Here is a 57,671-nt window from a genome sequence, read left to right on the forward strand (position 1 = left end):
AAAAACTCCCGGGACTGTACACAGACAGTACGTCCAGGGAGTTTTTGGATGGCTGGGGCAAGATTTGCGCCCGGACCGCCCAAATTTAAAGGTTGAGCTCCTTGGCGTGCGCACTCATCCCCTTAATACATGCTTCCATAACTACCGCCATATCGAGTCCCAGGCGTTCAACGCCTTCTTTGATACACTGACGGTCTACACCTTCTGCAAAGGCCTTATCCTTGAATTTCTTTTTCAGCCCTTTCACCTTCATGCCATTCATGCCTTCCGGGCGCATAAGGGCATAAGCCATGATGATGCCGGAGAGGCCGTCCACGGTGATGAGGCTCTTTTCCATATTGGTTTCCGGTTCTCTTTCAATGCCGCAGACTTTGTAGCCGTGAGAGATGATGGCTTCAGAATCTGCATTGTCGATGCCTTCCGGATCCAGAATTTCATGGACATGGTGGCAGTGTTCGTCCGGATACTTTTCATAATCCACATCGTGAAGATAACCGATGGCTGCCCAATGATCGCGGTCTTCATGGAAATAATCGGCCATGGCTTCCATGCAGGCACTTACGGCCTGTGCATGGGTGAATAAATGAGCTTCCGTCGTATAACGGGGAAGGATTTCTTTTGCTTTTTCCAGTGTCAGCTGCATAATCTTCTCTCCTTTGGCCAATGGGCCGGGTAGTGCATCAATATAAAAAAATCTATTTATTCATTATAGTGAGAAGAATGGGGATTGTAAATAGTGTATAATAATACCCGGATTTTCAGGAACACAGAATGGAGGTGATGGCCTGTGGGGCAGCAACTCATAATCCGAGAGGCCGTGGAAGAGGATGAAACCATGATGCGCTGCATCTATAATGCGTGCATGGAAAGGGAACCCTGGGCGTCTGATTACCGGCTGTATACGGAAAAAGCCATGCATTCCTTTTTCGAGGAGAAGAAGGAAAAAGGTTATCCTGTATTGGCAGCCGTTATGGGAGGCCGTCTGGTGGGATTTATTTCAGCAAAGCAATTTACCGAGTGGAAGACGGAGGGGAACGTCTGGGAATATGGCGTTTATGTGGATGGGGCCTGCCGGAGAATGGGTGTAGCTACAGCGCTGCTGGAATCTCTCTGCACCAGGGCCGTGGAGGAGGGCGTGGAATCCCTCATGGCCTGTATTGATGTGAAGAATGTTCCTTCCCTGTGGTTTCATGAAAACCGGGGCTTCATTTCCGTGGGGAGCTTTACCAAATGGAGAAAAGAGGGAGAACCCCGGACAGTGGCCCTTTATGAACTGGAACTGACTTAGACAGAGAAAAAGCGCTTGTTATAGAGTCCGGAAGATGTCTTTTTTACGTATCGTTATAAAATCTTAATATAAATTCATATGCATCCATGCGCAGTGAGTGCTATAATTAATGACATTGATTCTTAATTAGAAATTATTTTTTATAGCATTGTAGCTATCAGGCAGAGGAGATGTTGTTATGAACGCCAAAAACGGGACAATATACATTGTCTTAACGGCATTGGCATTTGGCACGATGGAAATTGCGCTGAAAATAGCTGGTTCATCTTTTACCGCATTTCAGCTCACGTTCCTTCGTTTTTTTATTGGCGGGCTGCTGCTGCTCCCGCTGGCAGTTAAGGATCTGATGCACAGACATGTGCACCTGACAAAATCAGATTGGATTTATGTGGCCATTCTGGGGATAATTAACGTTATGTTCAGCATGGTGCTGTTCCAGATCGGGGTTAACAAATCCAATGCAGGGCTGGCAGCGATTGTCTTCTCCTGTAATCCGGTATTTACCATGATTTTCTCCTACTTTATTACGCATGATGCACTGACAAGGCAGAAGATTATCACCATTATTCTGTCCCTCATCGGCCTCTGTATCGTAGCCGATCCGGTGGCAATTATTGAAAAGGGGAGCGTAGGCCTGCTCATCGTACTGGCAGCGGCCATCAGTTTCTCCCTGTATACCACATTGGGTAAGCTGCGCATTAAGAAGATAGGCGGCAGCGCCATGAACAGTTTCAGCTTCATCATTGGTTCTTTTGGTGTGCTGGCCATTCTATTCTTTACCCATGGCCCGATTCTTTCCGGCATTGATTCCCACTCCATCTGGCCACTGATTTACACCTCTGTGGTGGTAACCGGATTTGGTTATGTATGCTTTATGAAGGCCATCGAACTGTCCGGCCCGGCCAACGCATCCTTTGCTTTCTTCATCAAGCCGGTAGTGGCACTGATTCTGGCGTCCATCGTACTGGGCGAACCGATTACCCTTCGCGCCGTTATCGGACTGGCTCTGATTATTGCCGGCTGCGTTCTGGCTGGTCCGATCGAACGCCTTCTGTTCAAGAAGAAACTGTCCGAATATCCGGTACTGGATACTGAGCCAAAGAAGGCCAGCGAGGTAGCAGGCAACCCACTGGTAGTTACCGTATCCAGAGAATTTGGCAGTGGCGGCCGCGCTATTGGGCGCCGCCTGGCTAAAGAACTGGGCGTACCTTTCTATGATACGGAAATCATGCAGATGGTTGGCGAACGGGAAGGGCTGAGTCTGGAAGAAGTAAAGAAACAGGATCAGTCTATTGAAAACCGTTTTATCTATAATCTGTTTGATAAATACACCCATCTGGCCTCCGGTGCCGTAGCACCTAAGGATGAACTGTTCCTGGCAGAGACCTCGGTCATTAAGGAACTGGCAGAGAAAGGTTCCTGTGTCATCGTAGGACGCCTGGCCAATGTCATTCTCAAGGACAGACCCAATACATTCAACCTGTTCATCGCCTCTGATCCGGAATGGGCAGCCCGCCGTGTCATGCTTCGCGAAAAGGTAGACAAAGCCACGGCACGCCGTATGATTGCCGATGTAAACAAACGCAGAAGCGAACACTGCCGTTACTACACCGGTACATTCTGGGGCTATGCAGCCAACTATGACCTTCTGCTCAAGTCCAGCGAATGGGGCATCCCTGAATGCATCAAACTGATTTTGAGCGCTATTCAGCATCGACTGAGTCTTGAAGTAGCCAAAGACGAAGCCCAGGCATAAGGAAGAGCGATTAGAGGAAACCTTTGCGAGCAGAAGCTCGGATTCTTTCAAACAACGAAAAAGCGGCAGGAATTTTTCCTGTCGCTTTTTGATGCTATCTGGAATGGCAGAGTGCAGTGGAATATTCTCTTGTAAAAAATAAGAATGCTAAAGTTAACACAAGGGAAACTTGCAATACGAAGCTCATTTCTGGAGAGAAAGGGGGCCCATCTGATTTATCAGATGGGGGATAGTTGATTCCTCTATGTGTGAATAAGGGAAAGCACGCTTGTGTGCTCCGTCTGAAGTCTGATCGTCTGCAGACGGCCATAGCAGTCTGCCTCGTGGAAAGTAGAGTCTTGTATGTTGACGCCGAAACCAGGGAAAAAGCACTGTCTCTGGCCAGAGAGAAATACCGTCAGGGGGCTTTTATACTTGAGCCAGGTTATTTGCTGGATGTAAAATTTATCCCTTTAGCAACAGATGAAGAATAGAAGATTACATCGGTGTTGAACCGGTTTGAAAGCTTCCTTTATAATCAGGATAAAGGAGGCCTCTATGAATATCTGTCTTGATATGTCCCTGACATCGAAATATACCAGCCATTCCCAGATGGCGCGGGTGGTGACAGAACAGTGGGTTGAAAAAAATATGTTCTGTCCGCGTTGTGGAGCAGGTCATATTATACATTTAAAAGCTAATCGTCCAGTAGCTGATTTTGCATGTCCACAATGTGGTGCAATTTTTGAATCGAAAGCGAAACGGGGGACTTTAGGAAGCAAAATTACTGACGGAGCCTATGAAACCATGATTCGCAGGATTCATGAAGCGGATAATCCGGATTTCTTTTTTATGTCCTATGATCTGGATAATGCCAGAGTGCGCGATTTCCTGATTATACCAAAGCATTTCTTTGTGGATTCTATTATAGAAAAAAGAAAGCCTCTGGCCGATACGGCGCGAAGGGCTGGATGGGTTGGATGTAATATCTTACTGGAAGAAATTCCATCTTACGGACGTATTTCGCTCATTCAGAATGGCAGGATAGCTGATAAAGAAGATATATGCCGGAAATATCAAAGAACATCTTTTCTGGCAGACATGAACATCCCATCAAGAGGATGGCTCATGGACGTTTTTCGCTGTCTCGAAGACATAAAAACAGAAACATTTACATTGCAGGAAATGTACCAATTCGAAGGCCGCCTGCAGATTCTTCATCCCGAAAATCACAACATCCGAGCCAAAATCCGCCAGCAATTGCAGTACCTGAGAGACAAAGGACTGATTCAGTTCATGGAACGGGGCGTCTACAGGAAGATTCGGTGATGTAGGCAAAATATATCTAAATATATCTGAAAATCAGAAAAAGCTGAAGAAAACCCAAAATCATGTGTTTTTTTCAGCTTTTTGTATGGGTAATTTTAAAATAATCAGAATTCAATAAAAATTATCTGTAGAGGAATAAAGTGAGTATATCCCAGTGTTGGGTACCTGAAAAAGGTATCCTTTTCATTTTTTATTATCCTTGGGTAAAGGGGTGATTTTTACATCCAGTAAATTCCCCGGTGCGAGTATGAACTCACCTTGTCTGTATTTTTCCTGTGCCATGAGGATGGCTTCTTGTTTGTTGTTGGCATTGATGCAAAAGGTATCACTGATGGTTTCTTCGATGAGAATTTCAAATTGCATAAAGGACTCCTTTCAAAAGTGATCAGATCGTATACCGGAATGGATATAAAGTCAATACAGGACAACCCAGTTGACAGGAGGCAACTGAATTGCATGGAATCGATTGTTTGCCCATCGCTCGCAATTTACAATAAAAATAAGGTGAATACCGATGGATACAGGAGAATGACTGTTCATCCCTATGCAGATGTGGCATGGGCTGTATAGGAATCAGGGATAAAAAGATATCCGGTATTCCGTGTATGGAGCCTGGGAATTCATTAATCCGATTAGCTTTATTTCAGTGAGGTGGACTATGATTTTTGATTTCAGCAAAGAAGTAAAGACAGCAACCAGTGAACGAGAACGGAAAGAAGCCATGATTGACCGTATCATTCGGCCTGAAGTTGAGGAAGCTATACGGGAGGCAGGGCTTAATCCGTCATATTTTATGGTGAACAAAGCTTCTGAACAGGAGTTTTTTAAAAAGCCTTTTACCGATACACAGGAAGATGGCTCGTTTGCCAGCCTATATTATGATTGGATTACCCCGGATACGCTGTATCGCTGTGAATGCCGAATCGAATTATCCTGGGATTTTCTGACAGTAAAAAGCGAAACCGATATGTATCGCATGGAGCACTATAGCAAAGGAAAACCGGAATGGCAATATTTTAATGGAGAAGACTGGGAAGAGGGGCCGGAGGAGGATTTCTTCCCGATTACTGACCTTGAACTACGGTGGCTGCAATAAGGGAAAGAAGGATTGATGAGCTAACTCTCCTCTCTTGCTTTTTTTAGCAAAAATAGTATTATTTACATATATGACTAATTCTATATGACGATTTTTACATGACTATTCCCATATGGTGGTTTTAATATGATTGAGTCTATATAACAGGTATGAGAGGTAATTATTATGGCAAATCGGTATCCAAGGTTAGTAATCAATTTGAATCATCTAAGACATAATGCGCATCAGGTGGTAGATACCTGTGCGGCCCGTGGCATCAGTGTGGCTGGGGTTATCAAGGGGGCAGCAGGTATGGTTCCGGTAGCGCAGGCTATGGCGGATGGTGGATGCCAGTTCCTGGCATCTTCCCGTATGGAACAGCTGGCGGGTGTAAAGGCAGCCGGAATTACTACACCGCTCCTTATGCTTCGTGTACCTATGCTCAGTGAAGTAGATGAGCTGGTCCAGGTAGCCGAATATTCTCTGAACAGCGATATTACGGTGCTTCGTGCGCTGAATAAGGCAGCCGGGGAAGCCGGCAAGGTACACCATGTCATCATCATGGCCGACCTGGGGGACTTGAGAGAAGGTTTCTGGGATAAGGATGAAATGGTGGATGTATGTGCGGAAGTGGAAGAACATATGGACAACCTGGATCTGGCCGGCGTTGGTGTGAACGTGGGCTGCTATGGCTCGGTTGTGGCTACACCGGAAAAGCTGCAGGAACTGGTTGACGTTGCCCGTCGCGTAGAAGAACGCATCGGCAGAAAGCTGGACATCGTATCCGGCGGAGCCAGCTCCAGTTACATGCGCGTGCTGGATGGAAATATTCCGGAAGGCATCACCAATCTCCGTATCGGGGAAGAAATCCTTCTTCCACAGGATCTGCTGTACCTGTATGGCTATCCGCTGAACGGTATGTATGATGATGTATTTACCCTGGAATCCCAGGTTATCGAAGTGCGGGATAAGCCATCCTATCCAGTAGGAGAACTTGGCGTAGATGCCTTCGGTCACAAGCCGGTATACATCGACAAGGGCATCCGCCGTAAGGTACTTCTTGCCATGGGCCATTTGGACTATTGTGACTACAAGGACCTTATCCCACAGGACAAGGACGTAGAAATCCTTGGCTGCTCCAGTGACCACACCATTATGGATGTTACCGATGCACCAAGAACCTATCATGTAGGCGATATTGTGAAGTTCAATCTGATTTATGGGACAAACCTGTTCCTCTGCCATTCTCAGAATGTACAGAAGGTCTTCATCGACGAAGAATAAGGATGAACTGAAGTTCATTGAACTTCTTTCAGACAAAATCTAAGGTTATGACGAAACGGCTTCCTGTTGGAAGTCGTTTTGTTATGCTTTTTATAAAAAGACAGGAATGAGCATTGAGATAGATAAGATAAAGCGCAAAGAATGCAAGAAAGGCAGAGGCCCTCTGAAGTCTGACCGTCTGAACTATCTGATAGTCTAAGGCAGGCCTTGGGGCCTTCCCATAGACACAGGACGGGGGTTGCGCTTATACTGAAAGAGAAACTCTATTAACCGAAATAAGGAGAAATATTATGGCAGAAGCAATCAGAAAGAATAATAAAGGACCTCTGTTCCAGCAGTATCTGGAAGAAAAGAATATGGCTCAGGCTTTTGAACGCCAGCAGTCTAACGATTCCACACAGAAGATGATTTTCATGACCGCTATCCCGGTAGGAAACTATCGTCTTCTTGGCACTATCATCACCGACAACACCATGTTTGTCATTACCCGTTTCCATCTGGGATATGTGAACAGAAAAGATGGACACTACGATGCCTTCATGCACTATCTGGCAGAAGTGAATGCACGCCACGCCCTGTTTAAAATGCTCGTTACTGAAGACGGCCGTGTATTCATTGACAGCTGCTGCCCATTCCTGGACGAAAGCTTTGATCCGTTCTCTGTAAATGTAACCTTCAGTCTCGTAGTAGACTTCCTGCAGAATAATTACGAAGAAGTCCTTAAGCATCTGGATAGACCTGGGGATGCGAGGGAGGGGATTTCGTTGAGCGTCAACTAAAATTTCGGCCGGTCCGGGCGCATATCTCGATGGAAGAGGGAAAATCCTTCCCAGGCGTATGTCTGTATACAGCCTGAAAAGTTATTTTCCCTCTTCCATCGACCTCTGCATCCCGGCCTGGCTCGAAATTTTAAAGGGGTGCGGAATTTATAACGTCCGGTCTCCCGTTTTGGGCTGTGTCGCTTAATATGGTTTCAGAACCTCCGCGTACCAAGTACAGCGGAGAACCTGAACCATATTGGCTTCTTGCCAAAACGAAAGCCTGGCGCGAAATTTAGAAAGGTAAGAATTTATAACGGCCGGTCCGGGCGCATATCTCGATGGAAGAGGAAAATCCTTCCCAGGCGTATGTCTGTATACAGCCTGAAAAGTTATTTTTCCTCTTCCATCGACCTCTACATCCCGACCTGGCTCGAAATTTTGAAAGGGTGCGGGATTTATAACGTCCGGTCTTCCGTTTTGGGCTGTGTCGCTCAATATGGTTTCAGAACCTCCGCGTACCAAGTACAGCGGAGAACCTGAACCATATTGGCTTCTTGCCAAAACGAAAGCCTGGCTCGAAATTTTAAAAGGGTGCGGAATGTATAACGGCCGGTTCGGGTTGTTAAGGATTATATCTCATGAGCTCTGCTCATTTTTCTTAAAAGGAGGATTGTCTCGTGTCAAACCATATCCGAGGACTTATCCTCTGTGCAGCAGGTTCTCTCTGCTGGAGTATATCCGGTATTGCCGGCCAGTTTTTACTGGAAGATAAATCGTTTATCCCGTCTCAGCTTACGACGGTGCGCATGATTGGTGCGGGGCTGTTACTGCTCGTCTGGGAGTGGTTTTCTGAAAGAGGTCTCCTGCTGTCGGTTGTGAGAGAGCGGTCCAATCGATGGAAATTGTTCTGGTTTGGTGTTATCGGGCTTATGATTACCCAGTATACGTATTTTGAGTCCATCCATTACAGCAACGCTCCAACCGCTACCATTATTTCCTATCTGCTGCCACTGATTGTGGTGGGCTGGGATTGCCTGACCAGCCGGCGCTGGCCGTATCGGAATGAGGTGTTCTGTACGGTACTGGCGTTTACCGGGACTTTTCTTCTGGTTACAGAAGGGCGCCTGGATCAGCTGGCCGTTTCGCCACTGGCGCTTTTCTGGGGAACAAGTTCGGCGTTTACGGCTGCGTTTTACAATTTGCAGCCCCGGGGGATGATTAAGAAATATACGGCACCGCCTGTGCTTGCCTGGGGGATGCTTATCGGCGGCCTGGTTTCCATGCCGTTTACACAGGTCTGGAATTTTGCCGGGGTGATTGACTGGGGGTCTCTGGCGGGATACCTGGTGGTCACCGTCGTGGGAACGGTGCTGTCTTTTGCTCTTTATCTCAACAGTTCCAAGTATCTGAGTGCCATGGAAATGACGATTATTGCATCCATTGAACCTCTGGCCTCGGTGGTTCTGGAAATGATATGTTTCGGACAGATGTTTAATCTTATTGGCTTGTCCGGATTTCTGTTTATTCTTGTGGCTGTGCTGGCGGTTTCCCGGCATTGACGGGATGCCCGGTATGGCAAAGGAGGATGTATGACATTACATGCCCGCGGATTGATGCTCTGTGCGCTGGGAGCTTCCTTATGGGGGATTTCCGGCATTGCAGGGCAGTACCTGCTTCAGGATAAATCATTTTCTCCCGGGCAGCTCACGGCGATTCGTATGTTTGGTGCCGGAATCCTCCTTATGGTTGCTTTGATAATCCGACGTGACGGGAGGATCCGACTGGTTGCACCGTTGGCAGATAAACATAACTGGCCCGGAATTTTTATCTGGGCAACCCTGGGGCTGGCGGGAACGCAGCTTACCTATTTCAAAACCATCAGCCTCAGTAATGCACCAACGGCCACCATTCTGGAATATCTGCTGCCCATTGTGGTGGTAGGATGGAATTGTATTTCCTGGAAGCGCTGGCCTTATCGCCAGGAAATCCTGTGTACGATGCTGGCTTTTCTGGGAACGGTGCTGCTGGTGACTAAAGGGCAGTGGGGGACGCTGGCCATTTCGCCGGCTGCTTTGTTCTGGGGGATTGTATCGGCCTTTGTCACCGCCTTTTACAATATTCAGCCCAGGCAGCTTATTAAGAAATATACAGCACTTCCTGTGCTGACCTGGAGCATGCTCATGGGTGGTATGGTTCTGGTGCCTCTTACGGAGGTCTGGCATTTTACCGGAGTGATTGACTGGCAGTCTCTGGCCGCTTATCTGGTGGTGGTGATTCTGGGGACGGTTTGCTCTTTTGGGTTATATCTGTCCAGTGCCAGATATTTGAGCGCGGTGGAGATGACGGTGATTGCCGCGGTTGAGCCACTTTCTTCTGTGGTGCTGGCTGCTTTGTTCTTTGGACAGACATTTGGTCTTATGGAACTGGCAGGGATTGCATTGATTATTGGGGCCGTACTGGAAATTTCTATCCGTGGCTGAGGACTGGCTAGGGGAATCCGCTGTTATGGCGGATTTTTGTTTTATTTATAGCGGAGAAGGAGACGGGCAATGAAATCACGAGGAAAAGGACTGCTGTTTGCCGGGCTGGGGGCGTCACTCTGGGGCTCGGCTGGGGTAACCGGGCAGGTGCTTATGGATAATTACCATCTTCCGGCAACGGCACTGTCGGTATGGCGGCTTATCCTTTCCGGACTCCTGCTGCTTGGCTTTGATTATCTGTTGCATCGGGAGAGTCTGCTCCGCCCCTGGAAGGACAGGGCAGATGCGTTGCGGCTGTTTGTATTTGCTGTGTTTGGGATGATGGGGACCCAGTATTTTTATTTTCGGGCTATTCAGTACAGCAATGCACCTACAGGGACCATCCTGCAGTACCTCATGTCCATACTGCTTATTTTTTATACCGCCTTTGAGGAAAGACGGTTGCCCCGGGGAATGGAAATTAGTTGCGCCATCCTGGCCATGGCCGGTACGTTTCTGGTGGTCACCGGCGGGGACTGGCATGCGGTAAAAATTTCTCAGGCGGCCTTGTTCTGGGGGCTTCTGTCGGCGCTGGCTGAGGCGGTGTATGTGGTGGAGCCAATTCCGCTTATGAAACGTTACCGCCCATCTCTTCTGGTCGGCTGGGGGATGCTGGCCGGAGGGGTGGCACTGATTCCTTTTATGGATGCGCCCATAACGGCGGGGGTGGTTTCCTTCTCCTCACTTATGGTATTTCTTCTCTGTGTGTTATTCGGTACGGTAGTTCCCTTTCTGCTGTTTCTCATGAGTGTGGCAGAGATTTCCCCTGGGGAGGCGGGAATTCTGGGGGCTATGGAGCCGCTGTCTTCCCTGGTACTGTCCCTGCTGTTCCTTACGGTGTCCTTTTCCGGGATGCAGATAACCGGTGTGCTGGTCATTGTGGCGGCGGTAGTTCTGGTATCTTCCGGGAAATAACATATCTTTCCTCACAAGGTTCGTGTATACTGTAACAGGAAGTTTTAATTTTCAGGAGGAATAGACAAATGGCAGAAAAGAAAGTATTTGCTGATTTCAAAACCAATCATGGCAGCTTTACCATTGAATTGTTTGCTGATAAGGCACCAATCACTGTGGGAAATTTCAGAAAGCTGGCAGAAAGCGGGTTCTATGATGGAACCATATTCCACCGTGTCATTCGCGGATTTATGATTCAGGGTGGCGATCCGGAAGGTACCGGTTACGGTGGATCCAAGGATGTGATTCCGGATGAATTCGGCGATGGACTGACCTTCGATGAACCAGGGATTCTGGCTATGGCTAATGCAGGCCCGAACACTGGCCGTTCCCAGTTCTTCATCACCGTGGCTCCGACTCCATGGCTGCAGAACCACCATGCAATTTTCGGTAAGGTAACCGAACATTATGATGTGGTACAGACCATCAGCCGCGCTTCCACCGACTGGAGAGACAAGCCGGTAGAAGATGTAGTGGTAGAAAAGATTACCATCCGCGAAGCTGAATAACAGGGACAAGGCAAAAGGCTGCTTCATGGCGCATGTCATGAGGCGGCCTTTTCGCATGCCACAAGCAGGAAGTGGAGCATGGAGTTGATACAGGGAAAGGGGAAGTAGAATGCTGTATGTTTGTATGAAGGAAAATATAAAGATGTTACTTATTGCGTCTTTACAAAACTTTCCTTATTTTCTCAATTCTCAATCCTCTGCTCTGTCTTTTCTGCACCGACCATGAGCCGCAGGTTCGTACATGGTTTGTTTGCCTTTCTTTCCTATGATAAAATAATAGATGTAAGTTTTTGCTATGCTGCCAATGCAGCATGACGATTTGGGGAATTCCTGCCGCCGGCATAATCGTTCATGGAAATATAGATTCTGTGAGCCTGACTGCGCTGTGGTCATCATGGACTGTCTCTGTGGGGATGGAGTACGGTCGTGAGGGGCGGGGATAGAAGAGAGGGGAGAAAACTTATGGAATCATTGTCTTTACAGAGAAGAGCGGGGTTTACGTTCCTTGAAGTGATGATTGTGGTGATGATTATCGGTATTCTGGCGGCGATGGCTGTTCCCGGACTGGCCGGGGCGGCAGATGCGGCTAAGGATGCGAGAATCCGGTCGGATTTGCAGACCATCGGATCGGCAGTGGAGCTTTATCATGTGCAGCATGGGGCTTATCCGGATTCTCTGGATGCACTGGCAGAGTCGGGAAACGGGAAGGACGGGTATCTGAAATCTGTTCCCGAATCGCCGGATGAAAAGACATCCTATACACTGAATACATCCACAGGGGAAGTAACCTGTACTTTTAATAATAAAACTTACTCGTCTTACGGAACCAGTAAGGCATCTTCTGGTGCGTAACGTTTATAGTCTGGCTTTTCAGGAGGCTTTTTATGGCAGATAGACCTGTAAATAATCATAAGGGCATAGCAAAGTTTCTGACTTACGAAGGTCGCATCAGCCGAAAGCAGTTCATGATTTATCACCTGTACGCCTTCGTGGTGTGTATTACTTTGCTGAATCTGTTTCTTCTGGCATTTCCGGCCTGGAAGCTGGAGGCGCTTAAGGGCGCTGTAGGACTGTTCTGCCTGATCAGTCTGTTCTTCTGGGCAAGACGGGCGCACGATCTGGGCTGGGATGCCCGTTTCATCCCCGTGCTGGCCGCAGCCAATCTGGTGGTATATGTATTGGATAGTCAGGGGATTCTGAGCGGTTCCGCTCATGTGGTTATCGGGCAGGGACTGCAGTTCCTTACCGGCGGCCTTTTCATGTATCTGCTCATGCAGCCAGGACATGTGGGGGCTAACGCATTTGGAGAAGATCCGGTAGAAGAGGAGCGGGAAAACCTGAAACGGAAACGGGAAGAATTCCGTGAATTTAAGAAAAAGAGGGAAGCTCTCCGGGAAAAGGTGAGGAGAGAGCAGGAAAAGCGGGAATACTGGAAGGATGCCATCAGCGGTGAGCCGATTGATGTGGAACCGGTGGAGAATAAACCGGTAGATCACCGGGTGGTGGAAGAATATACTGAGGAATTAAGGAAACACCAGGAAGAAACGGGGCACCATATCCACTGATACGGTCTGGGGAGGCCAGGTGGACAGGGCGTAAGGGAAATGACAGGCGCAGTGGGCTTCGGCTCATTGCGCTTTTTTTATGGGGGAAAATACATGGGGAATAACATCAGGGGAATGTTACAATGCCTGGGAAATCCGGTGTACGGGTTTCCCTGCTATATAGCTCTGGCCGCACTGGCGGTATGTGTGAGCAGCTGGCTGGGGTATAAAGGGGCAGCAGGAGGACTGCTGTTTTCTCTGCTGCTGTGTTTTCCTGCATGGGAGGACTGGAATACCCGGCTTATATCCGATGTCTGGAGCCTGGCCCTGCTGGGGCTTGGGCTTATCTGGCAGCCATTTGACGGAAGGAGGCTGCTTTTTTCCTATGCCGTGCTGGCAGCGTTCTGGCTGATTCTTTATGCATGTAAAAGGGGAGGTGCCGGCATGGGGGATGTGGGACTTTCGGCGGCGGTTGCCTGCTGGCTTACGCCGGGAGAGGTTGTGCTGTTTCTCTGGTTTTCATCGGCAGCGGGGGCACTTTGTCTGCTGCCGCTTTATCTGATGAAAAGGCAGCGGGAAATTCCTTTTGCGCCTTTTCTGGCTGCAGGGGGGATTATGGCCTATGTGTGGGGACAACAAATCATATCGTGGTATATTTCGTTTTGCTGAAAGGACGGGGATGCTGCTTCTGGAATGTCTGCTCGCTGCATCGCTTCTGGCACTTATGGTGTCAGCCTGGCCGGCTGCGGTATCGTGGCATGAGGAGTATGTGCTGTATCTGGCAGCAAAAGAACTGCAGATGGCCATTCGGGAGGCACAGGTGCAGGCGAAGAATGATGATGTCCATTACCGTGGAGCCGCCGAAGGGGTGATATTCCGCTGCTTTATGCGGAATGGACGGGTAAGATATGAAACGTATCGCGGTGTAGAGCGGACGCATCCGTCAGGGAATCTGCCCTGCGGGGTGTCTCTTTCCGGTAATGGTACAGCACCGAAGATGGTCTTCTGCCGGGATGGTTTTGCCGGCCGCAGCAGGATTTATTCGTACCGGCTTACTTCCGGCGGCGGGAAGCATGCCCTGGTGGTGGTATGTGCCATGTACACCGGGCGTGTGCAGATCCGACGGGGGTGAATGGATGGGAGGACGGAGAAAAGGCCTGGTCCTGCTCTGGACGCAGTTGTGTATCTTTCTGGTCATGTCCATGGCGCTGGGGGCATTATGCATGCTGCGTACGGCGATTACACGGGAAGAGGCATGTGAACGGGCGGCAGGGAGAATCTATCTTGCACAGGAAGTTATGGAGAAGATAAAATATAAAGAGAAGACGCAGCGGTTCATGGCTGTCCCGGAGGGAGCCGTGGAACGGGGCGGACAGATATTTTACGTAACGGTGCGGGAAAAACCGGAAGAAATCCGGGGGATTCCTCTGCTTTGTGTCCAGGTGTCAGTCAGGGACAGGCAGGGACAGGAAACGCTGTTTATTACCCACAGGAAAAGGAAGGAATAACCAATGGCCAGAAAATCATTTGAAGGAATGAGTGATGTAGAAATCCGCCAGTATATGATTGAACGGGATAAGAGGAACAAGAAGATTATATTTATGATTGTTCTTGCCGTGATCACTATTGCGCCAGCTGTGGCGCGGTACAAGGAAATACTGACGCTGCTCATGGGGAAATAACAGGGGGAATATTTCATGAGGGGAGTTCACAGGGGGGTTATAACACTGGAGCTGGTCATCAGTCTGGGGCTGATGGCCACGCTTTGTGCTGCCATCATGCCGTCAATTACTGCTATGGTGCAGTCGGTACGCATACTGTCCCGGCGTGTGGAGGATAGTTCCACATCCCTTTTCATAGCCGATTTCCTTACGGAAAAGATAAGGAATACGGTGGAAGGGGTAGAAAAGGAGGCACGGCAGGGAAATACCTATGATTATCGGGAAGAAATGCAGGATGGTACATGGCAGACCTATACCCTGCGCCAGCAGGGCAGCCGGCTGGAGATAAGGATTCCCGGCGGATTTTCGCAGCCCATCACCGGAGGGGCCGGTGATGTGGAGACGGTGACGGATGTGGAAGGGAATCCGCTGTTTACCGTATACACAGGAGGGCTGGTGGAAATATCGGCCATTCTGGGGAAGCCGGATGGGAAGGACCGGCAGGTATTGCACACTGCGGTGTATCCTTATGCGGAATATTTTAATAAGGGGGACATATGGGAAGTCGAAGGGGCGCAGTAAACGTACTTCTTCTGTTCCTTATGATGGGTCTTACCGCAGTGGCCGGCGCACTGCTGGCTATAACTGTACGGTCGCTTACGGCGGTCTGCTCTTATGAGAATGGCCTTTGTGCTGTATATGCGGCAGAAAGCGGGGCGCAGTATGGTCTGTCACTTCTGGAACGGGAAGGAGTACCGCAGAACCAGGTGATAGAGTTCTCCGAGGAAGGAAGGACCTGTCATGTGGAATTCAGGGATTGTGATGAAGGGGGAGGCATTCTGATTTCCCGGGGAACGCATGTGGCATCGGGGGCGGAGCGTTTTATCCGTCTGGAGTATGAGCTGAGGCCAGGGGAAACCGGATATGCTGTCATAGTGAATAAGATTGGAGCTTCACCATGGAAAGCCAGATAATGGAGTGGAGTCAGGGAATGGGGAAATGGCTGAAGGAATACTTCCGAAGCCGGGAAAGCCGCCGGCGTATGACCGGAGAATGGGATGCGGCGATTTCTGTCGGAGCTACCCTGTTTATGGTGACGGTAAGGAATGGACGCTTTCTGAAAGAAAAGGAATATATTCTCTCCGGCGAAGGGGAAGCCTCACTTGCTGAGGCTCTTTGTCGTGCTGAAAAAGATGGCTTTCGCCACCGGAAACTACTATGGCTCATGAATGAACCGGATTTGCGGTGTGTATGCCGGAAGTTTCCTAACATGACGGAGCCGGAACTGGAAGAAACCATACAGTGGGAAGAAGACCGGCTGTTTGGCAGTGAGCCAGTGCAGTCGGGGTATCACATCCTGTCCTACACCCCGGAAGGATATGAGGTGCTGGTGTCCGCCATACGGAAGGAAACAGGCGACAGGCTGGCCGCTGCGGCAGAAAAGGCCGGCCGGGTCATCGCCTGGGGGATTTCTCCACCGGACCTGTTTCGGATACGGGCGGGGGACAGGCCATGGATTCTGGTGCTGGGCGGTGCATCCAGGGGACAGGTATTTGCTGTAGGTGCAGAAAATACCTGGCGGTCAAAGCAGCTTCGCCTCCAGGAGGATACGGCACAGGTGCTGGCGGAATTTGCTGCCCGTGTGAAGTTTTCTCAGGAAGAAGGCAGGGTGTTCTTTTTTCCGCTGACGGATGGGGATAAGGCAGGAAAGCTGTGGTGCCAGGCGATGGAGGAGGCAGGGCTTTCTGTGACGGAACCGCTGTCCCTGCCAGGGGAAGCATTATGGAAACCCCAGGTGATGGAAGCGGCTCCTTATATGCCTGCATGCTCTATAAATCTTGCCAGAAGGGAGGACAGAGGTTTTTCCTTCTGGCAGAGTTCTTGCTGTGGAAAGAGCCGGGTACTCCTGTTCTGCCTGGCTTCATTCCTTATGATGGTACTGTCCCTTTCCTGCTGTCTGTATGCGGCGGTATCGCTGTGGAAGGCAGAAAAAGTTATGAGGGATATGGCGCCGGTGGCAGCAGCCCACGCAAAATGGGAGAAAGAAAAAGAATGGGAAAAAGCACTGGCTGAGGATCTGAATGCCTGGGAGAAGGGGAGTGGGCACTGGCAGAAACGGCTGATTTATCTGTCAGAGGCAGCCGGGACAAACGTGGTGCTTTCCTCTCTGGAGGGGCAGAATGGTGAAATACGCATTCAGGGTACCGCTATGAGCGATGAGGAGGCCAGAGCTTTTGCTGATCTCCTGGGGGCGGCCTGGGGAGGCCAGGTGCGGATGGAAAAACTGCGCCGGGAGGAAAACTCACCGCTGCTGTCATTTTCCATGGTGTTCAGGGAAAAGGGGGAACCACAGGATGGAGGCAATCCGTCGGAAGATAAGGAAGAGCCTTTATAAGGCGGGCAGGCGGGGACTGGTGCTCATGGCTCTTCTGTTTTTGTGCATGACTTTCTGTCTTGGGCAGGTGCAGAGCCGCATGGAGGCTGAGACATTACGGTTGACGCAGGAAGCGGAGAATCTCCGGCAATGGAAGGCGGAAAGAAATGGAATTTCCATGGAGGAGCCACCCCAATGGGCAGAATCAGGAGAAGAGGAGGCCATTCATGGGTTTGAGAAGGCCGGTTTGCATATCCTGTCCAGGGAAGAACAGGAGGAAGAAGAAAAAAATACAGGGAAAATAAGAAAAGAACATATTTTGTTGCATGGGACCTACATACAGCTGCTCCAATCTTTTGATATAATAAAGAGCGAATATAGAGGGGCGTCCTTTACGGTGTTCTCCATAACCCGTGATGACACGGGGCTTTCCATCAAAGGAGAACTGAGGACATTCCGCAGCCGAGGTACATATGAAGAAGAGAAATATCGTCCTCATCGGTCCGATGGGGACAGGGAAGAGCAGAGCGGCGCGGATTCTGGCTGATGGCTTAGGCTGGCAGCTGGCCGATACAGACCGCATCATGGAAAAAGAAACAGGCATGAAAATGGCAGAGTACTGGCGGGTGGCAGGTGCGGAAGAATTTCAGAAGAAAGAGCTTGAAATTATTCGACGTGTAAGGTTTTATCACGAGGCTGTCATTGCTGTCGGTGGAAATTATCCTATGACAGAACAGAAATTTAATTTACTGCAGCAGTATGGGCTGGTAGTGCTCATGTATGCCCATTCCTTCCGGCTCGCTGAGCGGGTGAAGAAGAAAATAGGGAAGAGGCCCACCATGGATTACAATGACGTGGAGGGGTTTGTCCGCCGCATGCGCCGAAAATGGATGAAATGGAGCGGCCGGGCGGATCTGGTGATAAACACCACCAGTTGTCATCCGGCGCAGTCCGCACTGACTATAGCCAGATTTATTGACAGACATCATATCAAATTCCTGAAGAGGATGAAGAAAAGAAGAAATGGTCACGGTCATTCCAGTCGATAGGGAAGAACGTACAGTTTCTATCTTGACTCTTCATAAGATAAGGAAAGGAGCGGTTAGTTATGAAGACCATTGGTGTGCTTACCAGCGGAGGGGATTCGCCGGGAATGAATGCAGCCGTGCGGGGTGTCCTCCGTGCAGCGTTCCATCATGGACTTTCCGTATGCGGCATCCGCCAGGGGTATAAGGGACTTCTCCATGAGGATATTGTGCCGATGAAACCGTACATGGCCGGTGGCATAGTTCACCGTGGCGGTACGATTCTCAAAACGGCCAGATGTCTGGAATTTAAAGAAGAAAATATGCAGAAAAAGGCAGCAGATATTCTGAGAAAGCACCACATTGACGGATTGGTAGTCATTGGCGGTGATGGCTCCCTTAAAGGGGCAGAGGCGCTGTATCGTCAGGGGATTTCTGTGGTCACCCTTCCGGGGACCATTGATAATGATATGCCGGGGACGGATGAGACCATTGGGTTCGACAGTGCGGTGAACACGGTGCTTCAGGCCGTGCATAAGATAAGGGACACAGCATCCTCCCATGACCGGGCGGCTGTGGTGGAAGTTATGGGCCGCCATGCCGGGCACATTGCGCTGGCAGCGGGACTTGCCTGTGGGGCAGAATACATTCTGGTGCCGGAAGTACCGTTCAGTCGGGAAAAGCTGGCGGTGAGTCTGGAAGAACAGATGAAGGCCGGACGTACCAACAGCATCGTCATCTGTGCAGAAGGTGCTGATGACGGCCGTGCTCTGGGCATGTGGCTTAAGGAGAGGACAGATATCGATATCTGCATGACCAACCTGGGCTATGTGCAGCGAGGCGGAGAACCCACCGCCAGGGATGCCATTCTGGGCGGAGTGCTGGGAGCGTCTGCCGTAGAGGCACTCACGGTCCATGGATTTACTCATCATGTGGTAGGCGTGGAACGGAGCCGGGTTATCTATACGCCCTATGAACAGGCGGAAGAAAAGAGACGCACGTTCTCCCGCCCACTGTATGATCTGGCTGCCATGCTGGGGGCGGCGCAGGATGAATTTTCTATAGAAGAAAAATTCTGAGGCATGACCATCGGAAGCAATAAAGTTTGAAACAGGGGAAGGGAAAGCGGGAAAACGCATAAATTCCCTTGAAAATAAGGGCTTTTTGTTGACAGTATTAGATTATTTTAATATAATTGGTTCGTTACGGTGTATGAAAAAGCACCACAGCCATGACATAAGCAAGGAGGTGTTAAGCATGGCAAAAGGTAAGATGACTTATCAGCCAAACAACCTTTGGCGTAAACGTACCCACGGTTTCCGCGCTCGTATGAAGACTAAGGCCGGCCGTATCGTGCTCAAGAGAAGAAGAGCTAAGGGTAGAAAAGTATTAAGTGCCTAATGTAGAAGAACGGAAAGAAGACAGGCGGTACACGCTTGATCGCTCTTTCCGTATCCGGCAAAGCAGAGAGTACCGCAGGGTATATGCCCGTGGGAAAAGGTTCACAAACAGAGCAGCGCTTATGTATGTGGCAAAGGCTAAAAACAAACCTGTCCGTATTGGGTTTGTAGCTACCAAACATATTGGCCATGCTTTTGCAAGAAACCGTGCAAAACGCCTGATGAAAGAAGTGTACCGTCTTCATCGGCATGAACTTGCTTCCGGCCATGAAGTTATCATGCTGGCCGGCTCTTTTTTGACCGGCGCTTCTTTTTCAGAAGCGGAAAAGGCCATTCTGGCGTTGTGGCGTAAAGCAGGACTTATGGAGCGTAAGAAATGATGAAAGGCGTATTACTTTCGATGATTCGGTTTTATCGTCTGTTCATTTCGCCCCTCAAGTCTCCCTGCTGCCGGTTCATACCGACATGCAGTGAATACGCGCTGGAAGCAATTCAGAAATATGGAGCAATCAAAGGCAGCTGGCTTGCGGTCAAACGGATTTTAAAATGTCATCCTTTTCATAAGGGTGGCTATGATCCGGTTCCGTAGGCTGCTGCTTTTTTGCTACCGGAAGAATTATCAGTTACAGAGTCTATCGACTCTTCCTCTTCTTTTTGAAATTGAGAAAAGAAGGTATGTTGGGCGGATGAAATTAAGGCCGCACAAGGAGAACATATGAGCCATTTTCAGATTCCGATTTTCAGCACGCTGGTAGGCTGGCTGGCCGATATGATGGCGTGGGCTGTGCAGTTTTTCTATAATCTGACAGCAAGCCTGGGGTTCCCAAGCTACGGTATTGCGATCATTATCCTTACCATCGTCATTAAGGTGCTTCTGCTTCCTTTTGCACTGAAGCAGATTAAATCCATGAAGGGCATGCAGGAAATTCAGCCAAAGGTAGCAGCGCTTCAGAAAAAATATAAGAACGACAGAGCGAAGCTGTCTATTGAAATGCAGAAGCTTTACCGGGAACACAACATTTCCCCGCTGGCAGGATGTCTGCCACTTCTCATTCAGATGCCATTCCTGGTTTCCATTTTCTATGCGCTGCAGGGATTTCAGTATGATTCTGCACATGCCAGCTTCCTCTGGCTGTCCAGCCTGGCATCCAAGGACCCGACCTATGTGCTTCCGATTCTGTCCGCAGTAAGTACATGGGCATTGTCTGCACAGACAGCACCGAAGAATGCAGAAGGGCCTCAGAAGATGATGACCTATTTCATGCCTCTCTTCATTGGTTATATTTCCATCAACTTCCCAAGTGGTCTGGTTATTTACTGGGTAGTCAGCAACCTGTTCCAGCTGGTTCAGCAGACTATTGTGTTCCACAAGGATAAGGGCCTGCGCTCAGTAATCAACAATGATTCCCGTGAAAAGAAGGGCGTATTCACCATTCATGCCGATGGAACCCGGGACAACGCACCAAAGGGCAAACGTCATACACCGAGGGATGCACGCCGGGCTAAGCGGGTTATGCGTAAGGAACTGGAAGAAGCCATTGAAGGTAAGGTAGACCACGACAGTGATTCTAAGGAGTGATACGAATGAAAACGGTAAGGATTACAGCAAAAACTGTAGATGAAGCGGTTGCTGAAGGATTGCGAAAGCTGGGAGCAACCCGCGAAGAGGCCGTTGTCCGTGTCATTGAAGAACCGACAGGCGGTCTGTTCGGATTGCTGCGCAAAAAGCCGGCAGTAGTAGAAATTTCTGTGCCGGACCTGGCAGGATCCACCGATATTGCCGAAGAAGCGGCACGCGTAGTCAGTGAAGCCTTCCATGACGTGGAAGAACCGAAGAAGGACGAGGTTCCTCAGAAAGAAGAGCCGGTACCCATGGCCGAACCAGTACTTCCTGGTGAAAAGATAGGTGGACGTACGGCCGGTGAACCGGGGGCAAAACGGCATATAGGTCTGGTTTCCACTCCGGAAGAACAGGAACCGGAAGCAGAAACAAAACTGGCTCCTCAGGAACCGGTGGAACCCGAAACGGTGAAAGCGGAAAAGGCTCCGGAAACAAAGCCGGAAGCAAAGATCAGCCGCAGGGAAAGAGAAGAATTCACCTTTTCTGAAGAAGAACAGAACGAAACGGCAGAAGCAGCCCGGGAATTCCTGAAAGGGGTATTCCAGGCCATGGATCTTAAGATTACCGTGGAAAAGATGCTGAGCCGTGAACAGATTCTGTTGACCCTGCATGGGGAACGTCTGGGCCTCCTCATCGGAAAGCATGGACAGACCCTGGATGCACTGCAGTATCTTACCAATCTGGCAGCAGGAAAGAAGTATCATCATCATTACTTCATCCTTCTGGATGCGGAAAATTACAGAAGCCGCCGCAAACAGACATTGGAAAATCTGGCAGCCCGCTGTGCAAGTAAGGCTAAACATACCGGTGAGCCGGTTAAGCTGGAACCGATGCCGGCCGGGGAACGCAAGATTATCCACATGGCACTGAAAGATGACCCGCTCATCAGTACGGATAGCGAAGGCGAAGTACCGTATCGCTATGTCGTTGTAAAACTGAAATAAATCCTGACAATCCGACCGGCAGACCATCTACCGGCGGATTGTTTTGATATAAGGAGAATTGCGATGAAAAAATGGATAGTTATGCTGGCGCTGGCTGCAATGAGTTTCACTGGCCACGCCTATGCGGCATTTTATGATAATTCGGCACAGTACATGATAGCCAGTGATACGATGGAAGGAAAATTCTATCTGGACCGTTCCTCTATCCGCCAGGAAGAACCGACGGAAAGCAATCCCTGTGCCATCCGCTTTGCCATCCTGTCCGTTCCCAGAAATGGCGGCATGCTGGAGCGCACATGGTATACCGTGTATTACGATAAGGCCAATGGAATAGCATCCTATCAGGTCATCGGTGCCGATGCTCTGGATGCGGATGGCAATGTATCTGGTATCACTTCAACCCGCGGCGCCGGGGCCATGAAGCGGGCCATTCCTCTCCGGTCCAATATGTACTATCTGGCTGATGCGTGCTATCTTTATTTTAATCACGAACATTTCTACAGCCGTCTGGCGGATACGAAGTAACACCGGAGAATGTTTGCAGTAATTTCGGATATTGCAGGATAAGGTAGGTTTTATGCAGGCAGTCATTATTAATACACTGGCCATTGCCATCGCGTCACTGATTGGGCTCTGCCTCCGGCGAGGTCTGCCAAAACGCATAACCGACGCAGTTATGCAGGCACTGGGATTATGTACCATACTTATTGGTATACAGGGAGCGGCAGGGGAAAAACATATCCTGATCCTTATTGTTTCGGTGGTAATCGGAATCCTTATCGGCGAATGGGGAGACTGGGATGGTCATGTGAATCGATGGGCTGAAAAAGTCACTTCACGCTATACAAAATCGGGAGATGGTGCGGGGATTGCCAACGCGTTTATCACCTCCTGCCTCATTATGAATGTAGGGGCCATGGTTATTGTCGGATCTCTGGCAGCCGGGCTGGCAGAGGACTATACGATGCTTTACACTAAGTCCCTGCTTGATTTTGTGAGTGGTATTATGTTAAGTGCTGCCATGGGGATCGGTGTCATGGGATCGGCAGTCTTTACTCTGGTTTTTCAGGGGGGCATTGTCCTGCTGGCTCAATATGTGGCGCCGTTTTGTTCTCCTCTCCTTATTGAGGAATTGTCCCATACGGGAAGTCTTCTCATACTGGCCATTGGGCTTAATATGATAGGTCTTACCCGGTTCAAGGTACTGAATTATGTGCCGGCTCTGGTGGCCATACCATTCGTGCTATGGATATCTCAGATCATTTCTCAATGGCTGGCGTGAATTAGATAAAGCTGTAAAATGTGGAGTATATTGCGTAAAAGCGATGACTCCGCATTTTTTATTTCGACCTGAAATGTCAATAAAATGTGGACTGATTATACAAAAGGCAGAGATAAATGCAGAAAAGAGACGTTTTTGATATAAAAATGGTCATCTCTTGTTAAATTTGCATGGTAGGAGTTCTTTATGTCGAATTGATATAGAATTGCATTGCGTTTTTCCTGTTTTTAGCATACTCTGACTGTATTTTTATGCTACAATATAAACCATTAAGAAAGTATTTATCCATCATAGTGACGAATGAGTGAACTCATCATGGATAAACGCGAAATTCATGAGTTGTGAAAAGAAAGGTGTGTGTACTAGTGAAAAGAATCGTAACCGCATTACTTTCTGCACTGACCCTGCTTATGGCCGGTGCACCGGCAGTATTTGCCAATGAAGGTGTGCATGAAGTGGTGGGACAGACACTTCCGGTGTGGAGTGTAATCCCTTTTGCAGGTATGCTGCTTTCTATTGCCATTGTTCCGCTGATTAAGCCGGAATGGTGGGCAAAGCACATGCTGGGTGTCGCTATTGCCTGGTCTGTGGTATTCCTGGTGCCTTTTGCGGTAGCCTATGGCATGGGAGAAGCTTTTTTCCGTCTGCTGGAATCCGTGCTTCTTGATTATGTTCCGTTTATTGTATTGCTTCTCGGCCTGTTTGTGGTGGCTGGAGGTATTGCCGTGAGAGGTACTCTGGCAGGCACTTCTAAAATGAACACCCTGCTTCTCTTTATCGGGACCTTCCTGGCAAGCTGGATTGGAACTACCGGAGCGGCCATGATTATGATCCGACCAATTATCCGGGCCAATGAATGGCGTAAGAATAAGGTGCATATCATCGTATTCTTCATCTTCCTGGTAGCCAACATGGGTGGCTGCCTTACTCCACTGGGCGATCCGCCGCTGTTTATGGGATTCCAGCGCGGGGTTCCTTTTGCCTGGACATTCCATATGCTGCCGATTCTTGTACTGAATCTGGTAATTCTCTTCACGGTATTCTACCTTATTGACCATCGCATGTATAAGAAGGAACTGGCTGCCGGCCGTTCTCCGGCCACAGGGGATGTAAAGGAACCTATCCGTATTGAAGGGGCACATAACCTGATTTACATCGGCCTTATCATTCTCGGGGTAGTATCCAACGGTCTGCTTCCGAAGATGTTCCCTGCCTTTGCTGACGGAGCCGGAATTCCGGTATATGATGAAATCGTATTCCCATTTGCCACCTTGGTGGAAATCGTTATCATTCTGGTTGCTGCCTTCCTGTCCATGAAGACAACCAGCCAGGCTATAAGAAAGGTTAATAACTTCTCCTTCGAACCGATTGAAGAAGTAGCCAAGCTGTTTATCGGTATCTTCGTAACCATGATTCCGGCATTGATTCTGCTGAAGGTTCACGGCGCTCAGCTGGGATTGTCCAAGCCATGGGAAATGTTCTGGGCAACGGGTATGCTCTCCTCCTTCCTGGACAATACACCGACCTATCTGGTATTCCTCCAGACAGCTGGTGCACTGGGTGAAGCAGTAGGTATTCATACTACGGTAGGTATTGTTTCCCAGGTTATGCTGGAAGCTATTTCCGCAGGTGCTGTATTTATGGGAGCTAACACCTATATCGGCAATGCACCGAACTTCATGGTTAAGTCCATCGCTGAACAGGATGGAATCAAGATGCCAAGCTTCTTTGGCTACATGGTATGGTCTAATGCCATTCTGATTCCTGTATTCATTATCGATACCCTGGTATTCTTCCTGGGATAAGATATGCTTAAAGAAACTGTGAGAAATGAGAAATCGTTTTTCACAGTTTCTTTTTATTTGTTTGAAAGCAGAAAGACAGGTTACAATGAATCAAAGATTTTCATCCAAAGAAAGGAGAGTCTATGGGAATAGAAATATCTTCTCATTTTTCATACAGGAAGCTGATGCGCTTCGTTTTCCCATCCATTGCCACTATGATATTTCTGTCAACATACAGTATCATTGATGGTTTCTTTGTTTCCAACTATGTAGGCGACAGGGCGTTTGCAGCGATTAATCTCATATTTCCTGCCCTTGGTATTTTTGGTTGTGTGGGGGCGGTCATTGGGGCCGGGGGCAGTGCGCTTATCGGTAAGCGGCTGGGGCAGCAGAGGATAGAGGAGGCTTGTTCCCTGTTTTCCTCGCTTTCTCTGGCTGGACTGGCCATAGGGTTTGTTCTGGCAGCCTGTGCCTGGTGCGTTATGCCCTGGATTGCATCCGGCATGGGAGCTGAGGGGGAATGCTCAGAGAAAGTGTTTTTTACGGGCGAATCCTGCTGATTTCATTTCCTATGCATCTGCTGCAGCGCATTTATCATTCCTTTACGGTGACGGCAGGAAAACCGCCGCTGGCATTCTGGACTAATGTAGCATCCGGTGTGATTAATCTGGCATTTGATTATCTGTTTATCGTATGCTTTGGCTGGGCTGTAGCCGGGGCTGCATGGGCTACTGTGCTTGCGGAATTTACCGGCGGATTGCTTCCGGTTCTTTATTTCATTCTTCACCGGGATGGGGTTCTTCATCTGGGATCTCCCCGGTTAAGACTGGAGGATTTCCTGAAGGTGTGCAGTAATGGGATTTCTCAGTTCCTTACCGGGGTGTCCATGTCTTTTCTGGCTATGGTTTACAACTATCAGCTTCTTCGCTTTGTGGGAGAAAAAGGGGTGGCAGCCTTCGGGGTCATCATGTATATTTCCTTTGTATTTGAATCGGCCTATCTAGGGTATGCCCAGGGGATTGCTCCGGTTATCAGTTATAACTACGGGGCTGACAATCGGAAAGAACTGGGGAATGTTTTCAGAAAGAGCCTTATGTTTTATGCTGTAACCGGTGCACTGGTCACCATAGGATCGCTTGTGTTTGCGTCACCGCTGGCCTGGCTGTTCACGGGATACAGCCAGGAACTCTATGCCCTTACACTACATGGTCTGCGTTTATATGCCCTGTCCTTTACCATCAGTGGTTTTCCCATCTTTGCAGCGTCCTTCTTTACTGCACTTAATAATGGTCCGGTGGCAGCGGAAATTTCCGTATGTCAGTCCATCCTTTTTGAATTGATTGCCGTGGTCATGCTTCCACTGATTCTGGGCGTTGATGGTATCTGGGTTTCCGTGGATGCAGCCAATGTGGCGGCTGTCATTCTCTCCGTATATTTCTGGAAGAGGTATCAGCCAAGATATGGATATTAAAAAAACACAATGTAACAATTGACATTACATGATACATCGAGTATATTAGATGTAACAAAATAAATTACATTATGTTTATATAAAAGGAGACTATTATGAATATCACAGTATTTGGCAAGGGAAACATGGGCAAGGCTATTGGCGCAAATTTTGAAAAGGCTGGTAATCAGGTAACTTATGCAGGCTGCGATTTCAATGATGTCCTGGGAGACATGGTTGTACTGGCTGTTCCTTATGGGGCCGTGGATGCCATCATCAGTGCACATGCAGAGGAATTGAAAGGAAAAATCGTTATTGATATTACCAATCCGGTAAACTTTGATACCTTTGATTCCCTGGTAGTACCGGCTGATTCTTCCGCAGCTCAGGAAATTCAGAAGAAACTTCCGGAAAGCGTTGTAGTCAAGGCATTTAATACTACCTTTGCAGCAACTCTTGCGTCCGGTCAGGTGGGGGGCAAGGAACCGACCGTGGTACTCATTGCTTCCGATGATGCAGAGGCTAAGCAGAAGGTAAAAGATGCTCTGGATGGAAGCCCGCTGTCCGTACTGGATGCCGGCGCACTGAAGAGAGCCAGAGAACTGGAAGCTATGGGATTCCTTCAGATTTCCATGGCTGCCCGTAAACAGTTCGGCTGGACCGGTGGATTTGCGGTAATAAAGTAAAAGCACCTTAGAAAATTGAGGTTAGAGTGGGGCAGATTGGTTCCGCTCATCCGCACAAGGATAAAAAGAAAACGAGACTTTCCGGAAACATGGAAGGTCTCGTTTTGTTATGCCTTGTATAAAGGTAAGAATGCGACCCGTTTCCCGTTCTGGAAGACCATAGCGGATATAGTGCACAATATGTAATCTCCCGCTTTAAAGCCGACTGGAAAGCCGTAAACTTTGTTTGCTGTCGGTGTGAATCTATGGAGATTCACAAGTTGGAAGAAATCCTATTGGATTCTCCAGGCTGTGCAAAACGAAATGTTTTGCAGGAATAATATGGTTCAGGTTCTCCACTGAACTTCGTACGCAGAGGCTCTGCAGCTGTATTGGGTGAGGCGGAGGGGCATTCTGTGTAAAAGGTACGCTGTAATTTTGAGTCAGGCCGGGATGCAGAGGTTGTTCTGGCGTGAAAAATCACTTACTGGGCTGTGTGTACAGAATACGCCCAGGAATGATTTTTCGCGCTGGAACAAGATATGCGCCCGGACCGACCAAAAATTTGGTATTATAAAAATTTTTCATTTTGGTTATTATCATATTACCAGAATGGCGTTATATTATAGATAAACCGATTATAAAGAAAATAAACTGCCTGTGGAAAGGAAGGATAGGGAATGCATATCAAATTTACACCGAAAGATATCTGCCTGATTGCTGTGCTGGCGGCTATTGTGTTTGTTATGACTGTGGTACCGCGGGTACCGATTCCTCTGGGATATGCTCACCTGGGAGATGCAGCTATTATGCTGGCTGCTTATTATGGGGGGAAGAAAAACGGAGCCCTGGCTTCGGCGCTGGGATCCGCTTTGTCTGACTTTATCGGAGGATATCCGATATGGATTATTCCGACATTGATTATCAAGTACATGATGGGCCGCTGCGCTGCGGTAGATGCGCCATTCTTTTCCTGGCGCACGGCGCTGGGATTCTTCCTCTCGGCTGTATGGCTTGTGGTTGGATATACACTGGCAGGAGCTGTTCTGTACGGCTCTCTGGAGGCAGGCCTTACCTCCACACCGGGCCTTATTGCAGAAGCCGTAGTGAATATGGCGGCGGCATTTGGTGTAGGAGCTCTTCTTGAAAAGGCGAATTTCAGGAAACTTATTAAATAAGGCTGTTTTTTCTGGAATGGTTAAATTTTGAACTTTTGGATGTATTGAAGTAAAATATATATAAGAAGTTTATTTTTATATCGTGGACTGGAAACAGTCCGGTACATAGAAGGAGAGGTTATCATTATGGATATTCAGGAATTGGCAAACCAGGCTGTGCGGTCTTTCAGAGAATTGATTGATGGTGCACATTTCCGCCCGGGCAGCCTGATTGTCATTGGCGGTTCTTCCAGTGAAATTCATGGCGGACGCATTGGTAAGGATAGCCAGAATGATATTGGCAGAGAAGTAGTTAAGGCGCTGATGAAGGTAGCAGAAACAGAAAACCTGGAACTGGCATTCCAGTGCTGCGAACACCTGAACCGCGCTCTGGTCGTAGAAAGAGCAACCATGGAACGCCGTCATTTACAGGAAGTAACGGTAGTTCCGTGGCTTCATGCCGGTGGTGCTTTCTCCACGAACGCTTATTATCACATGGAAGATCCGGTAGTAGTAGAAGAAGTGGAAGCTGATGGCGGCCTGGATATTGGTCTGACCATGATTGGCATGCACCTCAAGAGGGTGGCTGTTCCGGTTCATCTGACCAACAATCATGTAGGTCATGCACTGGTTATCGGTGCTAAGACCAGACCACCGCTGATTGGCGGAGTACGTGCTCACTACACCAGAGAAAGATAAGGACAGATACTGAAAAGTAAACACTTCTTTCAGAGGATGGGACGAAACGACATATGGTTTTATCCCATCCTCTTTGGGTTGTATGGCCGGTTTGTCAGGTGACAGAGGAAAACATACAGCCACATACTATGGGTATGCGTTGGTTTCACACAGAAAACGATTCATGCCGGTTGTTCAGGAGCAGTTTTATGAAAAGACAGAGACGAGCGGCACTGGTAAATGATATTACCGGATTTGGCCGCTGTTCCATAACGGTGGAATTACCCATTGTTTCCGCATTGAAGGTGGAAGCCTGCCCGTTTCCTACGGCACTTCTTTCTGTGCATACCGCCTTTCCTAATCCTTTTATCCGGGATGAGACATCCATCATGCGGCCTTATATGGAGAACTGGAAGGAACACGGGGTGGAATTTGAAGGGATTTCTACGGGATTTCTTGGGTCAGAGGCACAGGTGGACATTGTGTCAGACTTTATTCACCTGTTTAAAAAGAAGGATACTCTCGTTATTGTAGATCCGGTTATGGGAGACTGGGGGAAACTTTACGCATCGTATTCGCCGGCACTTTCTGAAAAGATGAAGCAGCTGCTGCCTTTAGCCGATGTGATTACGCCTAATCTGACCGAGGCATCCCGTCTGCTGGGTATTCCCTATCCGGGAAATCGGGACCTGACTGACCAGGAACTGGAAGAAATTGCCAGAGCTCTTTCAGAAAAGGGGCCGTCTCAGGTAGTGATTACCGGAATTTCCAGGAAAGAGAATGTTGGAAATTATGTGTTTGAGCGAGGCAGGCCATCAGCATATATCGGAAGCCGCCGAGTAGGTGGAGAACGAAGCGGTACAGGGGACGTATTTACAGGCATCCTTACCGGATGTCTTGTCCGCGGTGACGCCCTCATACCGACGGTACGGAAGGCAGCTGATTTTATTTCCCGTGCATTGGCCTACACGGCAGAACAGGATATACCACCGGCCTGCGGTATTGCCTTTGAACAGTTTCTTACCGAACTCTGATTTTCTTTATACAGTAAATAAAATATCCGGAAGGATGACGATGTAATTCTGTCATCCTTCCGGATATTTTTGTGCGTAATAACCCATGTACGAATATCAGGTGAGCGTCCACGGAGTGTTTCTTTCTTCCCTGATTTTTCGGAGCTGAGTCATTAATTTAGCACAGTCTTCTTTGCAGCCGTGTTTGACGAACCAGGAAAACTCACGGATTAATTCCCATTCATCGTCGTAAGCACGGAGCTGATGCTGTTTGCGCACGCCCTGTAATTTTTTCGGACGGCCGGCACCCGGACGGGCACCTCCGCGGTTGTTTTTCTTTATACTGCTCATACTACTACCTCTGGACATTTTACCTGAAACTGGCTGGAAGTCATATTCTCTGCCGGGAGCGGAAAATACCTCATTTCCATTGAATCTTGCCTTACAGGGACTGTCAATAAGGTTTAACATTTTGCAAAACAACAGCTAAATAATTCATTCACGCCCTGTTAAGCATATGCTTTAATAAAAAACCAAAGCATTTAGTACGTATAATACCATAAACTTACCGGTTTGTCATTAAAAAATGGGGTTCTTTGTGTAAAAAATCTCCCATTAGAAAAATAGAAGAAAATTAAAAAGAGCTGTGAAAAGATAAGAAGTTATTCTTTCACAGCCCCATGTTGAGGGAAAATAAAAAATCAGTGCCGGGCTTTACGCATCCGGCGATAGAGTTCAGAAAACAATTCTTCTGCCAGATAGGCATAGCAGAAAGCATCGATAATAAATATTACAGCCAGCATGGCGGCTCCGGCAGTGGAAAACATGGCGCGTTCCGGATTCGGGTCATATCCAAGTACAGAGGAGAGCGGGCGCCAGATCCACTGCATAAAGGTGATGAGACGTGTCAGTACGGAAGACAGGGCATCGGAAATACCCAGTACATAAATGGAAAATACAATTTTGTACGTCATTTCCACCACATAAGCCAGTGCGGTGAGGGCAATGACCTTATGGGAAGCCCACTGTTTTCTCGTGCCATAGCCAAGGGCCAGCCCCAGAGCGCCGGCATAGACAGCGGTGGTCAGCCCGATTTCCGGACCACCCAGGATAGTGACCACCAGGATGACGGCCAGGGAGGATCCGAGGCCCCATTTCATGCCATGTTGGGCAGTGATGATTGCCAGTGGAGCAGGAGCAGCAATCATGGTAATGAAAACAAGGAAAGGAAGTATAAGTTTAAGCAGCACCAGAATGGAAGCAATCGCCACGGCGGCTGCCGCTTCGGTGAGATATTGTGTGCGTTTAACAGTTTTATTCATGGGTAGTGTGTAACCTCGTAAAAGAAGTGACCATGTCTTCTTTTTCTTTCTTGCTCAGATGTTTGATTCGAACTTCCAGACTGCGTGCGTCATGTTCCGATGAAAATTTCTGGTACCACACCAGACACACCGGAAGGCGGGAACGGGTGTAACGGGCACCTTTTCCCCGGTTATGCACAGATACACGGTGCGAGAGGTCTGTAGTGAATCCCGTATACAATGAATTGTCAGAGCATCTCACCATATAGGTATAATAGCTTTTTTCTTCTGTCATTACAGGACCTCCTTGCTGTTTATCTACTATAGCATAAGACGGGGATGAGCGTCAGTCAGATTTATGAGATTTGAAGAGGATGATTGGGAAATCGTTTTCATCCTGGTGGAAATGGGACAATGGGGAGGGGAGTATGGGAATGGAAATTTACCGGCAGTATACTATATTATCTGCAGTTTATGATATAATAAAGCGACGACATTTGAACGGATTTGTAATTTATATAAGACAGATAAAGGATAAAGCCAGATGCGGTCGTTTAACGGGCTTTATTTCTTTTTGTCATGTAACCTGATTAAGGAGGTTATTTTGGTTAAAGAAAAAACCAGTCATACAGCAGCGGAAGCTAAAGAGGCACAGCCGGCTGCGAAGACATCAAAGACTGTAAAGACAGCAAAGACAACAGAAACTAAGAGAAGGACATCCCGCAAAGGGACCGGCTCATCCGGACGGGCAGCAGGAAGCCGCCGCGGCAGCACAAGAAAGCCTGCTCAGGGAAAGACCCAGAGACGGACAGCTAAACCGCATGCACATCAGAATCATAAGGAAGAAGCGGTGGTAGAAAACGCGGTTGTAACCGCAGGCAAGGAAGCGGAAACCAGACAGCCCCGTACAAGAGGCAGAAAGTCCTCCCGCCCGAAGCTGAGAATTATTCCTCTGGGAGGTCTTGGGGAAATCGGTAAGAACATGACCGTTTTTGAATATGGCGATGAAATCGTCGTACTCGATGCCGGACTGGCATTCCCGGAAGAAGATCTGCTGGGCATTGATATTGTTATTCCGGACTTCACCTATCTGATTGAAAATAAAGAAAAGGTTAAGGCCATTGTCATCACCCATGGCCACGAAGACCATATCGGGTCTTTGTCTTACCTGCTCAGAGAAGTCAATGCGCCGGTATATGCCACTAAACTGACCATCGGTCTGATTGAAGGTAAGCTGGAAGAAGCCCACATCAAGGGCGACCTGAACGTAGTACACCCAGGGGATGAATTCCGTATTGGGGCATTCAAGATTGGATTCTTCCATGTATGCCATTCCATTCCAGGGGCCTGCGGCATTTATTTCCGCACACCGGTAGGAACGGTAGTACATACCGGGGACTTCAAGTTCGATAACAATCCGGTGGATGGCGAACCGATGGATATCTACAAGATTGCTGAACTGGGGCATAAGGGTGTACTGGCTCTTCTGGCAGACTCCACCAATGCTACCCGGCCTGGTTCCACACCGTCTGAATCGGTTATCGTGGACTCTCTGCATGAGCAGGTAGCCAAAGCCAGAGGCCGTATTATTCTGGCAACCTTTGCATCCAATGTTTCCCGTATTCAGATGGCTATGGATGCCGCCATGGCATTTGACCGGAAAGTCTGTGTATTTGGACGCTCCATGGTCAACGTTGTTAAGATTGCCAGAGAACTGGGATATCTCAAGGTGCCGGATTCTCTGCTTATTGACCCGGAAGAGCTTTCCCGGTACAGTGATAACCGCCTGATGATTCTCACTACAGGGAGTCAGGGCGAACCGATGGCGGGCCTGTCCCGTATGGCGACCGGAAGCCACCGTCAGGTACAGATTCATGCCGGGGATACGGTTATCATTTCCGCATCTCCGATTCCGGGCAATGAAATCGGCGTAGGCAGAACCATTGATGCACTCATGAAACTGGGAGCGCATGTGGTTTCCAGTGAAAATGCAAAAGTACACGTATCCGGACACGGGGCAAGGGAAGACCTGAAGGCTATGCTGGCCCTGGTTAAGCCGAAATTCTTTATTCCGGTTCACGGGGAATACCGTATGCTCTGCAGCCATAAGGAACTGGCTATTGGACTGGGGATTCCTAAAGACCATGTCTTTGTCGGAGAAAACGGATCCGTATTTGAACTGACAAACCGCAGTTGCCATGAAGCAGGCAAGGTTACTGCCGGACCGGTATATGTAGATGGTCTGGGAGTAGGCGATGTAGGGAATATTGTTATTCGCGACCGCCAGCAGCTGTCCAATGATGGTGTGGTCATCGTAGTCATTGCACTGGAAAAGAATAGCAATCAGGTGGCAGCCGGCCCGGATATTGTGTCCCGCGGTTTCGTTTATGTACGGGACAGCGAAGATATGATGAGCGGAGCCACTGACCGGGTGGAAATGCTTCTTGACCGCATGGCATCCGAAGGGGTAACCGAATGGTCTCAGATTAAGACACAGATTCGCGATACTCTGGGACGTTACTTCTATGAAAAGACCAAGCGCCGTCCGATGATTCTTCCGATTATTCAGGAAGTACGCTGACAGGCGAAATAAATAACTGAAACAGGGCCGTGATAAACGTGAAGTCGTTTTCATGGCTCTTTTTTACAGGAGGCAGGGGGAAAGCGGTTTTCCGTCTGCAGACGGAACGATTTTCACTGCCCATGAGTACGGAGGAAGATTGCGTATGTCCCTTTTATTTAGTAATCGTCAGAGCCGGGCAGGGACTCTGGTGACCGCATCTATGTGCACAGCGATTGCTGTGGTATTCTCTGTCATAGGATTGTATATTCCTGTCTTTTCCACCCTTGTGTTCCTCATTGTGCCTATTCCTATTGCCTATATGTGCCTTATGGGGAATATGAAATGGGGGGTGGCTGTATGTGTGGCAGTACTCCTTCTGGACAGTCTTCTTTTTGGGGTCATGTCAGGAGCCTTTGCTTCCTCAGTATTCTGTCTGTTGGGGCTTACGCTGGGATATGGATACAGAAAAAAGTATTCTGCAGCTACCATCTTGGCGCTGGGCACGCTGGTATCTGCCGCTGTCTTTGGCGCACAGGCATTCTTTGCCTCTGCCTTCATGGGATTGGATCCTTCCCTGTTTGCAGGGAAGGTCACTCCGGATATGCAGCAGCAGATGGATTCCATGCTTTCCGCCGTATACAGCGGAAAAGAACTGGAAGCTGCCCGGGCGCAGTCCGGCCCTATGCTGGAAATGGTGATACGGGCGATTCCATTCTCTCTGTTTCTGGTATCTCTTTTTGAGGCCTGGGCTCCCATGCTTCTTTGCCGGATTATTTTTCGCCGGCTGGGCATTTATGATATTCCTTACTTTCAGCCATTCAGAGAATGGCAGATTCCTGTGGCTGTCATTTACATCTACATCGGGGTAGTGGTACTTAAACTGGCCCTTCAGGGACTGGGCATTACCTCTGTCATGTGGGATACTATGACACTCAATGTATCCCTGGTCTGCATGTGGATGCTCTGGCTTCAGGGGATATCCTTCCTCTGGTGGTGCCGGGAATACAAACCCAAATGGGGATCCTGGCGCTGGCCGGTACTTATAGCCAGCTTCCTGATTCCACTGGTCAACTATGCAGTGGCTGGTCTGGGGGCATGGGACATGCTCACCGGATACAGAAAAAATACAGAACAAGGTCAATAATGAAAATGAACATCCCGGAGAGATATGTATATACCTCTTCCGGGATGTTCGCGTATTCTGAACAGGGTTTATGCACCACTTTTTATTATTTTTCAGGGATTATAGAACATATATCCACAAAAGCAGAGCTTCTTTTTTCGTTTCCTTCCCACATTGTGTATAATAGGGATAACGGCTATTATGAGCCGGGAAGAGACATACGACGTGGAAAGCAGGAAATTTCTGCGTATCAGGGAGGTACGTATGCTTAGCGAGATATGGATATACAAGAAAAATGAAAAGATATTTATTGTTACGTTGTTTCTCCTGCTCGTAGTTATTGGTTGTCTGAACTGGATGCTCGGACTGCTTACAGCTATAGTTATCATTGGTTTTGTTATCGTTATCGAAAAAAATGATTACAAGCAGGAACGTATTCTTCTCAATTATCTTGACGAGTTGTCGGCTGGCGTAGAGGCAGGGACAATTTACGCAGTAAAGAATCTGCCGCTTGGCATCTCACTTATGGATGAGAAACGTCAGTTTGTATGGGCCAATGGAGTTTTCCGCTCCTGGCTTAAAGCGGATATTGAAGAAGATAATCTGTTTAAAGATGTATTCTCAGGCGTGCGCATCAGCAAAATCTGGGGGAAGACCGGATGGTTTGATTACAGTCTGGATGAAGAATATTATCGTGTGTTTTACAAGTTTATTCCGCCATCGAAAGAAAACGGGGCGGCATTCATGGCCTTTTATCTGGTAAACCGGACAGCCATGCAGCAGCAGATACAGGCATGCAAAGAAGCCATGCCGGTATTCGGACTTATCCGGGTAGATAATGTGGCAGAAGCTACCCAGAATATGACCGATGTGGAAAAATCCAATATTCTGTCAGAGGTGGATGAAGTTATCCTCTCGGAATTTATTTCCCGGGACGCATTTATTAAGCGATACAGCTCGACGGAATTTGTCATCTGCATGTCCAGAAAAGCATTGGAGGACTGCATGAACGACAATTTTAACATACTGGATAAGGTGCGCGATATTCATACAGTAAACCGTATTCCAGTAACCATTTCCATTGGTATTGTAAAGTGCGAAGGTACATTTGCCAAACAGTTTGAACTGGCGCAGACGGCGCTGGATCTGGCACTGGGGCGTGGCGGTGACCAGGCGATTGTCCGTATGGATAAGGATGTAAAGGCCTTTGGAGGCCGCTCTTCCACATCCGTAAGCTCTACCCGTGTCCGCGTCCGTGTAGTGGCTCAGGCACTCAGGGAAATCATCCAGGAATCCGACCGGGTATTCGTCATGGGGCACGGGCATGAGGACTATGATGCCATTGGTGCAGCCGTAGGGGTGACACATCTGGCCAAGGCGTCCGGGAAACCGGTAAATATCGTCCTTTCAGCCTATGAAGACACATCCCATAAGATGATTAATGCGCTGGATGCAGATAAGGAAATGGGTCCAATGCTGATGACGGAAAAGACAGCTCTGAATATCATCACGGACAAGAGCGTTCTCTTCATCGTGGATACCCATGTACCGCAGGTTGTTGCAGCACCAGAACTGCTCCGTGCAGCCAAGAAGAGAGTGGTTATTGACCATCATCGCAGAAATGCATCGATTATTTCTCCGACCCTGCTTACGTATATGGAACCATCGGCCTCATCGGCATCTGAACTGGTGAGTGAGCTCATTCAGTACTATGGTGGAGATAGGGATCTGACTACGCTGGAGGCTTCCTGCCTCTATGCAGGGCTAGTTGTTGATACAAAGAATTTCTCTGTGCAGACCAGTGTACGTACATTTGATGCGGCCAGCTTCCTCAGACGAAGTGGTGCGGATGCAAAACTTGTACGCGCCTTGTTTGCAGTTAATGTAGAAACTGTTAGAATTAAGTCAGAGATTATGGCACATCTCAAAACGGTGGATGGGTACATGGTCTTTGCCGAATGCCCGGCAGGTACTGAGCAGGCGCAGATCGTTGCCGGACAGGTAGCTGACTATCTGGTTACAGTGGAAGGAATCCATGCAAGTTTTCTCTTCTATCATGTTGAGGAAGGGGTTACCAGTATTTCGGCACGAAGCGATGGAACGGTTAATGTACAGGTGGTTATGGAAGCTCTCGGCGGCGGTGGACATCTCACGGTATCCGGAGCACAGATCAGCGGTGACATGACCATAGAAGCGGCTACTCAGAAGATAGTGGAGGAAGTCCGCAAACAAATTAAGGAGGCATAATTATGAAAGTAGTACTTTTACAGGATGTAAAGAAACTGGGTAAGCGCGGTGACGTTATCGAAGTATCTTCCGGCTATGGCCGCAATGTACTGATTCGTCAGGGACTGGCTGTGGAAGGAACCAAGGCTAATCTCAATACAGCACATCAGCGCCAGGAATCCAAAGAATTCAAGTCCCAGGTAGCAGCCGATGAAGCAGAAATCATGGCTTCTCAGCTTAAGAAGGTTAAACTGGTTATCAAAGTGCAGACAGGGGAAGACGGAAGAGTATTCGGCAGCGTTACCGCCCGTGATATTTCTGAAGCCCTTAAACAGCAGTACAAGTTCGACTTCGATAAGAAGAAGATTATGCTGGATCAGCCAATCAAGGCTGTGGGTGAATATGATGTAGACCTCTGGGTACACCCGAAGGTTAAAGGCACCATTCACGTATCTGTAGTAGCTGAATAAACCGGCGAAAGCAGACTGGCAACCAATGTCGGAAAGCGTATACCTTTATGATTTACGCTGTGGTTATATAGAATAAAGAAGGAGCCAGGGATTTCCCTGACTCCTTTTTGCATGCAGAAAAGGCGGATATGAGAGTTGAGTATGCGGAATCTGAGACGATAGGCAGACAGTAAAGCGTTAAGTTGGCAAAGGCAGCGTACAGAGGAAAAAATAAAAAGGAGAAGAAGGCCATCCTTCTTCTCCTGATCGATCTGGTGCGAGCGGAGGGACTCGAACCCTCATGCACGAGGCGTCAGATCCTAAATCTGGTGCGTATACCAGTTTCGCCACGCTCGCATATACTTGTTAATTATAGACAATGACAGAAGAAAACGTCAAGACAGATTTCGGATATAAGGAGTATAAAGAGGTAGCTTTATTTGTGGACTTACTTTGTCTATTTTAATTGTTATGGCCATTTGATATAATGAAAAGCAAGGGGACTTCCCTTCCTTTACATTTTCAGAAGGAGTGACTCATATGGAATTCTATCGTTCTAACAAAAATGACCGTATCAGCGTATTTGTAAGCACTCTCGGCCGTCCGGCAGGAGAAGGTGCAGATGAAGTATTAACTGCCAACACGGTGGATGCAGCCAGAGAAAAGCATGTTCCGTTAGTAGAAAGAAGCGGAAATGACGTGGTTGTCACTGTAGGTGAAGTAATCCATCCTATGACAGAAGCACACTATATTATGTGGATTGCCCTGGAAACCAGCGAAGGCTTCCATGTAAAGCACCTGGCACCTGGTGAAGTACCAACCGCAATCTTTGCCCTCACAGATGGCGAAGAACCAGTAGCTGCATATGAATACTGCAACCTCCACGGACTCTGGAAGAAAGAAATCTGAGAGATTTCCTTTCAGACAATAGATGAGCAGAGCTCATAGACTGCTGCAGGATGCAGGTGGTCAGACACGGAAATCAGAAAGGTTTTCGTCAGACAGAAGACCGGAACCCTTGCGGGCTCCTATCTGGCGAAACCAAAGGATATGACAAAACGGCTTCCCATATTTTATGGGAAGCCGTTTTGTCATGCTTTTATAGAAATTTATACTATCCCTCTGATATGGGGTACAATTAGCCAACGAGTATATCCTGGAAGGCTGCAAAGCCCTGGGCGGCCAGACAATCAGACATCAGACCGGGAACCGTAATATTGACAGCCCGGTCTTTGCCGGATGTCGGTGGAAAGTAGAATGCGGTATGTTAGTATGAAGGAAAGTGTAAGGATGTACCCTGTTCTTTTTTATAAAAACTTTCCGAATTCCCGCTCAAAGTTCAATTCTCATCTCTCCCATCCGTCCTTTAGCTATTCGCAGAATCCACCCTTGCCATTACAGAGGAATTGTACTGCCCCGAGAATCCCTGCGGGATACTTGCCATCCCGGAGCGAAGTTCTGCCGTCCCGAGAGTTGTCTTGCCACTCTTTTGGTCCATGAGCCTTCGGCTCATCATTCTTCCATTCCGAAAATATAGCCGGTCATGGACATGGAGCCAAGGTTACGGATGTTATTGTATACCATAGGCGTTTCTCCTTCAGAGGCGCCAAGGGCGTACAGCAGAGGGAGGAAGTGGTCTTTGGTGGGCACTGCATAATCTGCATCTTTATGTGTGTCATAATGAATGACTGCCTCATCATTGCGGGCCAGTACAGCCTCCTTGATGAATTCATCAAACGCATCGGCAGCGGGAGTTCCTCTTGGGTTATCAAACTCTACGGCCCGGAGGTTGTGGACAACATTGCCGCTGGCAAAAATCAGGTAGCCTTTTTCACGGAGAGGAGCCAGCTCTTTGCCCAGATTATAGCATTCTTCTTCGGTGAGACGGCGGTTTACAGAAAGCTGCACCACCGGAATATCCGCTTTCGGGAACATGTGTACCAATACGGTCCATGTGCCGTGATCAATACCCCAGGTGTCATTTATGGAAACTTTATCGCCCAGCAGATTCAGCACGTCCATGGTAAGGTCACGGTTTCCGCTTACCGGATACTGCACTTCATACAGTTCATCCGGGAACCCGTACATGTCGTAAATCTGGCGGGGTTTTTCTGCACTCTGTATATATGTGCCGTCGGCATACCAGTGGGCACATATACTTAAGATGGCCTTTGGCTTTCCAAATCGGGAAATGACTTCTTGGCCGATATGGTTGAATGCAGCGGTAAGATCGTTATGAGCCAGGGCAATCATCGGACTGCCATGGCCGGAAAATATAACAGGCATTTTTTTTCATGGTGTGTACCTTCCTGCAAAATGTAACGAATTATATAACAAGTTTACCATAAAGTGGTCACAGGGAACAGGGGCTATGATGGGAGGTACTGAGGGGCATAATGAGAATAATTTTATATCTTATAAGGTTGGATTTATTTTATTCACAATATTCGAAACACTACTAAAATATTAAAAGTATTTCGAATATAATAGATATACATTGTGGCGTACACATGATATAATAAGAACATGAAATGAGGACTACTTTTTCATTGTTAACCGGAAATAAGTTGCTCTTCCTTTTTATCAGGTAATTATAGAATTATCTTTTGTTATTTACTGGAGGTAAATACCATGGAATTTCGTTTTACATTGCCAAGAGACATCTATGTGGGGCATGGTGCAATTAAGAACCTGGCTCATTTTAAAGGATGCAAACGCGCATTTGTAACCACCGGTGGTCATTCTATGCGCCGCGGCGGTTTCCTGCAGAAGGTTGAACAGGTATTGAAGGACAATGGAATGGAAGTTAAGATTCTGGAAGGCATTCAGCCGGATCCGTCCGTTGAAAGTGTATATGAAGGCGCAGCCATGATGCGCGAATTCAATCCGGACCTTATCGTTTCTATCGGCGGTGGTTCCCCTATCGATGCGACTAAAGCTATGTGGATTTTCTACGAACATCCGGAACTTAAGTTTGAAGATGTGCTGGAACCATTCTCTATTCCGGCTCTCCGCACAAAGGCAAGATTTGTCGCTATTTCTTCCACCAGCGGCACCGCAACGGAAGTTACTTCCTTCTCTGTAATCACCGATTACTCCAAGGGGATTAAATATCCTCTGGCTGACTTCAATATTACTCCGGATATGGCTATTCTGGATCTGGATATTCCGCAGACCATGCCGCCAAAGCTGGTAGCACATACCGGCATGGATGCACTGACCCACGCCACCGAAGCGTATGTTTCCAAGTTCCATAACGGCTTTACCGATCCGCTGGCTAAGCAGGCAGTTTCCGATATTTTCGATTCTCTGGTAGCTTCTTTTGAAGGGGACAGTGCAGCCCGCGATCAGATGCACATTTCCCAGTGCCTGGCAGGTATGGCATTTTCCAATGCTCTTCTGGGGATCACTCATTCCCTGGCACATAAGATTGGTGCAATTTTCCACATTCCGCATGGATGTGCCAATGCCATTCTCATGCCATATGTAATTCAGTTCAACAAGAAGGCCGCTCTGTCCCGTTATGCGGATCTGGCACGGGTAGCCGGACTTCCGGGAAGAACCGATGCACAGCTGGTTATTTCCTATGAAAAGGCGATTGGTGAACTCAATGAAGCTATGAATATTCCGCACTCCATTAAGGACTATGGAGTAACTGAAGAACTGTACAAAGAACACAGAGACAGCATTGCCCACAATGCCGTCCTCGATGCCTGCACACCGGAAAATCCGCGCGAAGTAGATGATGAGCTCATGGGCCGGATTCTCGACTGCGCATACTATGGAAAACCAGTAACATTCTGATAATTGCCAGTTCATTTAGTGAGTGTTCGAGATAATTTGTTACCTCGAATCTATCTGACTTCTGACCGTCTGTCAGCCGGGCGGTTTTGTTAGAAAGGAGGAATGCTAATTGCGTTTCTTTCGTTGTAATCATCATGCAGTGATTCAGGCCTGCATAAGTACCTCCGGGAAAGCTCCGTCGGATACACCTAAAGAGGAACTTATCGCCAATACGGTGGATGCAGCCAGAGAAAAGCACGTTCCTGTAATTGCACGGGAAGGGAATACCGTTACTGTTACCGTGGGCAGTGTTCTGCACCCCATGACAGAAGAGCATTACATTCCATTTATTGCTCTGGAAACGGCGCAGGGGCTGCAGGTTAAGAACCTTAAACCGGGAATGAAACCCGTGGCGGTATTTGCTCTGGCGAACGGAGATGAACCGGTAGCAGCGTATGAATACTGCAATCTTCATGGACTATGGAAAGCGGAGGTGTAAGTATGAAAAAATACAGATGTAAAGTTTGCGGCTGGATTTATGATGAAGCCAAAGGAGATCCGGACAATGGTATTGCACCGGGGACCCGGTTTGAAGACCTGCCGGCTGAATTTATCTGCCCGCTCTGCGGAGCACCGAAAGAGGAATTTGAAGTCGTAGAAGACTGATAAGGGCCGATAGGTAATCACATAGCATATAAAAACACTGTGAAAGGACTCACTGGGTTCTTTCACAGTGTTTTTATATGAAAAAGAGAAGGCAGAGGATTGCGTCGTGGGGGTCGAAGAGGTGGTCTGCATCCCGATGGGCTAAGTTCATCTTCGCTCATCGGGATGCTTCGTGATATAATCGGGATATAAATTTCAGGTTAGGATAAGGCGAAGAGCCGGAGGAAGAGTATATGGGACTGTTAAAGGATTTTAAAGAATTTGCCATGCGTGGCAATGTGGTGGACATGGCTGTCGGCGTAGTGGTAGGCGCCGCTTTTTCCAAAATCACCTCATCACTGGTAGACAACATCATTATGCCGCCACTGGGAGTCCTCATGGGCGGGGTGGATTTTTCCAACCTGTTTATTAATCTCTCTGATGTACCGGTAAAAACCCTGGCCGAAGCACAGGCGGCCAATGTACCGGTTATTGCCTACGGCTCATTTTTAAATGCGGTCATCGATTTTTTGATTATCGCATTTTCCGTATTTATCGTGATGCGCCAGATTAACCGCTTTTTCCCGAAAAAAGAAGAAGCTCCGGCTAAAGCACCAAGACTCTGCCCCTACTGCAGAGAAGCGATTGCCGATGACGCCACACGCTGCCCACACTGCACCGCTCAGCTGGACAAGTAAAAGAAAAGACAGGTTGGGAGTAGGATGTCAGGAGGCAGATTAGCTCCGTTCATCTGCACAAGGAAAAAAAGAGAACGAGACTTTCCAGAAAAACGGAGAGTCTCGTTTTGTTATGCTTTTATAAAAAACAGTGCAGAATGCAAAAGCTGAGGGAAGCTATCAAGATTCCGGTTGGCTGTCCCGAGAATGACAAAGCCATTCCTGCGGTCAATGAACTTTGTTCAAAATAGTACTCTATTTTAAACAATAACGTAATATTAAACTCGAATTATGTAAATAAAGTATAGCTATTCTTTAAAAAAGGTATTGAATTTAAAGTATAGTAAAAGTAAAATATAAAAGAACCATTGTTAATAGCAGAGGGATTTGCAAGGTAGGAGATCCCTTTTCTGTTTTCGAAATTATCCGCACATCTGCGGATTCTCAACAGAGGAGGAAATATGAAAAAGATTAACAAGATACTCGTTGCAAACCGAGGAGAAATCGCTATCCGCGTATTCCGAGCCTGTAAGGAACTGGGCATTCGTACCGTAGCTGTTTATTCTGAACAGGATATTCTGTCCCTTCACAGAAACCGTGCGGACGAAGCGTATCTGATTGGCGCCGGTAAAGGTGCGGTAGAAGCCTATCTCGATATTGAAGATATTATCCGCGTAGCTAAGGAGCATAATGTAGATGCTATTCATCCAGGCTATGGTTTCCTGGCTGAAAATGCAGAACTGGCTAAGCGTTGCGAAGAAGAAGGCATTATTTTCATCGGACCACATGTAGAACATCTGATTATGTTCGGTGATAAGGTCAATGCCCGTATTCAGGCTAAGAAGGCCGATATTCCGATGATTCCAGGCAGTGATGGCCCGGTTACCACCTATGAAGAAGTTAAGGCATTTGCTGAAAAGGTGGGCCTGCCGATTATGATTAAGGCTGTCAACGGCGGCGGCGGACGCGGTATGCGTAATGTAGACCGCATGGAAGATCTGGAATCCGCTTTTGAACGTGCTAAGTCGGAAGCGAAGATGGCCTTTGGCGATGAAGATGTTTATCTTGAAAAGTGCATCATGAACCCGAAGCACATTGAAGTGCAGATTATGGGGGATGAACATGGCCATGTGGTACACCTTTTCGAACGTGACTGCTCCATTCAGCGCCGTCATCAGAAGGTTATTGAAATGGCTCCGGCATGGTCCCTGCCAAAGGAACTGCGCCAGCGCATCTGTGATGCTGCAGTTAAGCTCATGAAGAACGTTAACTACGTCAACGCAGGTACTGTCGAATTCCTGGTAGACCAGAACGAAAAGGATTTCTACTTCATCGAAGTTAATCCGCGTATCCAGGTAGAACATACCGTAACCGAAATGATTACGGACATAGATATTGTAAGAACCCAGATCATGGTTGCAGAAGGCTATAGCCTTGATGATCCGGAAGTAGGTATTGGTAAGCAGGAAGATATATGGTACAAGGGCATTGCTCTCCAGTGCCGTATTACCACCGAAGATCCGGCTAATAACTTCATGCCGGATACCGGCAAGCTTATTGCCTACCGTTCCGGCGGTGGTCCTGGCGTTCGTCTCGATGCGGGCACGGCTTACACCGGTGCTGTCATTACTCCATACTATGACTCCCTGCTGGTAAAGGTTACCGTTCATGCACTGACCCCAAGAAGCACATTCAGCAAGATGCTCCGCTGCCTTGATGAATTCCGTATTTCCGGGGTTAAGACAAATATTTATTTCCTCCAGAATATGCTCCGCACCGAGGACTTCCAGAAAGGCCTCTGCGATGTAAACTATATCGACCGTCATCCGGAACTGCTGGTTGACCCGAACATTGTAGGCGACCGCGGAACCCGTATTCTGGATTACATCGGCGAAATCACCGTTAACGGCTATGCAAATGCTGGCCATCAGGCTAAGCCGGATTTTGAACCGGCACCTCGTCTGGATGCTGACCATCTGGAAGCACCGGCTGGCACCAGACAGCTCCTGCAGCAGCTGGGACCGGAAGGATTCTCCCGCTGGATTCAGGAACAGAACGAAGTACAGGTTATGGATACCACTTATCGTGATGCCCATCAGTCCCTGCTGGCTACCCGTGTAAGAACCCATGATATTATGCAGGCTATTCACTACACTGCATGCCATGTACCGAACCTGTATGCATTTGAAAACTGGGGCGGCGCAACATTCGACGTAGCTTATCGTTTCCTCGATGAAAGCCCGTGGGAAAGACTTCGTCAGATGAGAGAGGCAGCTCCGAACATTCTGTTCCAGATGCTGACCCGTGGGGCTAATACGGTAGGATATACCAACTATCCGGAAAATGTAGTCCGTCAGTTTATTGACCGTGCAGCAGAAAATGGCATCGATGTATTCCGTGTGTTCGACTGCCTGAATCAGCTGAGCCACATGGAAGTTACCATTGATGAAGTAAGAAAGCTCGGCAAGATTGCGGAAGCGACCATCTGCTACACTGGCGATATCATGGATCCAAACCGTCAGAAGTATTCACTCCAGTACTATGCAAACCTGGCTAAGGATATGGAAAGGGCAGGGGCTAACATCATTGCCATCAAGGATATGGCTGGTCTGCTCAAGCCGGAAGCCGCTACTGCACTGGTATCCACATTGAAGGATGCAGTAGACCTCCCGATTCACCTGCACAGCCATTCCGGCAGCGGTACCATGCTCTACACCTATGCCAACGCTGTTAATGCCGGCGTAGACATTATCGACCTGGCTACATCTGCGCTGTCCAGCGGCACCAGCCAGCCGTCTATCACCGCTATGTACTATGCACTCCAGAATAACCCGCGCCAGATGAACTTCGACGTGAAGGAACTGGAAAAGATTGACCGCTACTGGCAGGCAGTCCGTCCATACTATGCCGGTGTGGATGCGAAGATGACCTATCCAAACACCACCGTGTATGAACACGAAATGCCAGGTGGACAGTATTCCAACCTCCGTCAGCAGGCTACCGCAGTAGGCCTTGGCGACAGATGGCTGGAAGTATGCGAAATGTACCATAAGGTCAACATGATGTTCGGCGATATCATCAAGGTAACCCCGTCCTCCAAGGTGGTCGGCGATATGGCCCTCTTCATGGTACAGAACAACCTGACAGAAGAAGATATTTATGATCATGGTGATACCATCGACTTCCCGCTCTCTGTAGTTAACTTCTTTGACGGCAAGCTCGGTATTCCATATGGCGGATTCCCGGAAGATCTGCAGAAGATTATTCTTCGCGGCAGAGAACCGCATCTGGAAAGCAAGCCGGCTGATGTAGATTTCCACAAGGTCGTTCAGGAAATGGATGACAAGGAAATTCCAATCAGCGATGATAACATTTCTTCCTACTGCATCTATCCGAAGGTATTCAGCGACTACGTAAGAAGATACAAGCAGTTCGGCGATCTGTCCGTTCTGGACACCCCGACCTTCTTCTTCGGTATGAACCCGGGTGAAGAAGTACATGTCAACCTGGAAGAAGGTAAGATGCTTCTTATCCGTATGGACAACATTACCCGTCCAGATGAAAACGGCGACCGCATCGTTCAGTTCGAACTCAATGGTATGCCGCGTGAAATCCGCGTTCATGATAAGCATGTAGAAGATTCCGCTATTGAAATCAAGAAGGCTAATCCAGACGTACCAGGCGAAGTAGGGGCCACCCTCTCCGGCAAGGTAGTCAAGGTCCTGGTAGCTAAGGGAGATAAGGTAGAAAAGGGCGATCCAATCATTGTAACCGAAGCGATGAAGATGGAAACCACCCTCACGGCACCGGTAAGTGGCACCGTTAAGGAAATTGCCACCGCACCGGGTACTCCGATTGAATCCGGAGACCTGCTCCTGGTTATCGGAGAATAAGCAAAGCTGAAAAAAGGAGTTCTGACAATAATTTGTCAGGGCTCCTTTTTGCGTGCCTGATCAGCAGACCATAAGGCCGCAAGAATGGTTATGCCACTCTCGGCTCAGGATGGTACAATCCTTGCAGATTACAGGAGTGAAGCGGAATGTTCTCTTCTTGCAAAGGGCAAGCATGCGAAAGCTGATTAAAGGAAAGCATGAGAAACGATGCTCCTTTCTTGAAAGAAAGGGGGACCGACGAAGTCGGTGGATAGTTGATTCCACTTTGTTTGAATAAAGGAAAGCAGAAGGATATCACATATTTCTCTCTCTCTGGAGAGAGAGGGGGAATGACGACAAGGGCTTGTCGTCATTGGCTGTAAGTCCATAGAATTATGAAATCTTTGATTTCCATACTATTGACAGCCCGGTCTTTGCTAGCGAATGGTGGAAAGTAGAATCCTCTATGTTGGGATAAGGGAAAGCATGCTGATGTGCTCCGTCTGAAGTATGATTGTCTTGCTTACCTGCCTCAAGCTTTAAAGCGGACTCACTCACCGCTTATAGAAAATTCTTACGAATTTCCAAAGGTATCCAGATCGGTATTAAATAAAGCTTGATAAAGGGTATTCAGCCATCAGAGGGGGGATTTCAATCACTTTTGCGGTCTATGAGCGTCAGCTCATCTCTTACCTGTTATAATGAGAAAAGATGACAGTTATGATTACCTGAAGGAGGTATGACTATGGGACTGATTAAAGCAGCGGTAGGGGCTGCCGGTGGTGTTCTGGCAGACCAGTGGCGTGACTATATTTACGGAGAGGAAATGAATGCCGATGTGCTGGTTATGAAAGGGAAAAAGCGCACAGGCCGACGCAGCTCCAATACGGATGGAGAAGACAACATTATCTCCAATGGGTCTATCGTAGCGGTCAATGAAGGACAGGCTATGATCATTGTGGAACAGGGGAAAGTGGTGGACTTGTGTGCGGAACCGGGAGAATATGTATATGACCGTTCCACGGAACCGTCGCTGTTTACCGGCAATCTTTCCCAGAGCATTAAGGATGTATTTCATCGTATAGGCCGCCGTTTTACCTTTGGCGGAGATACAGGGAATGACCAGCGCGTGTACTATTTCAACACCAAGGAAATTGTGGGAAACAAATACGGGACACCGGGAGCGATTCCATTCCGCGTAGTGGATAGACGAATTGGTCTGGATGTGGATATTGCGGTAAAATGCTTCGGCGAATACAGCTATCGCCTGGATAACCCCATATTGTTCTATACCAATGTGTGCGGCAATGTGGATGAAGAATATACTCGTGACCGGCTGGACGGACAGCTGAAGACGGAATTTATGACTGCACTGCAGCCTGCATTTGCCCGGATTTCCGAGATGGGAATCCGTTACAGTGCACTGCCGGCCCACACTATGGAACTGGCCCAGTCTATGAATGAAGTGCTTTCAGAAAAATGGAAGGAGCTTCGAGGCATTGAAGTGGTTTCTGTTGGTGTTTCTTCTGTCAAAGCCAGCGAAGAAGACGAACAGATGATAAAGGACATTCAGCGAAATGCAGCCTTCCGTGACCCCACCATGGCAGCAGCCAACCTGGCCGGTGCACAGGCCGATGCGATGAAGACGGCAGCGGCCAATGAAGGCGGCATGGGTGCTATGGGTGCGTTCATGGGGGTAGGTATGGCGCAGCAGGCTGGCGGAGCCAATGCAGCAGAACTGTACCGTGTTGGAGCGGTAAAGCCGACGGAGCCAAAGACTGGCGGAACCTGGACCTGCTCGTGTGGAGCGGAAAACACGGGAAAATTCTGTGAAAACTGCGGGAAACCCAGACCGGGGAAGGATAGCTGGATCTGTCCGGCCTGCGGTACGGAGAATCATGGGAATTTCTGCACGAACTGCGGAAAGAAACGCCCGGAGGAATGGGTATGCAGCCACTGCGGAACCAGGAATAAAGGCAGTTTCTGCACCGAATGCGGGCAAAAGAGAGACGAGTGACCAGAACCGCTAAATGGCAGTTGTCGGAGACATAGGGAAGGGCAGTAATCCTTCCCCGCTTCGGCTGTATAGCTGTGTAGATATGGATGGGGTGATAAAGATTACAAACGGAGAAGCGAGTGAAAAAGAAGCCGTCAGCTATAAATGCGTGCAATGCGGTGCGCCGCTTACGTTCCTGCCTGGAGACGATAAGGTAACCTGTGAGTACTGTGGTAAAAAGTATACCGTACAGGAAATAGAGACACTCTACGGAAAACCTTCGGATAAACCGGGAACAGAAGAGAAGGAGAAAAAAGCCGCAGAGAGCAAAGCCGGAGCGGCACAGGAAAAAGAAAAGGAGGCATCGGATTCCGAAAAGGGAGAACAGGCAGAATGGGATGCCCGGCTGGCTGAGCATGCATGGAGCGAAGAAGATAAGAAACAATTCCGTACGTTTGTGTGCCCGTCCTGCGGTGCCGAGCTTATGACCGATGCCACCACTATGGCCACTACCTGCTGCTACTGCGGCAATCCGACTATGATTCCAGGGCGTTTTTCCGGAAGCTACCGTCCGGACTGGATTATCCCCTTCAAGAAGACACGGGACGATGCCCGGAAAGCACTGGAGGCATTTTACCGGGGCAAGCGGCTGCTGCCGGATGATTTTAAGGCGAAAAATCACGTGGACAAACTGCAGGGGCTCTATGTGCCGTTCTGGCTGTTTTCTGCAGACTGCACCGGTCGTGCCGATTATCAGGGGACCAGAAAGAGATATTATGAAACATCGGATGCCCGGATTATCAACACTGACCACTATCGGGTAGTGAGAAAAGGTGAAGTATCCTTTGATAAGATACCGGTGGATGGATCCAGCAAGATGGATGATCTGTATATGGAAAGCATTGAGCCATTTGACTATGACAACATGGAAACCTTTACGCCAGCCTATTTCACCGGGTATGTGGCGGATACATATGACATCAGTCATGATGATTCAGAGAAGAGGGCTGACAGCCGTCTGTCTTCCTCCTTCCTGGGAATGCTTGAAGCCACGGCGGCACCGTATTATGTCACGCTGTCCGCGGAAGATGGATCCATTTACAAAACCAGAAGCAACGTCAGCTATGCCATGGTGCCGGTATGGATAGTCACCACCCGGTACAAGGATAAACCCTACACATTTATGATGAATGGCCAGACTGGGATTTTTGTCGGCTCGCTGCCCATTGATAAGGGGAAACTGGCACGATGGACCTGGGGTACGTTTTTTATTATATTTATCATCAGTTTGGGGATAATGGAATGGGTGATGGGAGGATTAGGATGAGGAAATGGATAGTGATGTTTCTGGCCTTCCTCTGCTTCACGTTGGGATTTTCCACCGTATGGGCATCCCAGGTGGTGGATGAATCGGATGTACTCACAGCAGAACAGGAAACTGAGCTTAATAACCGCCTCTCGGAATTTACATCCTGGAGCCGGCAGGAAATGGATATTCTGATATTGCCGTCCATACCCCGGGGCGAGAGCATAAAGCAGTATTCTGAGCGGTATGTGCGAAGTGCCTCGGAAAATCTTGATGGCGGCATCGTATTGGTGATTGCTATGGAGGACCGGAAGTACTATATTGCTGAAACCGGTGGAATGTACCAGCGTGTTCCTCTTCAGGGGGAGGCTATGGATAATATTGTGGCATCTACCGAGTCGGCACTCCACAGTGGAGACTACTTCGGGGCACTGGATGGATTTCAGAAGAAAGTGAGTGAAGCGGTAAAGGCGGCTCCGGCGGCCACAAGCTCTCAGGAAACGCCGGAAGTGCCGATGGGGAAAAAATATCCGTGGATTCCTCCTCTTGCAGCCTTTGTGATGGCTTCCATCATGGCATGTTCCGTCCGCTCCATACTGAAAAACCAGATGAGCAACATATCGAGAAAGGCAGATGCCCGGGATTATGTAAAACCTGACTCCTTCCATCTGACCGGACAGCAGGATGATTTCCTGTACACTACCACCCAGGTCATTCCCAAACCGAGGCACAACGGAGGGAATGGAGGAGGCGGCGGTACCGGAGGCCGTGGAGGAAGCTTCTGAGTCAGATGCAGCAGAAGAAAAAATAAAGAGTGGTCTATCTTTTTAACGGGCCAGGTGATAAAATAACTTTGAATCACGATTTCATACAAAAAGCAATAGGAATTTTCTGATAAAGAAAAGTTCAATAACAGGCGAAAATCTTTTTATATCATGAAAAATTGGATATAACCATAAAATAATTTTCAATATATGATATAAGAAGATACTATTTGACATGTAAGTCTGTATATAGTAATATTTTTATTCGCCACGATTCGTTTAATATTACTAATAGCAGACAGTAAGCGCAGAAGGAGACGGTGTTAGGTTTAGTGAGTGACCACGCCGTTTTTTTCCTATTGAGTACGGATTGTGTATTGAGTTTTGGAACACGGGAGCGCTTGGCGTTTCCTTTTCCGCAGCATTTAATGAAAGGGTGAGGCGTGGAATGTTCAGACCTGAACAAGTAGGTACCAGAAAAAGATATACCTATGCTAGGGCACAGGAAGTATTAAAGATGCCGCATCTGCTCGACCTTCAGACCAAGTCATATGCATGGTTTCAGAAGGAAGGGCTGAAAGATGTCTTCAATGATATTTCCCCGATTGAAGATAACGCAAAGAAATGGTCCCTGTATTTTGGGAATTACTATTTCGGAGAAAAGAAATACAGCATTGAGGAATGTAAGGCAAGGGATGCAACATACTCTGCCCCGCTCCAGGTAGATGTAAGACTGGTAAACAAAGACACCGGCGAAATCAAGGAACATGAACTGTTCATGGGCGATTTCCCGATTATGACGGATACCGGTACATTTGTCATCAATGGTGCAGAACGTGTCATCGTATCTCAGCTCGTCCGTTCCCCTGGCGTTTATTTCAAACGCGAACAGGATACTTACGGCAAGATGATTTATTCCGGACAGATTATTCCAAACCGCGGCGCATGGATTGAACTGGAATCCGATGCCAACGGCGCACTGTCTGTTCGTATTGACCGTAACCGCAAGATGCCGGCCACTGTACTTGTACGTGCATTGGGTTTCTCCAGCAATGAAGATATTCTGGAACTGTTTGCCCATGATGTACACATTGAAAAGACACTGGAAAAGGATCCATCCCGTACCACAGAAGAAGCGCTTATTGAAATATACAAGAAGCTCCGTCCGGGTGAACCGGCTACTGTAGACAGCGGTACAACCCTGCTTCACAATTTCTTCTATGATCCGCACCGCTATGACCTGGCCAAGGTAGGCCGTTATAAGCTGGGCAAGAAGCTGGGCTGGAAGCATCGTCTGGAAGGACATGTCATTCAGGATCCTATCGTTAATCCGGAAACAGGAGAAATTGTCATTGAAGGAAACTCCCGCATTGACAGCGATGCCATCAAGCGCATCGAAGAAAGCGGAGTATTTGCAGGAGAAGGCCCGGTAGTAGTTACCCTTCTCAAGGATGAAGGTACACCGGTTAAGATTATCTGCAACAACAGCAATCTGGACGACAATTTCCGTACACTGACCAGAGAAGACATCATCGCGTTCATCGACTACAGCCTAAACATGATGCAGGGCTTTGGTGAAGCGGATGATATCGACCATCTGGGCAACCGCCGCGTTCGTACGGTTGGCGAACTGCTGCAGAATCAGTTCCGCATCGGTCTGTCCCGTATTGAACGTGTAGTCCGTGAACGTATGACTACACAGGATCAGGACAAGATGACACCGCAGGCACTGGTAAACATCCGTCCGGTTGTGGCAGCTATCAAGGAATTCTTCGGTTCCTCCCAGCTGTCCCAGTTTATGGACCAGACCAATCCTCTGGCTGAATTGACACACAAGCGCCGTCTGTCCGCATTGGGACCTGGCGGTCTGTCCCGTGAACGTGCAGGCTTCGAAGTTCGAGACGTACATTACTCTCACTACGGCCGCATGTGCCCGGTAGAAACCCCTGAAGGTCCGAACATCGGGTTGATTTCCTCTCTGTCCAACTACGGTATCATCAACAAGTACGGTCTGATTGAAACTCCGTACCGTCTCGTAGATCCTAAGGATCACCATGTAACCAACGAATGCCACTATGTAACAGCCGACATTGAAGAAGGCAAGATTATTGCACAGGCATCTGAACCGCTGGATGAACATGGATTCTTCAAGCATAAGAACGTAGCCAGCCGCCGCGGCCCGGACGTTCTGGAAGCTTCTCCGGAAGAAGTAGTACTTATGGACGTATCTCCTAAGCAGGTCGTTTCCATCGGTACTTCCCTGATTCCATTCCTGGAACACGACGATACCAACCGAGCACTGATGGGTGCAAACATGCAGCGTCAGGCTGTGCCGCTTCTCCGTCCGGAAGCTCCGCTTGTCGGAACCGGTATGGAATTTACCGCAGCACAGGACTCCGGCGTATGTATCCTCGCTAAGCGCGCCGGCGTGGTAGAACACGTAACCGGCCGTCAGATTGTCGTTAAGACCGACGATGGTGACGAAGACGTTTACCCGATGATTAAGTTCATGCGTTCCAACCAGAGTACCTGCGTAAACCAGAGACCAATCGTATACAGAGGCGACCGCGTAGAAGCCGGCCAGACACTGGCTGACGGCATGGCCACCGATGGCGGCGAACTGGCTCTGGGACACAACGTACTGGTAGCCTTCGTTGCATGGGAAGGGTACAACCACGAAGACGCCGTTCTCATTTCTGAACGACTCCTCAAGGATGACCTGTACACATCCATCCACATCGAAGAATACGAATGTGATGCCCGGGACACTAAGCTGGGCGATGAAGAAATTACCCGTGAACTTCCTTCCGTAAGCGAAGAAGCTATCAAGAACCTTGATGAAGACGGTATTATCCGCATTGGTGCTGATGTACGTCCGGGAGACATTCTGGTAGGTAAGGTTACCCCGAAGGGCGAAACCGAACTGACACCGGAAGAACGACTCCTCCGCGCTATTTTCGGCGACAAGGAAAGAGAAGTACGTGATACCTCCCTCCGTGTTCCACATGGCGAATTCGGTAAGGTAGTGGACGTTAAGGTGTTTACCCGTGAAAACGGCGATGAAATGGCACCAGGCGTCAACAAGCTCGTACGCGTATACATTGCACAGAAACGTAAGATTCGTGAAGGCGATAAGATGGCAGGCCGTCACGGTAACAAGTGCGTATGCTCCAGAATCCTTCCTGTGGAAGATATGCCATTCACTCCGGATGGACGTCCGGTTGATCTGGTACTGAATCCTCTGGGCGTACCGTCCCGAATGAACATCGGTCAGATTCTGGAAATCCATCTCTCCTGGGCATGCCATATGCTCGGTGAAAGAATTCAGGAAGCCAAGCATAATCCGGAACTGGCTAAGGAACTGGAAAGACAGCTCCGCGAAGACGGATATGACTTCGATAAGTACGGCATGCCGGAACCAGATGAATCCGGTATCCACATTGCCACCCCGGTATTCGATGGCTGCCGCGATGAAGATCTGAACAAGACACTGCGTCTGGCAGGACTGCCGGCAGATGCCAAGACCGACCTCTATGATGGCCGTACCGGTGAAAAGCTGGATGGCCGCGTAACCATCGGCTGGAAGTACATGCTCAAGCTCCATCACCTGGTTGATGATAAGATTCATGCCCGTTCCACTGGTCCATACTCCCTGGTTACCCAGCAGCCACTGGGCGGCAAGGCACAGTTCGGCGGCCAGCGTTTCGGCGAAATGGAAGTTTGGGCGCTGGAAGCTTACGGCGCAGCTTATACACTGCAGGAAATGCTCACCATCAAGTCCGATGATGTCATTGGCCGTGTAAGAGCATACGAAAAGATTGTTAAGGGCGAAAATATCCCAAGTCCGGGTGTTCCGGAATCCTTCAAGGTATTGATGAAGGAACTTCAGTCCATCGGTCTGGATGTAAGAATCCTCAACGAAAACGGCGAAGAAGTTGTGATGAAGGAACTGGATGAAGAAGACATTGAAGCTAACTTCATGGAACATCATCACAAGGAACACAAGGATGAACATAAAGAAGATATCAAGCAGCTCATTGAAGGTGATACGGGTGTGACCGAATCACGTAAAGCATTTGAAACAGGAATGGCCGGAAATGCACAGACTGCAGCAAACGACGTAGCTTCCTTTACGGAAACCGCCGAAGCTGAAGTATATGCACCGGACGGAGATGCAGATACTTCCGTACTGATTACTGATGAACATGGTCAGCTGGATGACCATAGTGAAGAATAAGCATTTCCGGAAAGGAGCGGTATCAATTGTTAGATGTAAATGAATTTGATTCCATGAAAATCGGCATCGCCTCCCCGGAGAAGATTCTGGAATGGTCCCATGGTGAAGTAACAAAACCGGAAACCATTAACTACAGAACCCTCAAAGCGGAGACGGATGGTCTTTTCTGTGAAAAGATTTTCGGACCGACCAAAGACTGGGAATGCAAATGCGGCAAATATAAGAAAATGCGTTACAGAGGCACCGTCTGCGACAAGTGCGGCGTCGAAGTAACCAGCTCCAAAGTACGTCGTGAACGTATGGGGCATATTAAGCTGGCATGCCCGGTATCCCATATCTGGTACTTCAAGGGAACTCCATCCCGTATCGGACTGATCCTCGATATTTCTCCACGCCAGCTGGAACGTGTACTCTACTTTGCAGCGTACATCGTACTGGATCCAGGCGAAACCAAGCTGGTAAAACAGCAGGTTATGAATGAACAGGAATATCAGCAGGCGGTTCAGGAATACGGTGAAGGTTCCTTCAAGGCAGGCATGGGGGCAGAAGCCATCAAGACCCTGCTGGAAGAACTGGATCTTCACAAGATGGAAGCGGCACTTAAGGAAGACATCGCTACCGGAAGCGGTCAGCGTAAGGTTCGCAGCATCCGTCGTCTGGAAGAAGTAGAAGCGTTCATTCAGTCCAAGAACAGACCGGAATGGATGATTCTCACCGTACTGCCGGTTATTCCGCCGGAACTGCGTCCAATGGTTCAGCTCGATGGCGGCCGTTTCGCTACCTCCGACCTGAACGATCTCTATCGCCGTGTTATCAACAGAAATAACCGTCTGAAGAGACTTCTCGAACTGGGCGCTCCGGAAATCATCGTAAGAAACGAAAAGCGTATGCTCCAGGAAGCTGTGGATGCCGTTATCGATAACGGCCGCCGCGGAAGAGCGGTATCCGGACCGGGCAACCGCCCGCTCAAGTCCCTCTCCGACATGCTGAAAGGTAAGCAGGGCCGTTTCCGTCAGAACCTTCTCGGTAAGCGTGTAGACTACTCCGGACGTTCCGTAATTGTAGTCGGACCAGAACTGAAGATGTACCAGTGCGGTCTGCCAAAGGAAATGGCTATCGAACTCTTCAAACCGTTCATCATGCATGAACTGATTTCCAGAGGCATGGCTTCCAACCTCAAGGTGGCACGCAAGAAGGTAGATAAGCTGGCTCCGGAAGTATGGGATGTTCTCGCTGATGTAATCAAGGAACATCCGGTACTCCTGAACCGTGCACCTACCCTGCATCGTCTGGGGATTCAGGCATTTGAACCAGTACTGTGGGAAGGCCGCGCAATCAAGCTGCACCCGCTGGTATGCCCAGGCTACAACGCCGACTTCGATGGCGACCAGATGGCATGCCATCTGCCGCTGTCCGTAGAAGCACAGGCCGAAGCCAGAACCCTTATGCTCTCCATCAACAACATTCTGTCCACCAAGGACGGCAAGCCGGTAGCTATTCCGTCTCAGGAAATGATTCTGGGCGCTTACTACCTTACCATTGTTGAACAGAGCAAGGCAGAAGAAGACACCATGGATGTGTCCCAGCTTCACTGCTACACCGGCTATGACGAAGTTATGCTGGCTTATACCCTGAAGAAGCTTAAGATCCATGACTTCATCAAGGTAGATATCCCAGGCCATGGCCTCGTTGTGACTACCCCGGGTCGTCTGATTTTCAACTTTGTCCTCCAGGAACCAATGCGCTTCTACTACAAGCGTCCGGATGGACAGGAAGCACTGGGTATCACCATCGGCAAGAAGCAGATGGGCAAGCTCGTCAACGATACCTTCAAGAAACTGGGCTTTACAGAAACCGCAAAACTGCTGGATAACGTAAAGGCACTGGGCTTCCATTTCGCACTCGTATCCGGTATTTCCATCGGTATCAACGACGTTGCTGTACCGCCGGAAAAGGATAAGATCCTGGCAGAAGCTGATAAGCAGGTAGCCCGTGTTAAGGCATACTTCAGACGCGGCTTCATTACCGATAATGAAAGATACAGAAAGGTTGTTGAAATCTGGTCCAAGGCTACTGACGACGTAGGCGCAGCCATGAAGGGCAGCATGCGTAAGTTCAACCCGCTGACCATGATGGCACAGTCCGGTGCCCGTGGTAACGACAACCAGATTCGTCAGCTGGCTGGTATGCGTGGTCTGATTGCCGATACATCCGGTAAGACCGTAGAAATGCCAGTTAAGGCTAACTTCCGTGAAGGCCTGACCGTACTGGATTACTTCACATCCTCCCACGGTGCCCGTAAGGGCCTTGCAGATACCGCGCTGCGTACCGCAGACTCCGGTTATCTGACCCGCCGTTTGGTCGACGTATCTCAGGATGTCATCATCCGTGAAGATGATTGTGACGTTCAGGTTCTGGACTTCGAAAGGGAAAAGGCAATCATTGCTTCCGAAGAAGATACCAGAAAGGCTATTATGAACCTCAAGCCGGAACTTCTCGGTACCATTCTGGATCAGGACGTAGTAGATGTACGTTCCGGCGATATCCTCATCGTCAAGGGCAAGGTACTTGATGCATCCGATATCACCACGCTGAACCGTCATCTCGTTCCGTCCATCACCGTTATTCCGAAGGCAGAAGATGACAATCTCGAAACCCGTGAACCGGTAAGCTACGA

Annotated in this window: 57 protein-coding genes and 1 tRNA gene (1 of these 58 cut by a window edge); 51 read left to right on the plus strand and 7 right to left on the minus strand. The window is 48.6% G+C overall.

The window, feature by feature from the left end; translation table 11 throughout:
• Positions 1-85: 85 nt before the first annotated feature.
• Positions 86-643 carry a hypothetical protein gene (locus BLQ79_RS05195; protein WP_234944935.1) on the minus strand — a complete coding sequence of 186 codons (558 nt, stop codon included), beginning with the start codon at positions 641-643 and terminating at the stop codon, positions 86-88.
• Positions 644-787: 144 nt separating this feature from the next.
• On the opposite strand from BLQ79_RS05195, the gene BLQ79_RS05200 reads away from it, so the two are divergent.
• From BLQ79_RS05200 to BLQ79_RS05215, 3 genes are all read left to right on the plus strand, one after another.
• Positions 788-1,288, plus strand: coding sequence for a GNAT family N-acetyltransferase (locus tag BLQ79_RS05200; RefSeq protein ID WP_091364549.1), 501 nt, complete (start codon positions 788-790; stop codon positions 1,286-1,288).
• Between the two features lie 178 nt (positions 1,289-1,466).
• Positions 1,467-3,044 carry a cytidylate kinase family protein gene (locus BLQ79_RS05205; RefSeq protein WP_091364550.1) on the plus strand — a complete coding sequence of 526 codons (1,578 nt, stop codon included), beginning with the start codon at positions 1,467-1,469 and terminating at the stop codon, positions 3,042-3,044.
• A gap of 537 nt (positions 3,045-3,581) precedes the next feature.
• Positions 3,582-4,352 (plus strand): DpnI domain-containing protein, encoded by a 771-nt coding sequence (locus tag BLQ79_RS05215; RefSeq protein WP_091364552.1) that lies wholly within the window; start codon positions 3,582-3,584, stop codon positions 4,350-4,352.
• A gap of 183 nt (positions 4,353-4,535) precedes the next feature.
• Here BLQ79_RS05215 and BLQ79_RS05220 read toward each other — a convergent pair whose 3' ends face one another.
• A complete protein-coding gene (locus BLQ79_RS05220; protein WP_091364553.1) occupies positions 4,536-4,715 on the minus strand; it encodes a DpnD/PcfM family protein in 180 nt (59 codons plus the stop codon).
• Positions 4,716-5,010: 295 nt separating this feature from the next.
• On the opposite strand from BLQ79_RS05220, the gene BLQ79_RS05225 reads away from it, so the two are divergent.
• From BLQ79_RS05225 to BLQ79_RS05385, 33 genes are all read left to right on the plus strand, one after another.
• Entirely contained in the window at positions 5,011-5,448 is a 438-nt protein-coding gene (locus tag BLQ79_RS05225; RefSeq protein ID WP_091364554.1) for a hypothetical protein, read from the plus strand.
• Positions 5,449-5,613: 165 nt separating this feature from the next.
• Positions 5,614-6,711: an alanine racemase gene (locus BLQ79_RS05230; RefSeq protein ID WP_091364555.1), complete on the plus strand. Its 1,098-nt coding sequence runs from the start codon at positions 5,614-5,616 to the stop codon at positions 6,709-6,711.
• A 290-nt stretch (positions 6,712-7,001) separates the two neighbouring features.
• Positions 7,002-7,490, plus strand: a complete 489-nt coding sequence (locus tag BLQ79_RS05235; protein ID WP_091364556.1) for a hypothetical protein — start codon at positions 7,002-7,004, stop codon at positions 7,488-7,490.
• A gap of 659 nt (positions 7,491-8,149) precedes the next feature.
• Positions 8,150-9,031 (plus strand): DMT family transporter, encoded by an 882-nt coding sequence (locus BLQ79_RS05245; RefSeq protein ID WP_091364558.1) that lies wholly within the window; start codon positions 8,150-8,152, stop codon positions 9,029-9,031.
• A gap of 30 nt (positions 9,032-9,061) precedes the next feature.
• Entirely contained in the window at positions 9,062-9,952 is an 891-nt protein-coding gene (locus BLQ79_RS05250) for a DMT family transporter (RefSeq protein ID WP_091364559.1), read from the plus strand.
• A 69-nt stretch (positions 9,953-10,021) separates the two neighbouring features.
• Positions 10,022-10,906: a DMT family transporter gene (locus tag BLQ79_RS05255; protein WP_091364560.1), complete on the plus strand. Its 885-nt coding sequence runs from the start codon at positions 10,022-10,024 to the stop codon at positions 10,904-10,906.
• A gap of 68 nt (positions 10,907-10,974) precedes the next feature.
• Positions 10,975-11,454: a peptidylprolyl isomerase gene (locus BLQ79_RS05260; RefSeq protein WP_091364561.1), complete on the plus strand. Its 480-nt coding sequence runs from the start codon at positions 10,975-10,977 to the stop codon at positions 11,452-11,454.
• Between the two features lie 462 nt (positions 11,455-11,916).
• Complete coding sequence (locus BLQ79_RS05265) at positions 11,917-12,306, plus strand: type II secretion system protein (RefSeq protein ID WP_091364562.1); 390 nt, start codon at positions 11,917-11,919, stop codon at positions 12,304-12,306.
• Between the two features lie 32 nt (positions 12,307-12,338).
• The gene (locus BLQ79_RS05270) at positions 12,339-13,019 is read left to right on the plus strand and encodes a DUF805 domain-containing protein (RefSeq protein WP_091364563.1); all 681 of its coding nucleotides are present in this window, start codon (positions 12,339-12,341) and stop codon (positions 13,017-13,019) included.
• Between the two features lie 114 nt (positions 13,020-13,133).
• Positions 13,134-13,667: a prepilin peptidase gene (locus BLQ79_RS05275; protein WP_159427852.1), complete on the plus strand. Its 534-nt coding sequence runs from the start codon at positions 13,134-13,136 to the stop codon at positions 13,665-13,667.
• Positions 13,668-13,677: 10 nt separating this feature from the next.
• Entirely contained in the window at positions 13,678-14,130 is a 453-nt protein-coding gene (locus tag BLQ79_RS05280) for a hypothetical protein (protein WP_091364565.1), read from the plus strand.
• Between the two features lie 4 nt (positions 14,131-14,134).
• Positions 14,135-14,506: a hypothetical protein gene (locus BLQ79_RS05285; protein ID WP_091364566.1), complete on the plus strand. Its 372-nt coding sequence runs from the start codon at positions 14,135-14,137 to the stop codon at positions 14,504-14,506.
• Positions 14,507-14,509: 3 nt separating this feature from the next.
• Positions 14,510-14,680, plus strand: coding sequence for a hypothetical protein (locus BLQ79_RS08270; RefSeq protein ID WP_159427853.1), 171 nt, complete (start codon positions 14,510-14,512; stop codon positions 14,678-14,680).
• A 15-nt stretch (positions 14,681-14,695) separates the two neighbouring features.
• Positions 14,696-15,241, plus strand: coding sequence for a hypothetical protein (locus BLQ79_RS05290; protein WP_091364567.1), 546 nt, complete (start codon positions 14,696-14,698; stop codon positions 15,239-15,241).
• The gene (locus BLQ79_RS05295; RefSeq protein WP_091364568.1) at positions 15,217-15,633 is read left to right on the plus strand and encodes a hypothetical protein; all 417 of its coding nucleotides are present in this window, start codon (positions 15,217-15,219) and stop codon (positions 15,631-15,633) included. The genes BLQ79_RS05290 and BLQ79_RS05295 overlap by 25 nt, the downstream gene beginning before the upstream one ends.
• Positions 15,618-17,054, plus strand: a complete 1,437-nt coding sequence (locus BLQ79_RS05300) for a PilN domain-containing protein (RefSeq protein ID WP_091364569.1) — start codon at positions 15,618-15,620, stop codon at positions 17,052-17,054. Before BLQ79_RS05295 ends, BLQ79_RS05300 begins: the two co-directional genes overlap by 16 nt.
• Positions 17,014-17,580 carry a hypothetical protein gene (locus BLQ79_RS05305; protein ID WP_091364570.1) on the plus strand — a complete coding sequence of 189 codons (567 nt, stop codon included), beginning with the start codon at positions 17,014-17,016 and terminating at the stop codon, positions 17,578-17,580. Before BLQ79_RS05300 ends, BLQ79_RS05305 begins: the two co-directional genes overlap by 41 nt.
• Positions 17,507-18,082, plus strand: a complete 576-nt coding sequence (locus tag BLQ79_RS05310; RefSeq protein WP_091364571.1) for a shikimate kinase — start codon at positions 17,507-17,509, stop codon at positions 18,080-18,082. The genes BLQ79_RS05305 and BLQ79_RS05310 overlap by 74 nt, the downstream gene beginning before the upstream one ends.
• Positions 18,083-18,141: 59 nt before the next feature.
• Complete coding sequence (locus BLQ79_RS05315) at positions 18,142-19,137, plus strand: ATP-dependent 6-phosphofructokinase (protein WP_091364572.1); 996 nt, start codon at positions 18,142-18,144, stop codon at positions 19,135-19,137.
• Positions 19,138-19,315: 178 nt separating this feature from the next.
• Entirely contained in the window at positions 19,316-19,459 is a 144-nt protein-coding gene (rpmH, locus tag BLQ79_RS05320; RefSeq protein ID WP_091364573.1) for a 50S ribosomal protein L34, read from the plus strand.
• Positions 19,452-19,838 carry a ribonuclease P protein component gene (gene rnpA / locus BLQ79_RS05325; RefSeq protein ID WP_091364574.1) on the plus strand — a complete coding sequence of 129 codons (387 nt, stop codon included), beginning with the start codon at positions 19,452-19,454 and terminating at the stop codon, positions 19,836-19,838. Before rpmH ends, rnpA begins: the two co-directional genes overlap by 8 nt.
• Positions 19,838-20,047: a membrane protein insertion efficiency factor YidD gene (gene yidD, locus BLQ79_RS05330; protein ID WP_091364616.1), complete on the plus strand. Its 210-nt coding sequence runs from the start codon at positions 19,838-19,840 to the stop codon at positions 20,045-20,047. Before rnpA ends, yidD begins: the two co-directional genes overlap by 1 nt.
• 126 nt (positions 20,048-20,173) lie before the next feature.
• Positions 20,174-21,037: a YidC/Oxa1 family membrane protein insertase gene (locus BLQ79_RS05335; protein WP_091364575.1), complete on the plus strand. Its 864-nt coding sequence runs from the start codon at positions 20,174-20,176 to the stop codon at positions 21,035-21,037.
• 5 nt (positions 21,038-21,042) lie between these two features.
• Entirely contained in the window at positions 21,043-22,023 is a 981-nt protein-coding gene (gene jag, locus BLQ79_RS05340; protein WP_091364576.1) for an RNA-binding cell elongation regulator Jag/EloR, read from the plus strand.
• A 63-nt stretch (positions 22,024-22,086) separates the two neighbouring features.
• Positions 22,087-22,548: a hypothetical protein gene (locus BLQ79_RS05345; protein ID WP_091364577.1), complete on the plus strand. Its 462-nt coding sequence runs from the start codon at positions 22,087-22,089 to the stop codon at positions 22,546-22,548.
• Positions 22,549-22,600: 52 nt separating this feature from the next.
• Positions 22,601-23,305: a DUF554 domain-containing protein gene (locus BLQ79_RS05350; RefSeq protein ID WP_143270083.1), complete on the plus strand. Its 705-nt coding sequence runs from the start codon at positions 22,601-22,603 to the stop codon at positions 23,303-23,305.
• Between the two features lie 365 nt (positions 23,306-23,670).
• A complete protein-coding gene (locus tag BLQ79_RS05355; protein WP_234944936.1) occupies positions 23,671-25,110 on the plus strand; it encodes a sodium:proton antiporter in 1,440 nt (479 codons plus the stop codon).
• Positions 25,111-25,232: 122 nt separating this feature from the next.
• A complete protein-coding gene (locus tag BLQ79_RS05360; protein ID WP_091364579.1) occupies positions 25,233-25,649 on the plus strand; it encodes an MATE family efflux transporter in 417 nt (138 codons plus the stop codon).
• Positions 25,610-26,560: an MATE family efflux transporter gene (locus tag BLQ79_RS05365; protein WP_091364580.1), complete on the plus strand. Its 951-nt coding sequence runs from the start codon at positions 25,610-25,612 to the stop codon at positions 26,558-26,560. Before BLQ79_RS05360 ends, BLQ79_RS05365 begins: the two co-directional genes overlap by 40 nt.
• A 95-nt stretch (positions 26,561-26,655) precedes the next feature.
• Positions 26,656-27,225 (plus strand): NADPH-dependent F420 reductase, encoded by a 570-nt coding sequence (locus BLQ79_RS05370; protein ID WP_091364581.1) that lies wholly within the window; start codon positions 26,656-26,658, stop codon positions 27,223-27,225.
• 659 nt (positions 27,226-27,884) lie between these two features.
• On the plus strand, positions 27,885-28,382 hold the full coding sequence (locus BLQ79_RS05375) for an ECF transporter S component (RefSeq protein ID WP_091364582.1): 498 nt from the start codon (positions 27,885-27,887) through the stop codon (positions 28,380-28,382).
• A 126-nt stretch (positions 28,383-28,508) separates the two neighbouring features.
• Positions 28,509-29,060 (plus strand): TIGR01440 family protein, encoded by a 552-nt coding sequence (locus BLQ79_RS05380; RefSeq protein WP_091364583.1) that lies wholly within the window; start codon positions 28,509-28,511, stop codon positions 29,058-29,060.
• Between the two features lie 188 nt (positions 29,061-29,248).
• Entirely contained in the window at positions 29,249-30,073 is an 825-nt protein-coding gene (locus tag BLQ79_RS05385) for a pyridoxamine kinase (RefSeq protein ID WP_091364584.1), read from the plus strand.
• Positions 30,074-30,169: 96 nt separating this feature from the next.
• On the opposite strand, the gene BLQ79_RS05390 is transcribed toward BLQ79_RS05385, so the two are convergent.
• The 3 genes from BLQ79_RS05390 to BLQ79_RS05400 form a co-directional block, all read right to left on the minus strand.
• Positions 30,170-30,403, minus strand: coding sequence for a hypothetical protein (locus BLQ79_RS05390; protein ID WP_091364585.1), 234 nt, complete (start codon positions 30,401-30,403; stop codon positions 30,170-30,172).
• Between the two features lie 350 nt (positions 30,404-30,753).
• Positions 30,754-31,374, minus strand: a complete 621-nt coding sequence (locus BLQ79_RS05395; protein WP_091364586.1) for a DUF2232 domain-containing protein — start codon at positions 31,372-31,374, stop codon at positions 30,754-30,756.
• Positions 31,367-31,648, minus strand: coding sequence for a GIY-YIG nuclease family protein (locus tag BLQ79_RS05400; protein WP_091364587.1), 282 nt, complete (start codon positions 31,646-31,648; stop codon positions 31,367-31,369). Before BLQ79_RS05400 ends, BLQ79_RS05395 begins: the two co-directional genes overlap by 8 nt.
• A 306-nt stretch (positions 31,649-31,954) precedes the next feature.
• Between BLQ79_RS05400 and BLQ79_RS05405 the strand changes: the two genes are divergently transcribed.
• The 4 genes from BLQ79_RS05405 to rplI all read left to right on the plus strand — a co-directional run bounded on the left by BLQ79_RS05405 (position 31,955) and on the right by rplI (position 37,735).
• Positions 31,955-33,934, plus strand: a complete 1,980-nt coding sequence (locus tag BLQ79_RS05405) for a ribonuclease J (RefSeq protein ID WP_407388656.1) — start codon at positions 31,955-31,957, stop codon at positions 33,932-33,934.
• A gap of 145 nt (positions 33,935-34,079) precedes the next feature.
• Entirely contained in the window at positions 34,080-35,060 is a 981-nt protein-coding gene (locus BLQ79_RS05410; protein ID WP_159427854.1) for a YybS family protein, read from the plus strand.
• 243 nt (positions 35,061-35,303) lie between these two features.
• Positions 35,304-37,286 carry a DHH family phosphoesterase gene (locus tag BLQ79_RS05420; RefSeq protein ID WP_091364591.1) on the plus strand — a complete coding sequence of 661 codons (1,983 nt, stop codon included), beginning with the start codon at positions 35,304-35,306 and terminating at the stop codon, positions 37,284-37,286.
• Positions 37,287-37,288: 2 nt separating this feature from the next.
• Positions 37,289-37,735 (plus strand): 50S ribosomal protein L9, encoded by a 447-nt coding sequence (gene rplI, locus BLQ79_RS05425; RefSeq protein WP_091364592.1) that lies wholly within the window; start codon positions 37,289-37,291, stop codon positions 37,733-37,735.
• 252 nt (positions 37,736-37,987) lie between these two features.
• Here the strand turns inward: rplI and BLQ79_RS05430 are convergent.
• Positions 37,988-38,071: transfer RNA gene (locus BLQ79_RS05430), tRNA-Leu, on the minus strand.
• A 183-nt stretch (positions 38,072-38,254) separates the two neighbouring features.
• Between BLQ79_RS05430 and BLQ79_RS05435 the strand changes: the two genes are divergently transcribed.
• The gene (locus BLQ79_RS05435) at positions 38,255-38,623 is read left to right on the plus strand and encodes a desulfoferrodoxin family protein (protein ID WP_091364593.1); all 369 of its coding nucleotides are present in this window, start codon (positions 38,255-38,257) and stop codon (positions 38,621-38,623) included.
• Positions 38,624-39,226: 603 nt separating this feature from the next.
• Here the strand turns inward: BLQ79_RS05435 and ygiD are convergent.
• Positions 39,227-40,000, minus strand: coding sequence for a 4,5-DOPA-extradiol-dioxygenase (gene ygiD, locus BLQ79_RS05440; RefSeq protein ID WP_091364595.1), 774 nt, complete (start codon positions 39,998-40,000; stop codon positions 39,227-39,229).
• A gap of 345 nt (positions 40,001-40,345) precedes the next feature.
• On the opposite strand from ygiD, the gene BLQ79_RS05445 reads away from it, so the two are divergent.
• The 10 genes from BLQ79_RS05445 to rpoC form a co-directional block, all read left to right on the plus strand.
• Positions 40,346-41,518 (plus strand): iron-containing alcohol dehydrogenase, encoded by a 1,173-nt coding sequence (locus BLQ79_RS05445; protein WP_091364598.1) that lies wholly within the window; start codon positions 40,346-40,348, stop codon positions 41,516-41,518.
• A 109-nt stretch (positions 41,519-41,627) separates the two neighbouring features.
• The gene (locus tag BLQ79_RS05450; protein WP_091364600.1) at positions 41,628-41,996 is read left to right on the plus strand and encodes a desulfoferrodoxin family protein; all 369 of its coding nucleotides are present in this window, start codon (positions 41,628-41,630) and stop codon (positions 41,994-41,996) included.
• A gap of 2 nt (positions 41,997-41,998) precedes the next feature.
• The gene (rd, locus tag BLQ79_RS05455) at positions 41,999-42,163 is read left to right on the plus strand and encodes a rubredoxin (RefSeq protein ID WP_091364602.1); all 165 of its coding nucleotides are present in this window, start codon (positions 41,999-42,001) and stop codon (positions 42,161-42,163) included.
• 233 nt (positions 42,164-42,396) lie between these two features.
• The gene (gene mscL / locus BLQ79_RS05460; protein WP_091364604.1) at positions 42,397-42,840 is read left to right on the plus strand and encodes a large-conductance mechanosensitive channel protein MscL; all 444 of its coding nucleotides are present in this window, start codon (positions 42,397-42,399) and stop codon (positions 42,838-42,840) included.
• A 440-nt stretch (positions 42,841-43,280) separates the two neighbouring features.
• On the plus strand, positions 43,281-46,712 hold the full coding sequence (locus tag BLQ79_RS05465; protein WP_091364606.1) for a pyruvate carboxylase: 3,432 nt from the start codon (positions 43,281-43,283) through the stop codon (positions 46,710-46,712).
• A 724-nt stretch (positions 46,713-47,436) separates the two neighbouring features.
• A complete protein-coding gene (locus BLQ79_RS05470; protein ID WP_091364608.1) occupies positions 47,437-48,708 on the plus strand; it encodes an SPFH domain-containing protein in 1,272 nt (423 codons plus the stop codon).
• Positions 48,709-48,721: 13 nt separating this feature from the next.
• On the plus strand, positions 48,722-50,014 hold the full coding sequence (locus BLQ79_RS05475; protein ID WP_200779839.1) for a hypothetical protein: 1,293 nt from the start codon (positions 48,722-48,724) through the stop codon (positions 50,012-50,014).
• Positions 50,011-50,778 (plus strand): TPM domain-containing protein, encoded by a 768-nt coding sequence (locus BLQ79_RS05480; RefSeq protein WP_159427855.1) that lies wholly within the window; start codon positions 50,011-50,013, stop codon positions 50,776-50,778. The genes BLQ79_RS05475 and BLQ79_RS05480 overlap by 4 nt, the downstream gene beginning before the upstream one ends.
• A 427-nt stretch (positions 50,779-51,205) precedes the next feature.
• A complete protein-coding gene (gene rpoB / locus BLQ79_RS05485) occupies positions 51,206-54,994 on the plus strand; it encodes a DNA-directed RNA polymerase subunit beta (RefSeq protein WP_091364610.1) in 3,789 nt (1,262 codons plus the stop codon).
• Between the two features lie 26 nt (positions 54,995-55,020).
• A protein-coding gene (rpoC, locus tag BLQ79_RS05490) for a DNA-directed RNA polymerase subunit beta' (protein WP_091364612.1) crosses the window boundary here: on the plus strand, positions 55,021-57,671 show its 5' portion. 1,351 nt of this gene lie beyond the right edge of the window; the window shows 2,651 of its 4,002 coding nt (coding positions 1-2,651); the start codon lies at positions 55,021-55,023; its stop codon lies off the right edge, out of view.

The organism is Dialister histaminiformans (assembly GCF_900103425.1).
Classification (GTDB): domain Bacteria; phylum Bacillota; class Negativicutes; order Veillonellales; family Dialisteraceae; genus Allisonella; species Allisonella histaminiformans.

What these genes read in the sequence shown, in the direction of transcription:
- rplI (WP_091364592.1), top strand. Translation starts at nt 37,289, where the DNA reads ATGAAAGTAGTACTTTTACAGGATGTAAAGAAACTGGGTAAGCGCGGT.
- BLQ79_RS05350 (WP_143270083.1), top strand. Translation starts at nt 22,601, where the DNA reads ATGCAGGCAGTCATTATTAATACACTGGCCATTGCCATCGCGTCACTG.
- BLQ79_RS05265 (WP_091364562.1), top strand. Translation starts at nt 11,917, where the DNA reads ATGGAATCATTGTCTTTACAGAGAAGAGCGGGGTTTACGTTCCTTGAA.
- BLQ79_RS05280 (WP_091364565.1), top strand. Translation starts at nt 13,678, where the DNA reads ATGCTGCTTCTGGAATGTCTGCTCGCTGCATCGCTTCTGGCACTTATG.
- BLQ79_RS05250 (WP_091364559.1), top strand. Translation starts at nt 9,062, where the DNA reads ATGACATTACATGCCCGCGGATTGATGCTCTGTGCGCTGGGAGCTTCC.
- BLQ79_RS05285 (WP_091364566.1), top strand. Translation starts at nt 14,135, where the DNA reads ATGGGAGGACGGAGAAAAGGCCTGGTCCTGCTCTGGACGCAGTTGTGT.
- BLQ79_RS08270 (WP_159427853.1), top strand. Translation starts at nt 14,510, where the DNA reads ATGGCCAGAAAATCATTTGAAGGAATGAGTGATGTAGAAATCCGCCAG.
- jag (WP_091364576.1), top strand. Translation starts at nt 21,043, where the DNA reads ATGAAAACGGTAAGGATTACAGCAAAAACTGTAGATGAAGCGGTTGCT.
- BLQ79_RS05400 (WP_091364587.1), bottom strand. Translation starts at nt 31,648, where the DNA reads ATGACAGAAGAAAAAAGCTATTATACCTATATGGTGAGATGCTCTGAC.
- yidD (WP_091364616.1), top strand. Translation starts at nt 19,838, where the DNA reads ATGAAAGGCGTATTACTTTCGATGATTCGGTTTTATCGTCTGTTCATT.
- BLQ79_RS05345 (WP_091364577.1), top strand. Translation starts at nt 22,087, where the DNA reads ATGAAAAAATGGATAGTTATGCTGGCGCTGGCTGCAATGAGTTTCACT.
- BLQ79_RS05310 (WP_091364571.1), top strand. Translation starts at nt 17,507, where the DNA reads ATGAAGAAGAGAAATATCGTCCTCATCGGTCCGATGGGGACAGGGAAG.
- BLQ79_RS05220 (WP_091364553.1), bottom strand. Translation starts at nt 4,715, where the DNA reads ATGCAATTTGAAATTCTCATCGAAGAAACCATCAGTGATACCTTTTGC.
- BLQ79_RS05435 (WP_091364593.1), top strand. Translation starts at nt 38,255, where the DNA reads ATGGAATTCTATCGTTCTAACAAAAATGACCGTATCAGCGTATTTGTA.
- BLQ79_RS05335 (WP_091364575.1), top strand. Translation starts at nt 20,174, where the DNA reads ATGAGCCATTTTCAGATTCCGATTTTCAGCACGCTGGTAGGCTGGCTG.
- BLQ79_RS05300 (WP_091364569.1), top strand. Translation starts at nt 15,618, where the DNA reads ATGGAAAGCCAGATAATGGAGTGGAGTCAGGGAATGGGGAAATGGCTG.
- BLQ79_RS05385 (WP_091364584.1), top strand. Translation starts at nt 29,249, where the DNA reads ATGAAAAGACAGAGACGAGCGGCACTGGTAAATGATATTACCGGATTT.
- BLQ79_RS05470 (WP_091364608.1), top strand. Translation starts at nt 47,437, where the DNA reads ATGGGACTGATTAAAGCAGCGGTAGGGGCTGCCGGTGGTGTTCTGGCA.
- rd (WP_091364602.1), top strand. Translation starts at nt 41,999, where the DNA reads ATGAAAAAATACAGATGTAAAGTTTGCGGCTGGATTTATGATGAAGCC.
- BLQ79_RS05270 (WP_091364563.1), top strand. Translation starts at nt 12,339, where the DNA reads ATGGCAGATAGACCTGTAAATAATCATAAGGGCATAGCAAAGTTTCTG.
- BLQ79_RS05445 (WP_091364598.1), top strand. Translation starts at nt 40,346, where the DNA reads ATGGAATTTCGTTTTACATTGCCAAGAGACATCTATGTGGGGCATGGT.
- BLQ79_RS05255 (WP_091364560.1), top strand. Translation starts at nt 10,022, where the DNA reads ATGAAATCACGAGGAAAAGGACTGCTGTTTGCCGGGCTGGGGGCGTCA.
- BLQ79_RS05295 (WP_091364568.1), top strand. Translation starts at nt 15,217, where the DNA reads ATGGGAAGTCGAAGGGGCGCAGTAAACGTACTTCTTCTGTTCCTTATG.
- BLQ79_RS05375 (WP_091364582.1), top strand. Translation starts at nt 27,885, where the DNA reads ATGCATATCAAATTTACACCGAAAGATATCTGCCTGATTGCTGTGCTG.
- BLQ79_RS05315 (WP_091364572.1), top strand. Translation starts at nt 18,142, where the DNA reads ATGAAGACCATTGGTGTGCTTACCAGCGGAGGGGATTCGCCGGGAATG.
- rpoB (WP_091364610.1), top strand. Translation starts at nt 51,206, where the DNA reads ATGTTCAGACCTGAACAAGTAGGTACCAGAAAAAGATATACCTATGCT.
- BLQ79_RS05380 (WP_091364583.1), top strand. Translation starts at nt 28,509, where the DNA reads ATGGATATTCAGGAATTGGCAAACCAGGCTGTGCGGTCTTTCAGAGAA.
- BLQ79_RS05215 (WP_091364552.1), top strand. Translation starts at nt 3,582, where the DNA reads ATGAATATCTGTCTTGATATGTCCCTGACATCGAAATATACCAGCCAT.
- BLQ79_RS05235 (WP_091364556.1), top strand. Translation starts at nt 7,002, where the DNA reads ATGGCAGAAGCAATCAGAAAGAATAATAAAGGACCTCTGTTCCAGCAG.
- mscL (WP_091364604.1), top strand. Translation starts at nt 42,397, where the DNA reads ATGGGACTGTTAAAGGATTTTAAAGAATTTGCCATGCGTGGCAATGTG.
- BLQ79_RS05225 (WP_091364554.1), top strand. Translation starts at nt 5,011, where the DNA reads ATGATTTTTGATTTCAGCAAAGAAGTAAAGACAGCAACCAGTGAACGA.
- BLQ79_RS05410 (WP_159427854.1), top strand. Translation starts at nt 34,080, where the DNA reads ATGTCCCTTTTATTTAGTAATCGTCAGAGCCGGGCAGGGACTCTGGTG.
- BLQ79_RS05480 (WP_159427855.1), top strand. Translation starts at nt 50,011, where the DNA reads ATGAGGAAATGGATAGTGATGTTTCTGGCCTTCCTCTGCTTCACGTTG.
- BLQ79_RS05465 (WP_091364606.1), top strand. Translation starts at nt 43,281, where the DNA reads ATGAAAAAGATTAACAAGATACTCGTTGCAAACCGAGGAGAAATCGCT.
- BLQ79_RS05365 (WP_091364580.1), top strand. Translation starts at nt 25,610, where the DNA reads ATGCTCAGAGAAAGTGTTTTTTACGGGCGAATCCTGCTGATTTCATTT.
- BLQ79_RS05230 (WP_091364555.1), top strand. Translation starts at nt 5,614, where the DNA reads ATGGCAAATCGGTATCCAAGGTTAGTAATCAATTTGAATCATCTAAGA.
- BLQ79_RS05390 (WP_091364585.1), bottom strand. Translation starts at nt 30,403, where the DNA reads ATGAGCAGTATAAAGAAAAACAACCGCGGAGGTGCCCGTCCGGGTGCC.
- BLQ79_RS05360 (WP_091364579.1), top strand. Translation starts at nt 25,233, where the DNA reads ATGGGAATAGAAATATCTTCTCATTTTTCATACAGGAAGCTGATGCGC.
- BLQ79_RS05305 (WP_091364570.1), top strand. Translation starts at nt 17,014, where the DNA reads ATGGAGGCAATCCGTCGGAAGATAAGGAAGAGCCTTTATAAGGCGGGC.
- BLQ79_RS05370 (WP_091364581.1), top strand. Translation starts at nt 26,656, where the DNA reads ATGAATATCACAGTATTTGGCAAGGGAAACATGGGCAAGGCTATTGGC.
- BLQ79_RS05205 (WP_091364550.1), top strand. Translation starts at nt 1,467, where the DNA reads ATGAACGCCAAAAACGGGACAATATACATTGTCTTAACGGCATTGGCA.
- BLQ79_RS05420 (WP_091364591.1), top strand. Translation starts at nt 35,304, where the DNA reads ATGCTTAGCGAGATATGGATATACAAGAAAAATGAAAAGATATTTATT.
- rpmH (WP_091364573.1), top strand. Translation starts at nt 19,316, where the DNA reads ATGGCAAAAGGTAAGATGACTTATCAGCCAAACAACCTTTGGCGTAAA.
- BLQ79_RS05260 (WP_091364561.1), top strand. Translation starts at nt 10,975, where the DNA reads ATGGCAGAAAAGAAAGTATTTGCTGATTTCAAAACCAATCATGGCAGC.
- BLQ79_RS05395 (WP_091364586.1), bottom strand. Translation starts at nt 31,374, where the DNA reads ATGAATAAAACTGTTAAACGCACACAATATCTCACCGAAGCGGCAGCC.
- BLQ79_RS05195 (WP_234944935.1), bottom strand. Translation starts at nt 643, where the DNA reads ATGCAGCTGACACTGGAAAAAGCAAAAGAAATCCTTCCCCGTTATACG.
- BLQ79_RS05275 (WP_159427852.1), top strand. Translation starts at nt 13,134, where the DNA reads ATGTTACAATGCCTGGGAAATCCGGTGTACGGGTTTCCCTGCTATATA.
- BLQ79_RS05475 (WP_200779839.1), top strand. Translation starts at nt 48,722, where the DNA reads ATGGCAGTTGTCGGAGACATAGGGAAGGGCAGTAATCCTTCCCCGCTT.
- ygiD (WP_091364595.1), bottom strand. Translation starts at nt 40,000, where the DNA reads ATGCCTGTTATATTTTCCGGCCATGGCAGTCCGATGATTGCCCTGGCT.
- BLQ79_RS05290 (WP_091364567.1), top strand. Translation starts at nt 14,696, where the DNA reads ATGAGGGGAGTTCACAGGGGGGTTATAACACTGGAGCTGGTCATCAGT.